At 44.4% G+C, this 48,539-nt stretch carries 47 protein-coding genes; 22 read left to right on the forward strand and 25 right to left on the reverse strand.

Annotation, left to right across the window (positions count from 1 at the left end; genetic code table 11):
* The 7 genes from tnpA to C4S61_RS17455 all read right to left on the reverse strand — a co-directional run.
* The coding region (tnpA, locus tag C4S61_RS17420; RefSeq protein WP_200820614.1) for an IS200/IS605 family transposase at positions 1-241 on the reverse strand (241 nt) is incomplete at its 3' end.
* Between the two features lie 1,134 nt (positions 242-1,375).
* Positions 1,376-1,897: a hypothetical protein gene (locus C4S61_RS17430; protein WP_103926083.1), complete on the reverse strand. Its 522-nt coding sequence runs from the start codon at positions 1,895-1,897 to the stop codon at positions 1,376-1,378.
* A gap of 117 nt (positions 1,898-2,014) precedes the next feature.
* Positions 2,015-2,239 (reverse strand): hypothetical protein, encoded by a 225-nt coding sequence (locus C4S61_RS17435; RefSeq protein WP_146064435.1) that lies wholly within the window; start codon positions 2,237-2,239, stop codon positions 2,015-2,017.
* A gap of 9 nt (positions 2,240-2,248) precedes the next feature.
* Positions 2,249-2,551, reverse strand: coding sequence for a helix-turn-helix domain-containing protein (locus tag C4S61_RS17440; RefSeq protein ID WP_103926085.1), 303 nt, complete (start codon positions 2,549-2,551; stop codon positions 2,249-2,251).
* Positions 2,535-2,879: a type II toxin-antitoxin system RelE/ParE family toxin gene (locus tag C4S61_RS17445; RefSeq protein WP_103926086.1), complete on the reverse strand. Its 345-nt coding sequence runs from the start codon at positions 2,877-2,879 to the stop codon at positions 2,535-2,537. The genes C4S61_RS17440 and C4S61_RS17445 overlap by 17 nt, the downstream gene beginning before the upstream one ends.
* 121 nt (positions 2,880-3,000) lie before the next feature.
* Positions 3,001-6,138 carry a WD40/YVTN/BNR-like repeat-containing protein gene (locus C4S61_RS17450; protein WP_103926087.1) on the reverse strand — a complete coding sequence of 1,046 codons (3,138 nt, stop codon included), beginning with the start codon at positions 6,136-6,138 and terminating at the stop codon, positions 3,001-3,003.
* A gap of 285 nt (positions 6,139-6,423) precedes the next feature.
* Entirely contained in the window at positions 6,424-7,884 is a 1,461-nt protein-coding gene (locus tag C4S61_RS17455; RefSeq protein ID WP_103926088.1) for a DUF6600 domain-containing protein, read from the reverse strand.
* A gap of 456 nt (positions 7,885-8,340) precedes the next feature.
* Here C4S61_RS17455 and C4S61_RS17460 point away from each other — a divergent pair, with 456 nt between their 5' ends.
* Positions 8,341-8,928, forward strand: coding sequence for a hypothetical protein (locus C4S61_RS17460; RefSeq protein WP_103926089.1), 588 nt, complete (start codon positions 8,341-8,343; stop codon positions 8,926-8,928).
* Positions 8,929-8,935: 7 nt separating this feature from the next.
* On the opposite strand, the gene C4S61_RS17465 is transcribed toward C4S61_RS17460, so the two are convergent.
* Positions 8,936-9,505, reverse strand: a complete 570-nt coding sequence (locus C4S61_RS17465) for a hypothetical protein (RefSeq protein WP_103926090.1) — start codon at positions 9,503-9,505, stop codon at positions 8,936-8,938.
* Positions 9,506-9,635: 130 nt separating this feature from the next.
* Here C4S61_RS17465 and C4S61_RS17470 point away from each other — a divergent pair, with 130 nt between their 5' ends.
* From C4S61_RS17470 to C4S61_RS17540, 15 genes are all read left to right on the forward strand, one after another.
* Positions 9,636-11,726, forward strand: coding sequence for a tetratricopeptide repeat-containing sensor histidine kinase (locus tag C4S61_RS17470; protein ID WP_103926091.1), 2,091 nt, complete (start codon positions 9,636-9,638; stop codon positions 11,724-11,726).
* Positions 11,723-12,463 carry a LytR/AlgR family response regulator transcription factor gene (locus C4S61_RS17475; protein ID WP_103926092.1) on the forward strand — a complete coding sequence of 247 codons (741 nt, stop codon included), beginning with the start codon at positions 11,723-11,725 and terminating at the stop codon, positions 12,461-12,463. The genes C4S61_RS17470 and C4S61_RS17475 overlap by 4 nt, the downstream gene beginning before the upstream one ends.
* Before the next feature lie 95 nt (positions 12,464-12,558).
* Positions 12,559-14,937 (forward strand): TonB-dependent receptor, encoded by a 2,379-nt coding sequence (locus C4S61_RS17480; RefSeq protein ID WP_103926093.1) that lies wholly within the window; start codon positions 12,559-12,561, stop codon positions 14,935-14,937.
* A complete protein-coding gene (locus C4S61_RS17485) occupies positions 14,938-16,098 on the forward strand; it encodes a PepSY-associated TM helix domain-containing protein (RefSeq protein WP_103926094.1) in 1,161 nt (386 codons plus the stop codon). It begins immediately after the preceding gene.
* A gap of 965 nt (positions 16,099-17,063) precedes the next feature.
* Entirely contained in the window at positions 17,064-17,657 is a 594-nt protein-coding gene (locus C4S61_RS17490) for a TetR/AcrR family transcriptional regulator (protein ID WP_103926095.1), read from the forward strand.
* A gap of 14 nt (positions 17,658-17,671) precedes the next feature.
* A complete protein-coding gene (locus tag C4S61_RS17495) occupies positions 17,672-19,009 on the forward strand; it encodes a TolC family protein (protein ID WP_103926096.1) in 1,338 nt (445 codons plus the stop codon).
* A gap of 7 nt (positions 19,010-19,016) precedes the next feature.
* Positions 19,017-20,120: an efflux RND transporter periplasmic adaptor subunit gene (locus C4S61_RS17500; protein WP_103926097.1), complete on the forward strand. Its 1,104-nt coding sequence runs from the start codon at positions 19,017-19,019 to the stop codon at positions 20,118-20,120.
* Positions 20,121-20,158: 38 nt separating this feature from the next.
* A complete protein-coding gene (locus C4S61_RS17505; RefSeq protein ID WP_103926098.1) occupies positions 20,159-23,329 on the forward strand; it encodes an efflux RND transporter permease subunit in 3,171 nt (1,056 codons plus the stop codon).
* Between the two features lie 315 nt (positions 23,330-23,644).
* Positions 23,645-24,394 (forward strand): hypothetical protein, encoded by a 750-nt coding sequence (locus C4S61_RS17510; RefSeq protein WP_103926099.1) that lies wholly within the window; start codon positions 23,645-23,647, stop codon positions 24,392-24,394.
* A gap of 1 nt (position 24,395) precedes the next feature.
* Positions 24,396-24,839 carry a hypothetical protein gene (locus C4S61_RS17515; protein WP_103926100.1) on the forward strand — a complete coding sequence of 148 codons (444 nt, stop codon included), beginning with the start codon at positions 24,396-24,398 and terminating at the stop codon, positions 24,837-24,839.
* 13 nt (positions 24,840-24,852) lie between these two features.
* Positions 24,853-25,887, forward strand: coding sequence for a sensor histidine kinase (locus tag C4S61_RS17520; RefSeq protein ID WP_103926101.1), 1,035 nt, complete (start codon positions 24,853-24,855; stop codon positions 25,885-25,887).
* A 3-nt stretch (positions 25,888-25,890) separates the two neighbouring features.
* Complete coding sequence (locus tag C4S61_RS17525) at positions 25,891-26,580, forward strand: LytR/AlgR family response regulator transcription factor (protein ID WP_235010077.1); 690 nt, start codon at positions 25,891-25,893, stop codon at positions 26,578-26,580.
* Positions 26,581-26,944: 364 nt separating this feature from the next.
* Positions 26,945-29,371 (forward strand): TonB-dependent receptor, encoded by a 2,427-nt coding sequence (locus C4S61_RS17530; protein WP_103926102.1) that lies wholly within the window; start codon positions 26,945-26,947, stop codon positions 29,369-29,371.
* Between the two features lie 168 nt (positions 29,372-29,539).
* Entirely contained in the window at positions 29,540-31,177 is a 1,638-nt protein-coding gene (locus C4S61_RS17535; protein ID WP_407640580.1) for a sulfatase family protein, read from the forward strand.
* A 34-nt stretch (positions 31,178-31,211) separates the two neighbouring features.
* A complete protein-coding gene (locus C4S61_RS17540; protein ID WP_103926104.1) occupies positions 31,212-32,903 on the forward strand; it encodes a sulfatase family protein in 1,692 nt (563 codons plus the stop codon).
* Between the two features lie 67 nt (positions 32,904-32,970).
* Here the strand turns inward: C4S61_RS17540 and C4S61_RS17545 are convergent, their stop codons facing one another.
* Positions 32,971-33,423 carry an RrF2 family transcriptional regulator gene (locus tag C4S61_RS17545; RefSeq protein ID WP_103926124.1) on the reverse strand — a complete coding sequence of 151 codons (453 nt, stop codon included), beginning with the start codon at positions 33,421-33,423 and terminating at the stop codon, positions 32,971-32,973.
* Positions 33,424-33,528: 105 nt separating this feature from the next.
* The gene (locus C4S61_RS17550; protein WP_103926105.1) at positions 33,529-34,077 is read right to left on the reverse strand and encodes a fasciclin domain-containing protein; all 549 of its coding nucleotides are present in this window, start codon (positions 34,075-34,077) and stop codon (positions 33,529-33,531) included.
* Positions 34,078-34,449: 372 nt separating this feature from the next.
* On the opposite strand from C4S61_RS17550, the gene moaCB reads away from it, so the two are divergent.
* Positions 34,450-35,361, forward strand: a complete 912-nt coding sequence (gene moaCB, locus C4S61_RS17555; RefSeq protein WP_103926106.1) for a bifunctional molybdenum cofactor biosynthesis protein MoaC/MoaB — start codon at positions 34,450-34,452, stop codon at positions 35,359-35,361.
* A gap of 108 nt (positions 35,362-35,469) precedes the next feature.
* On the opposite strand, the gene C4S61_RS17560 is transcribed toward moaCB, so the two are convergent.
* The 4 genes from C4S61_RS17560 to C4S61_RS17575 form a co-directional block, all read right to left on the reverse strand.
* On the reverse strand, positions 35,470-36,744 hold the full coding sequence (locus tag C4S61_RS17560; RefSeq protein WP_103926107.1) for a TonB-dependent receptor: 1,275 nt from the start codon (positions 36,742-36,744) through the stop codon (positions 35,470-35,472).
* A 45-nt stretch (positions 36,745-36,789) separates the two neighbouring features.
* Positions 36,790-37,734, reverse strand: coding sequence for a TonB-dependent receptor plug domain-containing protein (locus C4S61_RS17565; protein WP_103926108.1), 945 nt, complete (start codon positions 37,732-37,734; stop codon positions 36,790-36,792).
* Positions 37,735-37,799: 65 nt separating this feature from the next.
* Positions 37,800-38,222, reverse strand: a complete 423-nt coding sequence (locus tag C4S61_RS17570) for a hypothetical protein (RefSeq protein WP_103926109.1) — start codon at positions 38,220-38,222, stop codon at positions 37,800-37,802.
* Positions 38,179-39,306, reverse strand: coding sequence for a hypothetical protein (locus tag C4S61_RS17575; protein WP_103926110.1), 1,128 nt, complete (start codon positions 39,304-39,306; stop codon positions 38,179-38,181). Before C4S61_RS17575 ends, C4S61_RS17570 begins: the two co-directional genes overlap by 44 nt.
* A gap of 192 nt (positions 39,307-39,498) precedes the next feature.
* On the opposite strand from C4S61_RS17575, the gene C4S61_RS17580 reads away from it, so the two are divergent.
* Positions 39,499-39,888, forward strand: a complete 390-nt coding sequence (locus tag C4S61_RS17580) for a DUF302 domain-containing protein (protein WP_103926111.1) — start codon at positions 39,499-39,501, stop codon at positions 39,886-39,888.
* A 177-nt stretch (positions 39,889-40,065) separates the two neighbouring features.
* The gene (locus tag C4S61_RS17585; protein WP_235010079.1) at positions 40,066-40,596 is read left to right on the forward strand and encodes an HPP family protein; all 531 of its coding nucleotides are present in this window, start codon (positions 40,066-40,068) and stop codon (positions 40,594-40,596) included.
* Here the strand turns inward: C4S61_RS17585 and C4S61_RS17590 are convergent.
* The 9 genes from C4S61_RS17590 to C4S61_RS17625 form a co-directional block, all read right to left on the reverse strand.
* Positions 40,593-41,066 (reverse strand): hemerythrin domain-containing protein, encoded by a 474-nt coding sequence (locus C4S61_RS17590; protein ID WP_103926112.1) that lies wholly within the window; start codon positions 41,064-41,066, stop codon positions 40,593-40,595. The genes C4S61_RS17585 and C4S61_RS17590 overlap by 4 nt on opposite strands.
* Before the next feature lie 22 nt (positions 41,067-41,088).
* Positions 41,089-41,211 carry a globin family protein gene (locus C4S61_RS22520; RefSeq protein ID WP_262495027.1) on the reverse strand — a complete coding sequence of 41 codons (123 nt, stop codon included), beginning with the start codon at positions 41,209-41,211 and terminating at the stop codon, positions 41,089-41,091.
* Between the two features lie 21 nt (positions 41,212-41,232).
* Positions 41,233-41,481 (reverse strand): group III truncated hemoglobin, encoded by a 249-nt coding sequence (locus C4S61_RS22370; RefSeq protein WP_235010081.1) that lies wholly within the window; start codon positions 41,479-41,481, stop codon positions 41,233-41,235.
* Positions 41,481-41,903 carry a cytochrome C gene (locus tag C4S61_RS17600; RefSeq protein ID WP_103926113.1) on the reverse strand — a complete coding sequence of 141 codons (423 nt, stop codon included), beginning with the start codon at positions 41,901-41,903 and terminating at the stop codon, positions 41,481-41,483. The genes C4S61_RS22370 and C4S61_RS17600 overlap by 1 nt, the downstream gene beginning before the upstream one ends.
* On the reverse strand, positions 41,900-42,172 hold the full coding sequence (locus C4S61_RS17605) for a hypothetical protein (RefSeq protein WP_103926114.1): 273 nt from the start codon (positions 42,170-42,172) through the stop codon (positions 41,900-41,902). Before C4S61_RS17605 ends, C4S61_RS17600 begins: the two co-directional genes overlap by 4 nt.
* Positions 42,169-42,405, reverse strand: a complete 237-nt coding sequence (locus tag C4S61_RS17610) for a hexameric tyrosine-coordinated heme protein (RefSeq protein WP_103926115.1) — start codon at positions 42,403-42,405, stop codon at positions 42,169-42,171. The genes C4S61_RS17605 and C4S61_RS17610 overlap by 4 nt, the downstream gene beginning before the upstream one ends.
* A 10-nt stretch (positions 42,406-42,415) precedes the next feature.
* Positions 42,416-43,414 (reverse strand): cbb3-type cytochrome c oxidase subunit II, encoded by a 999-nt coding sequence (locus tag C4S61_RS17615; protein ID WP_103926116.1) that lies wholly within the window; start codon positions 43,412-43,414, stop codon positions 42,416-42,418.
* Between the two features lie 11 nt (positions 43,415-43,425).
* Positions 43,426-45,231, reverse strand: a complete 1,806-nt coding sequence (locus tag C4S61_RS17620) for a cbb3-type cytochrome c oxidase subunit I (RefSeq protein ID WP_103926117.1) — start codon at positions 45,229-45,231, stop codon at positions 43,426-43,428.
* Between the two features lie 85 nt (positions 45,232-45,316).
* Positions 45,317-45,751, reverse strand: a complete 435-nt coding sequence (locus tag C4S61_RS17625) for an RrF2 family transcriptional regulator (protein ID WP_103926118.1) — start codon at positions 45,749-45,751, stop codon at positions 45,317-45,319.
* A gap of 316 nt (positions 45,752-46,067) precedes the next feature.
* Here C4S61_RS17625 and C4S61_RS17635 point away from each other — a divergent pair, with 316 nt between their 5' ends.
* The 3 genes from C4S61_RS17635 (at position 46,068) to C4S61_RS17645 (ending at position 47,476) form a co-directional block, all read left to right on the forward strand.
* Positions 46,068-46,391: a transposase gene (locus C4S61_RS17635; RefSeq protein WP_262495028.1), complete on the forward strand. Its 324-nt coding sequence runs from the start codon at positions 46,068-46,070 to the stop codon at positions 46,389-46,391.
* Between the two features lie 183 nt (positions 46,392-46,574).
* Positions 46,575-46,793, forward strand: coding sequence for a hypothetical protein (locus tag C4S61_RS17640; protein WP_103926120.1), 219 nt, complete (start codon positions 46,575-46,577; stop codon positions 46,791-46,793).
* A gap of 44 nt (positions 46,794-46,837) precedes the next feature.
* Positions 46,838-47,476 (forward strand): SH3 domain-containing protein, encoded by a 639-nt coding sequence (locus C4S61_RS17645; RefSeq protein ID WP_103926121.1) that lies wholly within the window; start codon positions 46,838-46,840, stop codon positions 47,474-47,476.
* Here the strand turns inward: C4S61_RS17645 and C4S61_RS17650 are convergent.
* Both C4S61_RS17650 and C4S61_RS17655 read right to left on the reverse strand, forming a co-directional pair.
* Positions 47,473-47,733, reverse strand: coding sequence for a hypothetical protein (locus tag C4S61_RS17650; protein WP_103926122.1), 261 nt, complete (start codon positions 47,731-47,733; stop codon positions 47,473-47,475). The two genes, C4S61_RS17645 and C4S61_RS17650, sit on opposite strands and share 4 nt — an antisense overlap.
* Positions 47,734-48,377: 644 nt before the next feature.
* A partial coding sequence (locus C4S61_RS17655) for a transposase (RefSeq protein WP_200820613.1) occupies positions 48,378-48,539 on the reverse strand: 162 nt, incomplete at its 5' end.

Below are 48,539 nucleotides of genomic sequence, written 5' to 3' on the forward strand. Positions count from 1 at the left end.
AACCGCTGGAGTAGGATTTTACATCTCGTACAAAGTCAGAAACAGAGAAAGTAGGGTGAATGTCAACCAGCATGTGAATGTGGTCTTCAATTCCGTTTATTTGAAAAAGTTTTGAATTTTTGTTCTTTACAATTCCCCAGATATAATTGTATACTTCTTTACAATGAAGATCATTAATCGTTTTTTCGGCTCCTTTAGTATGAAAAACGAGATGGTAGAATAACTGCCGGTACGAACTCATGAAAATTGATTCCTTATTGAATTGAATTTACAAAAAGTTGGGAGAGAAAGGAAAAGAATTTCACCCCTACGGGGCTATAGTCCTTTGCTTAGTGCTTTTACTACGGGCTGTACCCGCGGTCATGAATGGTTAGGCTACTTTTGAGCTGAGTCATCAATGCACAAGAGGTTTGATGGTACTTTGACTTTAGAGAAAATCCGAAGGATTATGACTTTTCATGACCTCTGGTGACTAAAAGGAGCCAGAGGTAAAGTTGATAGTAAGTCTTGAGAGCCTCGAAGGGGTGATTCTATGAAAGTAAGTGATAAGTTTCACCCCTACGGGGCTATAGTCCTGTGAATTAATGCTTTTACCACGGGCTGCACCCTCGGTCAAGAATGGTTAGGCTCCTTCGGAGCTAAGTCATCAATGCGCAAGAGGTTTGATGGTACTTTGACTTAGAGAAAATCCGAAGGATTGTGACCTTTCATGACCTCCGGTGACTGAAAGGAGCCGGAGGTAAAGTTGATGGTAAATCTTGAGAGTCCCGAAGGGATGATTCTATGAAAGTAAGTAATAAGTTTCACCCCTACGGGGCTATAGTCCTGTGACTTAATGCTGTTGCCACGGGCTTCACCCGCGGTCAAGAATGGTTAGGCTCCTTCGGAGCTAAGTCATCAATGCGCAAGAGGTTTGATGGTACTTTGACTTTAGAGAAAATCCGAAGGATTGTGACCTTTCATGACCTCCGGTGACTGAAAGGAGCCGGGGGTAAAGTTGATGGTAAATCTTGAGAGTCCCGAAGGGATGATTCTATGAAAGTAAGTAATAAGTTTCACCCCTACGGGGCTATAGTCCTGTGAATTAATGCTTTTACCACGGGCTGCACCCTCGGTCATGAATGGTTAGGCTCCTTCGGAGCTGAATTCCCAATTGGGTTAGTCAACTAGTCATTTGGAATGGTTGTATCGAATTACAGATTCGTTTTGATATAAAGGCAGGATTAAGCGTCAAAAAAGCTTAAGTGAAGCTTTTTAGTGAGAGGCTAGCGTGCAAGGCGGGCAATCTACGCTCAGTCCAGCGCCACACTACACTCAGATGGGAGTGTGACACCAAACGCCTAGACCATCGTTCAAACAGTTAGAAAAAACAGTTCTAATAAATACGATACCACAAACTAAGCCCGGCACTTGGAAAAATTGGAAATACAATTTCATCATTGTATTGTGGATTGGGTCCAATTTCTTTACTTCTACTTCTAATTCTCGTTATTATTCCTGCGTCAAGGCTAATTCCGATTCTTTTCGAAACATTAAAATCTCTACCAATTCTCGAATTAAATAGCCATGTCAAAGTTCTTAAGCTGGATGTTTCGTCCTTGTACAAAACCAAACCATTCCTTAAATACCATGGCTTTCTCGTACTGAGTTCGGCCTTTCCGGCAAAGTGATAAAAAAATTCACCGGTAAAAATCTCAGGCCTATTAGTTCCTCTTCTTTGAGCGAAGACTGTACCGATTCCAATGCCATATTGCATTTGATTTTTTTGAAAACGTAATCCAATATCAGAGGATTCATTAGGCCCAATTCCAATTGAAACATTCAGGCTTTTCCGATCTTGACCTAAACTTAGGTTTGAAAAGGAAATAAAAAGAAAGAGAAAAAGAAGGGGTTTCATAGTTAGGATCTATAATTAGTTTGGTTACTCCGCTTGGCAACGATTCTTCTCTGTATTTTTGAAGTTCAATTCCACCTTTATATCCCTACCTTTTTTATAATTGGTTAAATTATCAAATTACTTCACAAACAACACCCCAATCCCCTTCTCACTTGCCAACTTATTAAATGCCGGAACTGCTGTTTCGATCAGTCTTTTGCCTTCTGTTTCAAGTGGTTTCCATTGTTCCATCAGTTCGGTATAGCGGGCTTTGGTGCCTTCGTTGATCTTGGGAATACTACTTTCCCCATGGTTCATCATAAACATAAAGTTGGCGGTAAATTTGTTTAGGTGTTTTGCCAAAAGCCTTGTTTAAAGTTTGATTGAAAGTTCAAGTTGTCCGCCTAATCCGCGTTCGACAATTTTTTGAAGTGTCGATAGACGGACTTCCTTTAAATTATTTTCTATCCTTGAAATGTAGCCCTTGTTGGTTCCGCATTTTTCTGCGAGTTCTTCTTGAGTCATTCCTTTTTTTATTCGGGCCTGTTGGATTAGAAACCCGATTTTGAAAGCTTCATAACCCTTTTCAAATGCTTGCCGGTCGGGGGTTCCTTCTGGACCAAATTCTTCTTCAATGAATTGATCGAGGGTTTTGAGATTATCTTTCTTGCTCATATTCTTTTTTGATTCGAAGTGCTTTTTCAATTTCAGATTTGGGAGTCTTCTGTGACTTTTTTTGAAACCCATTTGCCAGAACAATTAATCTCCCTTCATCGAAGAAGCTGAAAATTCGAAATATGTCGCTTCCTTGTTGGATTCGGATTTCATAAAGTCCTTCCGTTCCTTCCAAATGTTTGAAGTAATCAGTCGGGATTTGCTTTTGGGTTTCGATAATTCTAAATGTCCAGAGAATCTTTTCTTTAACCTTCAGATTCTGATTTTTATAGAATTCACCGAAATAGTCTTTGTAGAAAGTGATAATCCGGATTTTTATCTCTCTCATACGTTACATAGTTATAAAAAGTTGTCCATTCGGACAACAAGTGATTGCGAATTAAAAATGTTTTGAACTCAAGCTTAAGCTCCAAAACATTAAGCTTGAGTTAATTTCCTGTTTTTTTTACCTATTTCACAAACAACACCCCAACTCCCTTTTCACCTGCCAGCTTATTAAATGCCGGAATGGCTGTTTCGATCAGTCTTTTTCCTTCTGTTTCCAGCGGTTTCCACTGGTCTATCAGCTCAGCATAGCGGGCTTTGGTGCCTTCGTTGATTTTTGGAATGCTGCTTTCGCCATGGTTCATCATAAACATAAAGTTGGCGGTGAACTTGTTGGGGAAGTTTTCCACGTCGTCGTAGGCGGTGGACTTGCGCTGTACCATGTCTTCATCCCAAGCCTTGAGTTCCTTCAGCAGTTTTTCACCTTCTTTTTTCAGGTCGGCATACTCCGCTTTGCCTTCCAGTTTTTTCAGCAGTTCGGCCACTTGATCCTGGTATGCTTTGGCTTTATTGACCGTTTCGTGCATGGTAGTCACTTCGGCTTCCAGCTGACTCATCCATTCGTGGTAGGCTTGATAATCGGCTGGGGTCAGATTGTACCCCGGAATGTCTTTGATCTCTCCTTTGGCTTCAGCTGTAATTCCTCCTCCGCTGAGACGAAGCGTGTAGGTGCCGGGAATGGCTTTGTGGCCCGCATAGTTTGATTCGATGTAGGCGTCCTTCACTCCGGGTACGGTGGGATAGCGCAGGTTCCAGACGAATCGGTTGAGGCCTTTACGGGTGGAAATTGTAGGCTCCGGAGCTGGTCCTCCATCCCAAGGGGTAAAGTCCGTGTCCTTTTTGGAACTGATCATTCGCACAAGATTGCCATTGGAATCCAAGACCTCCAATGTCAGTTCGGTACTATCTGCAAATTTCTCCGGCAAGTGATAGTAGATCACCATGCCATTGGCGGGGTTGTGTCCTTGGAATGGGTGCGTGCCAGTGAATCCATCCAGATTTCCTCCATTCATGCTGGAGTACCAGTTGCCCAAAAGTGCGATTTCCGGAGTGTAGAGCGTGATTTGGTCCACTTTTGGCTGGAGTTCACGGACGGCATTGAGTTCGTCGAGAATCCAATAGGATCGTCCGGCAGTCGCCACGATCAGATCATCATGGGCTATTTTCAGATCGGTAATCGGAGTGAGCGGGAGGTTGAGTTGGAAGGGATTCCAGTTGGCACCGCCGTCTTTGGAGAGGTATATGCCGGTTTCGGTACCGGCGAAAAGTAAGTTTTTAACCTTGGTATCTTCCCGTACCACTCGGGTAAAGGCGCCGTAAGGAATGCCTTTGGAGCTATTGGTCCAGGTCTTTCCGTAGTCGGTGGTCTTGTAGATCCCCGGGGTGTAATCGTTGAATTTGTATCGGGTGGTGGCGATATAGGCCGTGGCTGGATCATGTGGAGATACTTCTATCGCATTGACCAAGCATTCGGCAAGGCCTTTTGGCGTGACATTGGTCCAGGTTTTTCCTCCGTCTCGGGTAAGATGCACAAGTCCGTCATCACTTCCTGTCCAGATTACACCTTTTTCATGAGGGCTTTCCATTACATAGGCAATGGTGCCATAGTTCTCCGCACCTACGGCTTCATTGGTGTAAGGCACGCCGCCTTTTCCCTGCTTTTCCTTTTCATTTCGGGTCAGATCAGGAGAGACCTCCGTCCAGGTTTTGCCCCAATCCTGAGTTTTAAGCAGAACCTGTGCCCCATGGTAATAGGTATTGGGTTCGTACTGTGACCAAATGATGGGTGCGTTCCAGTTGAAGCGGTACTTCATGTCTTTGGCATCCATGCCAAGGTATTGAATAGGGGCGGCCATGATGTTGGTCGAGCCCTGTGTTTCCATATCGAGCACTTCGATCGTGCCCTGATAGCTTCCTCCAAGCACATATCTCGGATCATCCGGATCGAAAGCCAAGAAGGCGCTTTCTCCACCTGCGGAATAATTCCAATGCTCCTGCGTGATGCCTCCGCGACCCAAAGCCATGCTTGATATTACGACAGAAGTATTATCCTGCTGACCGCCGTAGATGCGATAGGGAAATTTATTGTCTGTGTTTATCCGGTACATCTGTGCAGTTGGCATATTGCTTTGAGTAGACCAGGTTTTACCGCCGTTGAAGGAAATAGATCCACCACCGTCATCGGCGAGGATCATATTGTTGGCGTTTTTGGGGTTGATCCAGAGATCGTGATAGTCCCCGTGCGGGCCGTCGATGTCCTCGAAAGTTTTGCCTCCATCAATAGATACTAAGAATGGAGCGCTTTGCACATAGACTTTGTGCTCGTTGATCGGATCGGCAAAAACCTCGATGTAGTACCAAGCCCGCTGGGTAAGCCGATTGCTTTTGTTGATGAGCGTCCAGCTTTCTCCTGCATCAGTGGACACGAATAGTCCACCCAAATCCTTTTCGGTATCACTTTCCACCAGGGCATAGACTTTATTTGAATTGGCTCTGGAGACGGAGATGGCCATTTTTCCTTTTTCCTCGGGCAAGCCTTTGTGGATTTTCTTCCAGGTTTTTCCCGAGTCAATGGACTTGTAGAGTCCGGAGCCCGGACCGCCGGACTTCACCTGCCAGGGGAATCGCTGATGTTCCCACATGGCAGCGTAGAGGATCTCGGGATAGTTCATATCCATGGAAAGTTCCACCGCGCCGGTCATGTTGTCTACAAAGAGGACTTTTTCCCAAGTTGCACCACCATCGATGGATTTGTAAACGCCACGATCCTCATTGGGAGCGTGAAGAGCGCCTTGAGCTGCGACAAAAAGCACATCGGGATTGGTTGGATGAATTTGAATTCGGGAGATATGTTGGGTTTTCTCCAAGCCAAGTTTTTTCCAGGTTTTGCCTGCATCGGTGGATTTGTAGACACCATCTCCATACGAGGTCATGACGCCGCGTGGGGCATGCTCACCCATGCCGACGTAGATAACGTTGGGATTGCTTTCGGCGACTGCGACAGCGCCAACCGAACCTGTGGTGAAAAATCCGTCGGAAATATTTTCCCAATGCTGTCCTGCATCCGAGGTTTTCCAGAGTCCCCCTCCGGTGGTGCCGAAGTAGTAGGTCAGCGGATCATTGACAACCCCGGTGGCTGCTACCGATCGACCGCCGCGAAAAGGGCCGATGTTTCGGTATTTTAATGGAAGAGAAGAATCGAAGGTTTGGGAATAGGAGGTGAGGCTGCTGAGTAGCAGCAAAAAGGAAAATATCTTTTTCATTGTAAAGCGGTGGTTTTGGATTCATAAGATATAGAAAAGACGAAAGAATTCAGAAGAAAATTTGTCCGATGTCGGATGACCGATGTCCGGTGATTTTCCGAGTCCTAATTATTTTGCCATTGGGGCATTTAGGGCATTAAGGATTGCCAGTTTCGCCGCGTAAAGATGGATGGCTCTTAATGCTCTAAATTTTCTTAAAGTTTTAAAAAATCAGAAAAGAAAGTATAAAAAAGGCATGAATCCTTTCGAATCCATGCCTTGGTAATAATTGGTTTAGTTTAATCTTTAATTTCCTCTGCCGCCACTTCTGATCGGTGTGCTGTTACTTCTACTTTGCGGGGCAGGCGCAGATTGCCTGGCCGGTGCAGAGGATTTTATCTGAGGAGATGAGGAGCGGCTTTGCTGCAATCTTGTCGGCTGAGAAACTTGGCTTCGAGATGGCTGGCTACTTCTCATCTGTGGAGCCTGAGATTTGGGAGCCTGCATTCTGGCAGGAGCTTGGACCCTCGCCGGAGCCTGTGCAGGTCTGGACTGCTGCACAGTACCACGGTTTGGCGCAGGCTGTTGTCTTCTCGATTCCACCCAATTCCTTTCATTCCCTGAGCGACTTGCCGGAGCAGTGGTTCGCTGATTCATAGTTGGAGTGATTCTCCTATCAGAAGATCTTGGCGGTACGGTCTGACGAGTCTCTGTCCTTTGAATCTGAGCAGGAGCGGTGCTTCTGATTCTCGAGTCATTGGGCATGGGTGTCACTTTTGGTCTATCTGATCCCTCATTTGCCGACGGCCTGGCAGATTTGCTTGGGGAAGTTCTTCCAGTCGTGAGATCTGAGTTTTGCGCAGCTCTTCTTGGGGATTCCAGTGTTCTTCCCGTCGAACCAGATCCAACAGATGAGTTTCGAGACGGAGCAATAGCGTTCAATTCTCTACTGCTTCTGGCGCTTTTTGCCTGCTCAGCTTCCAATACTCTGGAAGGTCTTGAACCAACACTTGTTCCTCTGGAATTCTGAATTTCAGGTCTGTACAAGTTCAGCGAGTTTTGGGAAACCGAAGCTCTGCCTGGGGCATCTGTATTTCTGACTTGATACACCGGTACATTACTTCGTGTGACTTGCTGTAATTCTCTTCGCGAAGGTCCGGTCACATAAGTCTGATTATTGTAGACGTAGGTATTGTTGATGACCGTGGTATTATTATAGATTTTCACACGGGTGCGGTAAGGTGCATAATATTGATAGGCATAGCGATGATAGATTCGGTGTCTTGGGAGAAATACCCAGTGGAAGACAGGGATATTTATTCTGACATTGATAAATGCACCCGGACCCAAAGGCGCCCAGCCATAGTAGCCACCGCCTGTTCTCCAATTCACCCAAGCCGGTCCCCATTCGTAACCGGGAATCCAAGCCCAGCTTTGGAAGTAGTCGTCAAAGTACCAACGTCCGTAGTGGAATGGTGCCCAGCCCCAATCGTAATAGGAAACCCAAGTGTTGCCGAACTCGGTCATTACCCAGTGACCTTGGGTGCCGTAGGGATGAAATCCATGCTCTACTGCCGGCAACCAAATGTAGCCGTATCGGGCATCTCTGACCCAGTCCCCATAGGGGGCAAGTTCATCGTAGAATATCTGAAAGCTTACACCTCGGTTGATAGTTGCTTCAGCTTTCTGAGGGGAAATCATGCTTGAAAGCATGACAATTCCCAGGGTGAAGAAGCCTAACCAGCGGGTACCAAAGTTCGTTTTCATAGTTTTGTGGTTTAGTAGTGGATTGGTAGAAGGGGATGGGTTGGGGCACTCAGTTTTTTTCAGTTTGAGATAGTTTATATTCGTTAATTAGGTAGATGCAAGTTTGGTCAAGAGGGTTGCATGGGTTTAGCAGCTAATTCAATAAGTTTTAGAAATTTATTCGAAAAACCCCTGAATAAAGTTTTGTAAATTTTTAAAATACCCTAATATAATTTCAACTTATTAAAATATTTTATAAAAGGTGACTAGAGAATAATGAAATTTAAACAAACACTATTTTTATTATTCGAAATAAAGTCCTTGGGGATGGTGGTCTTGATGCTATTTTTTAAAAAGTTGGCTTTAGAAGTATTTCAAATAAATCAAGATTTGATTCAAAAAATAGGTTTTTCAAGTCGCTGAATAAGTCGGTGATTCATTTTATCCGGTCTCTTTTTAGCTTTTCCGGAAAAAACGATGAGCAGGTTTTTCAAATTTTCCGCCCTTTGGTTATTGTCATTGTTCGTGTTTTCCTGTGGCAATTCAACAGAAGATCAACAGCCACAGACCGAAGGCTTTATCCGATTCAAAGTGGATGGAGTTCAAAAGGAATTCAAAGCCAACCCAATGACACCGATGTCCTTCAGCTTTGATTCCAATGGTCCGGCGTACAATGCCATTCTTCAGGTCTTAGGACCCGGAAGTACCGGCACAAGTAATTTTGTACAGTTTAATGTCTGGAATGAAAAAATCTTCGAAACAAATGTGGATTATCAGATGCAACAGTCCGTTTCCTATCGGGGAGCAGCAATAGCCCGGATCAATTTTACTTATTCAGATGAACAGGGACAATTGTATAATGCTGTTTTGTTAAAGCAAAATCTCCCGAATATTGAGGTCAAAAATGATGCGACCGTTCGGTTTACCAAAATCACCAACGATTGGGCAGAGGGGACTTTTACAGCGATTTTGATCGGTCCGGTCACTACCTCTGGTATTGGTAATCAGGAGCGGAGTATCTCAGAGGGTCAGTTCAGCATCAAACTGGTAAACCTGACCCCCTGAACTCGTTTCAGAATTTCAAAGAAATCCCCAGGTTGAGATAGGCCACGCCGTAACCCAATTCAGCAAAAGCGGCCAAATTGTCACTGAAATAATACCTGGCTCCTGCAAAAAGGGTCAAACCTGCTGCATTTCCAAAGTTTCCTGTGTTGCCGCTATTAAAGCCTGAATTATCCTCGTAGCTGTAGTTAAGTAAGTTGTAGCTTGCCATCAATCCGGCATAGAGGTCTAGATTTTCTTTATCGATCCCCGTAAAATGCATGATCCCTCTGACCCCAATGATGGTATAATTCCACTTGGATTTGGATTCGAGGGTTCCTGAATTGGTCTCCAAGCTGAAACTTTTGTAGCCTACATAGCCACCTAGACCTATTATTCCGACATTTCCGGCCTCTGCAATTCCCTGTTCATACATCAGGCTTATCCCCGGTATTTGGGTGCTGTAGTCAAAACTACCCAATGAGCTGCCGATGCCGATTCCCAAAGAGGCAACTTTGGTGCCTTTTTCAAAAGATTGTGACCATGCAGAGCCCGTGCTCAATAGGATCAGTACAATGAATAAATAGTTGAAATTTTTCATAGGAATAAGATTTTTCAAGGGAAGTTATTTTTTGTCCTATGATTTTGCTTTCCTGATTTATTTACCGTGGTATTTCCCTTATTTCCTGTTGTTTATTGGTCATTTTCTGTAAAATTTCCCTAAATTTTTGATGTCTATTTTCCTGCCGATGAAGTCATTGCCTTTTTTTATCCTTCTGATACTTTTTGTTTCTCCTGCTTGGAGTCAAAAGCAAATTGACTCACTCCAAATTGAACTGAGAAAATCCGGCCTGCCTGATAGTTCCCGGGTGGATATTTTTAATGATCTCTCATTTTACTACGCTGGGATTGATCCAAAAATTGGTCTTAGCTACTCAGATTCGGCTTTTTCTCTAGCAAAGGGTCTGGGATGGGAAGCCCGGGCCACTACAGCAGTAAATAATAAGGGGGTAAACTATTGGTATCAGGGAGAGGACTCCCTGGCGCTTCAGGCTTATCAGACAGTACTTGCAGCTCATCAAAAAACCGGTAACCGTAAGGGTCAGGCCAGCGCCACCAATAATATCGCTTTGATCAGATACAATCAGGGAGATTACCGGGGTGCACTCGAAAATCACGAAAATGCAACGGTTATTTTTCAGGAATTGGGCTTGAGAAAGAATATCCTGAATAGTCAAATGAATACCGGTGTCGTGTTTCTGGCTTTGGCGGACTATCCCAAGGCTTTGGAGTATTTCCTGAAGGCACTCAGCCAAACCGAAGAATCTGATACTTGGGAAAGGGGAAATCTCTTCACCAATCTCGGCCTGGTTTACAAGAATCTGAATGAACTTGAGGATTCTGAAGCTTATCACCGTAAAGCAATCGAACACTATCGAAAAGAAGGATACAAGCAGATGGAAGCCAGTTCTATGGGGAATCTGGGTGCGATCCTTCAAATTCAGGGTAAAAATGAAGAAGCGGAGAATTTGTTTTTTGATGCACTGAAGCTGAACAAAGAAATCGGCAACAAGCGAAGGATTGCCTCGGACTTTACAGCTTTGGGGAGTCTTTTTGCGGAGATTAAGGATTTTGTTAAAGCTAAAAGCTACTTGGATAGCGCTGCCAACTTCTATTCAGGAATTGGTGAAAAATTGGCTTTGTCCACTGTACTGCTCCAGTTGGCCAGTCTTGAAAAAGGAGGATTTTCCTTAGAAAATCTGTCAAAAGCACTTGAATTGGAGCAAAAAGCACTTACTCTGGCACAGGAAACGGAGTCTTTGGAGGCACAGCGTTCTGCTTGGAAGGCTCTGGCCGAAACTCAAAAGGCACGAGGAGCGTACAGGGCTTCTCTGGAGGCATACCAGAATTTCCAGGCTTTTCAGGACAGTATTTTCAATAATGAAAATGAGAAAAAGCTGCTCAGTTTACGGATCGGCTATGAATTTGAAACGCGAGAAAAGAAATTGACCGCCGAGTTTGAGTCAGAAAAACAGTTGCTTCAATTAGAGAAGGAAAGTGAACGGCTGAGAGCTAGCCTTTATCTGATTGGCATCGGAGTAGTCTTGCTGATTGGTGGTGGGGTGTTTTGGGGCTTCCGATATCAGGCGAAGAATAAGCGACTGAAGCTGGAATCTGAATTTAGGGCACAGATGGCTGAGCTCGAACTGAAAGCGCTCAAAGCGCAAATGAATCCGCATTTTATCTTTAATGCACTGAGTTCGATCAGTAACTTTTTACTCAAAAATCAAGCTGAAGAAGCCGACCGATATCTTACGCGATTTTCCCGTTTGATTCGGAGAATTCTGGAATATTCGGAAGTCAAGGAGATTTCGCTGAGTGAAGAAATAAGCCTGCTTCAGGATTACATATCCATCGAAGCAATGCGCTTGGGAAAGGAAGTGGATTTTGAAATTCAAATTGGCGAAGGTGTGGACCAAACACGTTTGATGATTCCTCCTTTGTTATTGCAGCCTTTGGTCGAAAATAGCATCTGGCATGGAATCGCCCATATTCAAGAATCCGGCTTGATTACGCTCAAAGTCCATCAGCAGGAAAACTCCTGTCTTTTGGTGTTGCGGGATAACGGTTCGGGAATGAAGGAGTTTGTCGAAATTCCTGAAAAGCACCAATCCATGGGAATGAACCTGGTGAAAAATCGCCTGGAAACCTTAAACTTGGGCAGTAAAAATTCGCCATGGAGTATTTTTTGGGAGAACCTTTCTCCCGGATTTGAAGTCCGACTGACACTTTCTCAACCTAATTCTGTCCCAACCCTATGATGCATTGTGTTATCGTCGAAGATGAGCCTCATAGTGCTGAGCGACTTCTGATTTTATTGGGAAAGAATCACTCCCGGCAGATTACCGTTGATAAATGGCTGAAAACTCCGGATGAAGTTCTTGAGTATTTGGGCAAAAACACGCCTGATCTGGTGTTTTTTGATGTGGAAATCAAAGACCAGACGGCATTTGAGTTGATGAGCCAACTCCCGAAAATTGACTTCAAGGTGATTTTTACCACCGCTCATCAGGAATATGCACTGAAGGCGATCAAAGTGTCGGCTTTGGATTACCTGCTTAAACCCATCGATCAAACAGAGCTGGCTGAAGCCATTCAAAAAGTGGAAAAAAGCCTTTCGGGTTCAGATTCAATCAGACAGATGATGGATTTGATTTTGGACTTAAAAAAGGATAAAGTGCCACCAAAAATCGGACTTCCGACACTTTTTGGACAGGAATATGTGACTCCTGAGGAGATTATCCGCTGTCAGGCCGATGTGAATTATACGCATATTTTCCTCAAGGACGGAAGAAAGCTCACCGTGGCTAAGACGCTCAAGGAATATGAGTCAATTCTGGCAGTTCATGGTTTTTTTCGAGTCCATAATTCCCACCTGGTCAACCTTCGGGAGGTCAAGTTTTACAATAAGGGTAAGGGCGGTTTTTTGATCCTCAAAGATGGGGCTGAGGTGGAAGTAGCCTCCAGACGAAAGGAAGCCTTGCTTCGGGTTTTATAAAAAAATATCAACTTATTATTCAGATCAATTCTAAATAATTTGTTTAGAATTGATCTAATTAATAGGTTTGCGTCATCAAAGGAATTTTCAATCAAATGAACCGCAAACCTATACTGCTTACACTCGCTTTTGCTCTGATTACGATCTTGAGCCATGCACAAAACGCCATCCTCAAAGGCCAAGTGACCACAGCTGACAATCAACCCCTGGAGTTTGTCAATGTCGGAATCAAAGGCCAATCTAAAGGTGCTACTACAGACCGATATGGTCGGTATGAAATCAAAAATGTAGAAGCTGGCACTTATACCGTTTTCGCCTCTTTTGTAGGGCTCGAAAAGCAGGAAGCCAGCATCACGATCAGTGCTGGGGAAACTGCTACACTCAATTTCTCGGTAAAGGAAAGTTCCACTGACCTTTCGGAAGTCGTCGTTACTGATTTTTCTTCCAATCGATTTTATTCTGACTCCAGCTTTACGGTAGGAAAACTGCCCCTTCGGGATCTGGAAAACCCTCAGGTATATCATTCAATCTCCGGTAGACTACTACGCGAGCAAGTGGCTACCAGCATGAATGATGCTATGAAAAATGCCACAGGAGTTACCCGACTTTGGGAATCTACCGGACGCGGAGGGGATGGTGCCGAATATTATTCCATGCGGGGTTTTTCGATACAGCCTACCTTGGTCAACGGTATGCCAAATGTCAATAACAGCGCACTTGATCCGGCCAATATCGAAACCATTGACGTGGTGAAGGGACCATCCGGGACACTTTTCGGTAGTGCGGTCATTTCTTATGGAGGATTGATCAACATCACCACCAAAAAACCATTTGACTTATTCAAAGGCGAGGTGGGATTCATTACGGGAAGTTTTGGGATGAACCGCCTTACTGCCGATGTCAATGTGCCATTGAGTGAAGCGACTGCCATTCGGGTCAATACTGCCTATCAGTCCCAAAATACTTTTCAGGATGCGGGAAACAGAAGCTCTTTCTTCATTGCACCCTCATTCAAGTTTCAGGCTTCCGAGCGACTTACTTTTTTGATCAATACGGAGTTTTTGGAAGCGCAGTCCGTCAATGCACCGATGATCTTCCTGAATCGAAATGCCACCCTGAAATTTGACAACATTGCGCCCTTTCGGGCAAATTATGAACGGTCCTTCACCGGAAATGACCTGAGTATCCGCAATCCCAGCTATGGCATCCAGGCACAGGCTTTTTACAAGCTTAATCCCAATTGGACCTCACAGACGGTGATTTCCAGAAGTTCCACCAAAACTTCTGGGTACTACCACTACCTTTTTGATGCCGGAGATGGGGATTCTTTCACCCGTTTTATCTCCGACCGAAATGGACAGACCCACACTACAGACATTCAGCAGAATTTCATCGGAGATTTCACCATCGGGCAATTCAGAAACCGGATGATCGTGGGCTTGGATTATTATGACCAAAGCATTTTCAACGGAAGCACCGGTTGGGTAGCCAACGGTTCTGTTAAACTTTCCGACGGAAGTGACTCGGGGGTTTTGACTCGCGCCGGGGTGGATGATTTGCTCCGCAATTCTTTCGAAGGAAATTCCACCGGAAAGAGCACCGTAATCAGTGCATACATCTCCGATGTGATCAACCTACGTTCAAACCTTTCCGTGTTGGCCAGCCTGAGAGCGGACCGATTTGAAGGGAAAACCGATTATTGGATTGAAGAAGAGGTGCAAAGTCAGACGGCCTTGTCTCCTAAGCTTGGGGTAGTGTACCAGCCGATAGAGGACAAAGTTTCAGTCTTTGCAAACTACATGAATGGATTCGTAAATGTCGCTCCGCGCACGGTGGCTAATGTCGACGGATCAAACCCACGGCTTCAGGCTTTTGATCCTGAGCAGGCAAATCAGTTTGAATTTGGTGTGAAAGCCAACTTGTTGGATGATCGCCTCGCCGCCACTGCCAGCTACTATGATATTCGGGTCAAAAACCGCCTGATCAATGATCCGGACAACATCAACAATACCCTCCAGGCCGGTGAGGTAGAAAGTAAGGGCTTTGAATTTTCGCTGATCGCATCTCCTGCCGAAGGATTGAGTGTGATTGCAGGTTATTCAAATAATTCCGCGAAAGTCACCAAAGACAATCCTGTCAACGGATACTTGGGTTTGAGACCGGAGGAAGCCGGCCCAGAGGAATTGATCAATTTCTGGACGAGTTACTCTATCCCTACAGGAAGTCTGAAAGGGTTTGGGATTGGCTTCGGTGGAAATGCAGCCTCCGAGCACCTGACCTTAAACCGGTCAAATGGTACCTTTACCATTCCGGCATATCAAGTTTTCAACGCGGCGATCTCTTACACCAGCAGCCAGTATTTACTTGCATTTAAGGTCAATAACCTGAGCAACGAATACTATTTCTCCGGCTGGTCTACCGTGACTTCGCAGAATTTAAGAAATGTGGCACTCAGCTTTAACTACCGATTCTAAATGAACCTCAAGCGTTGGATAGGAAAAATTCACCTCTGGCTCGGACTTTCGTCCGGGCTTGTGGTGTTTATTGTGGCTATTACCGGCTGTATTTATGCGTTTCAATCGGAGATTCAGGACCTAATTCAGCCTTACCGATTTGTGGAAAAAACCGGAGAAACCATCCTACCTCCTTCGGAAATCTGGAAAAGGGCCGATGTAGCACTTCCGGGCAAGCAGCTGCATGGAATCCTTTACCCTCAGGTTGAAAATCGTGCAGCTCAGGCTATTTACTACAGCTTTGAGGATCATTACTATTATTTTGTTTATGTCAATCAGTTTACCGGAGAGGTTCAGAAAGTAAAAGATGAGTTTGCTGATTTCTTTCGTTTGGTGCTTGACGGGCATTTTTACCTTTGGCTCCCTGCGGAAATCGGACAGCCGGTGGTAGCCTCATTTACGCTGATCTTTTTGTTGATGGTGATTTCGGGTTTGATTCTGTGGTGGCCCAAAAAGAAAAAAGGAGCTGAGAAAAGCTTTAAAATCCGCTGGGATGCCCGCTGGAGAAGGAAGAACTATGACTTGCACCAAGTGTTGGGATTTTATGTGATGATTTTTGCCCTGGTTTTTGCTTTGACAGGCTTGGTGTGGGGCTTCACCTGGTTTCGAGACGGGTATTACGCAGCGACTACAGGAGGGGATAAGTTTGTGGAATATTACGCGCCACTTTCTGATTCCACCCAACAGTATTCCGGCGAAATGCCAGGGATCGATCAGGTTTGGCTAAAAATGCGATCGGAATATCCCGATGCCGAATGGATCGAAGTTCACCCGCCGGACTATGAGCATGGATCCTACGCAGCCAATTCCAATCCTGATGCTTCGACCTTATGGAAAATGGACTATCGCTATTTTGATCAATATACCTTGGAGGAATTGCCGGTGGATCATGTTTGGAATAGATTCCATGAAGCCAGTTTTGGCGACAAGTTGCAAAGGATGAATTACGATATTCATGTGGGAGCGATCGGTGGACTGGCGGGTAAAACCCTGGCTTTTTTTCTCAGTGCGATCATAGCTTCGCTGCCTGTTACCGGATTTTTGATTTGGTGGGGGAGAAGGAAAAAGTCCAAGAAAAAACAGGTTGTTTTTAGCGAAGAAAAGATACTTGAGCGGGTTTGAAGTGGGTTTTTAGAATGCTGCAGATTCACAGATTTTATTCATCTCATCTGCGCATCTGTCTGCCTCAAGCAGGTCTGGGTCAAATCATTTTAAATTTTCCAATTTGAAATGGTTCATATCCAAAGTCTTGAACCGAGTGTTACAAAAGCTTTAGCTTTTCTCTGTGCCTTCAAAAAGCATTGAAATGAAGGAAGGGATTGAAGAGATGTTCAATCTTAATCCCTGAACTGGTTACTTTCTTTTTCTTTGCGGTAAAAAAAAGTGACATCTAATTCCACGGCAGTCTGAAGACTGCATCATGGAGGGTTTGTGTCTTCAATGACTGGAATCTTTTGAACCATTAAGGGACTGAAGAAAATTAAGAAGTGCAGGTCAAAGGCTTAGTTTTACTTTTCAGGCTATACAATTTCAAAATCTTAATACCCTTAATTTCTTAATGTTAAAAAAATAAACAGTTCAGTTAGTGTGAGTTTTAAGACCGAAATTCTATTTAAAAGCTTTGGCTTTTCTCTGTGCCTTCAAAAAGGATTGAAATGAAGGAAGGGATTGAAGAGCTGTTCAATCTCAATCCCTGAACTAGTTACTTTCTATTTCTTTGCGGTAAAAAAAAAGTGACATCTAATTCCACGGCAGTCCGAAGACTGCGTCATGGAGGGTTTGTGTTTTCAATGACTGGAATCTCTTGAACCATTAAGGGACTGAAGAAAATTAAGAAGTGCAGGTCAAAGGCTTAGTTTCACTTTTCAGGCTATACAATTTCAAAATCTTAATTCCCTTAATTTCTTAATGTTAAAAAATAAACGGTCCAAGCTTGCCTGCATCGGGGCAGGACTGAAGTCTAGTACCATTCTGTCCTTTTTGCTTCAACCCAGAATCTGAATCCCATCAAATTTTCTCAAATAATCCCACAGTCAGGAACTTTATCCAGAAACTATTGATTGAACGTTCATTCAGTCAAGAATAGGATGGATCAAACCCAAGACAAGCGGATTTTAATTTTAGAAAGTGCTTTGGAGCTTATCCGTGAAAATGGCTTTCACGGCACGCCAGTGAGTATTGTGGCCAAGCACGCCGGGGTAGCAGCGGGTACAGTTTATACTTATTTCAAAAGTAAAGATGAATTGATCGTCGCGCTTTATCACTACGTGAAAGCGGGCCTGTTAAGTGAAATTTCTGCTAAAGACCATGCTTCTGATCCATTCCAAAAGCGGTTTTTTGCACTTTGGAATAATCTGATCCAGGTTTACTTGAACAAGCCAGCATTCCAAAAATTCCTGGAGCAATTTATTTCCAGTCCCTACAATTCTCCCGAAGTCCAATCAGGACCGGATCCTTGGGGGGACTGGCTGTTTCAGTTTTTCAAAGATGGCGTGGACTCCCAAACACTAAAACCACTGAGTCCAAATATCCTTGCGGTAATGGTTATGGGGAGTGTGATTTCTCTGGTTCGCTATCGGGTCTATTTCAAATTAAAGAAATCTTTTGCCGAACAAGAACTCCAACTCATCCCTCAGATGGTCTGGGATGGCATCAAAAATCCTCAAGAAACAAACCTCTAAACCAAACTTTTCCAATGAAAAATGCAGTAGTCCTTTTTCTTATCCTTCTTTTTCGGCTCAGTCCGGAAGTGATGGCTCAGGACTCCAAAGGACAAAATTCAGCTATGAATCTTACAGATGTACTGGATTATGCCTTGAAAAACAGTCCAATGATCCAGCAATCCGGTATCGATCAGCAGATCGGAGAGCGACAGATCAAATCCAGCCTTTCGGGTTGGCTTCCGCAGATCTCTACCAACTATCAGGTGTCAAATAACCTCAAGCTCCAAACTCAGCCTATTGGAGATCAGTTGATAACCTTTGGGCAGCCTTTTGCCAGTAATTTGATCTTTGAGGTCAATCAGACCCTGTTTAATCGGGATCAGTTTTTTGCTTCCAAAGCAGCTGGACTCGTACGAAGCGAACTCAGCCAATCGCTGGAAACCACCAAGATCAACACGGTCGTAGCAGTGGCCAAAGCGTTTTACGATATCCTGCTCACAGAGGAACAAATTCGGATTTTGGATGAAAATCTTCACCGCCAGGAAAAACAATTCAAAGATGCTAAAAGCAGATTTGATGTAGGCTTGGTAGACAAAACTGATTACCAACGGGCCAGCATCACCTTGGCCAATCTCAAAAGCGATAAAAACCGGGTGCAGACTTCGCTCAAAGCCAAGCATGCCTACCTCAAGGAAGTCATCGGCTTTCCTGTAGATCAAGACTTGAAGGTAGCTTATGATTACGAAACCATGCAAGAAATGGCCAGCATGGACGAAGGCACCGCTTTTGAACTTGAAAATCGGATAGAATACTTGCTTGCCAAAACTCAGGTAGCCACCACGGAATTGAACACCAAATATGCCCAGTGGGCTTACATCCCGCAGTTGAGTGGATTTTACAGTTACAATTACCTGTTTTTTGCGCCTGAGTTTGCGGACTTGTACTCTCGCTCATTTCCGACTTCAGCAGTTGGGCTACGCGTAGCGATTCCGCTTTTTCAAGGGGGAAAAAGAATCCAAGAGGTTAAGCTGGCCCAACTCCAAGAGGATCGGGCAGAAGTGGGCTTGCGGAATTTTGAAAAGCAACTCAATACCGAATACGAAACCGCCCTTGCTAACTACGAAGCCAGCTACTTTGACTGGCAGACACTCCAGTCCAATCAGCAACTCGCTGAGGAAGTCTACAATACGATCAAGATGCAATATGACGAAGGTGTAAAAGCTTATGTTGACTTGATTGTCGCAGAGACCGAACTGCGAACCGCACAACTCAATAATTACAACGCACTCTTTAACGTGCTCTCCAGCAAACTCGACCTGATGCGTGCCTTGGGTCAAATTCAACCCTCTACCATCGATTCTTCACTTTGATTTTGATATGACAAAGCATTTTCTCTCCCATATTATTCGATTTTCAGCTTTAGGAGCAGCTTTTTTTGCCTGCTCCGGTTCCAATCAGACGCCTCCGCCTCCACCTCCTGTTGCGGTAACGGTTTATTCGGTTGCTGCAAAACCGGTTATTGCCATCGACACGTATCCTGCGACGGTCGTTGCATTGAATGAAGTGGAAATTCGGCCTCAGGTGAGCGGCTACATCACCAATATCTTTGTCAAAGACGGTCAGGAAGTGACCAAAGGACAGCGACTCTACGAAATAGACCGCAGCAAATACCAAGCTGCGAAAAATCAGGCTTCAGCCGCTTTGGCTTCTGCCACTGCCAACCTAGCACGGGTAAAGAAGGATGTGGATCGCTACGAACGTCTTGATCAAAATGAAGCGATTGCAAAGCAGGTCTTGGACAATGCCAAAGCCGAGCTTCTTGTTGCTGAAGCGCAAGTTCAGGCAGCCGAGGCACAGATTGCCGCTGCAAACACAGATTTGAGTTATTCCTTGATCACGGCTCCATTTTCCGGGAAAATAGGCATTTCACAGGTTCGGGTTGGTGCACAGGTATCACCGGGTCAGCCACTGCTCAATACACTTTCTTCCGGAGGTCCGGTGCAGGTGGATTTTGTGATCCCTGAGCGGGAAATCCCGCGTTTTACCCGATTGATGAATGCGACAGAAACTCCTGATTCCTTGTTTACGCTTCAGTTGGGCGATGGAAGTAAGTATCCGACTCCAGGTAAGTTGGTTTCAATGGATCGCGCAGTAGGTCGACAGTCGGGTACACTGAATATGCGGGTGGAGTTTCCGAATACTGAAGGAATGTTGGTGCCTGGCATGACGGTGAATCTCCAGGTGATGAATCAGGATTTTGGGAATCAGTTGGTCATTCCTTACAAGGCCGTCACCGAGCAGATGGGCGAATATTATGTCTATGTGGTCGCGGCTGATAGTACGGTCACGCAGCAGGTTCTACAACTTGGAACTGTACTAGGTGCTGAGGTAGTCGTCAGAAGTGGAATTGAGGCGGGCCAAAAGATCGTGGTGGAAGGCATTCAGAAACTCCGTCAGGGCGCCAAAGTCCAGATCCAATAATTGCGGATCGGTTTTTTCAATCTTAAAGTCTTGATCTAATGATATCAGAAGTTTTTATAAAAAGGCCCGTCACGGCCATGGTCATATCCATAATAATCGTAATAGTGGGAGCGCTTGCCGCTTTTAACCTACCGATCACACAGTATCCGGATATCACACCTCCTGTAGTCTCTGTGTCCGCCAACTATGTGGGTTCGGATGCGCAGACCGTAGAGCAAACGGTGGCTACGCCCATAGAAACGCAAGTTAACGGAACGCCGGGAATGGCCTACATCAGTTCAAATAATACGAGTACTGGTCAGATGCAGATGAACGTCACCTTTGATGTGGGGACGGACATTGACATTGCAACCTTGGACGTGCAAAACCGGGTCAGCATCGCCGAACCGACACTTCCTGAGCAAGTGCGAAGACTAGGAGTGGTAGTGCGGAAGCGAAATCCCAGCATCATGATGGTGATCAGCATGTATTCACCGAATGGAACACACGATGCGAAGTTTCTTTCCAACTACACCAATATTTTTATCAAGGATGCCCTTCTCCGGGTGAAAGGCGTGGGTGATATCAATGCCATTGGGCAGGATTTCTCGATGCGCGTTTGGTTGAGACCGGATAAAATGGCACAGTATGGTATTTCAGCTTCTCAGGTTTCTGCTGCAATTCAAGAACAAAATCTTCAAGTCGCTGCAGGTACCGTGGGTGGAATGCCGCAATTGAACACCCAGGCTTTTGAGTATCCGATCACTGTAAATGGAAGATTGGGTGAGGCGGAGGAATTTGAAAATATCATCGTCCGCACCAATCCGGCAGATGGATCCTTGGTATTTCTCAAAGACATCGCAAGAGTAGAATTAGGTCAGTTTGACTACGGGAGGTATTCCACTGTGAACGGACAAGAAGCAGCGATTCTCTTGGTTTACCAGGCTCCCGGAAGTAACGCGGTGGAGACGGCAGAGGGCATCTATGCGGCTTTGGATGAATTGAAAAAGACCTTTCCAGCAGATATGGATTATGTAGTTCCTTTTGAGTCTGTGTCTGTGGTGGAGGTTTCAATCAATGAGGTACTCAAGACTTTTGGAGAAGCTTTGCTCCTGGTTATTATCGTGGTGTTTCTATTTCTTCAAAGTTGGAGAGCTACTTTGGTCCCGATTTTGGCGATTCCGGTGTCGATTATCGGGACATTTATTTTCTTCATTCCGCTCGGTTTTACCATTAATACACTGACCATGTTTGGGTTTGTGTTGGCGATCGGGATCGTGGTGGATGATGCCATCGTGGTAGTCGAGGCCGCACAGCATTACATCGATCGGTTCAAACTTTCCGCACAGGAAGCGACGAGAAGGGCGATGAAAGATATCACCGCTCCGGTCATTGCGATTGCTTTGATTTTGGCAGCGGTATTTATTCCGGTAGGTTTTATTCCCGGAATCGTGGGAAGAATGTACCAGCAGTTTGCGATTACAATTGCAATATCCGTGTTAATTTCTGCTTTTGTGGCTTTGACCTTGACTCCGGCATTGTGTAGCATTTTGCTTCGGCCTTCCGAGGTGACCAAGGACGGCAAAGGACTGAACAAATTCTTTTTCAAGTTCAACAACTGGTTTGAGCGAGTGACCCACAGCTATACCGGTGGCGTGAATACCTGGATCAAACGAGCACCCCTTGCAATCATTCTTCTGATCTGTATTTTCGCAGGGACCTTTGGCTTGTTCCAAGCGAAGCCAACGGGCTTTTTGCCGACGGAAGATGAAGGACGTCTTTTCGTTTCCGTTGAGCTTCCTGAGGGAGCTTCCTCCAGCCGAACCCGTGCGGTAATGGCCGAAATGGTGGACCTGATCCGGAGCACCGAAGGAATCAACAACGTCACTGGTATCGGGGGCTTAAACGCAATCAACTTTTCCTTTAAGCCGAATTCTGCCACATTCTTTGTGCAGATGAAACCATGGGATCAGCGAAAAGATCCTTCGCTTCAGCTGTTTGGGATCATTGGGACACTAAATCAGAAATTCCGAACTGTCGAAGAAGCAAGCGTGGTAGTTGTGCCTCCTCCTGCAATTCCGGGATTGGGTCAGACAGGCGGATTCAGCTTTATGCTGGAGCAGCGTGCGGGAGGAGATGTGAAAGAATTGGAACAAGTCTTGGGTCAATTTCTTCAAGCCGTCAACGAACGACCGGAGATCGATCGGGCATTTAGTTTCTTTACAGCCAAAACTCCCGGGTATCATATCCGTGTGGATCGTGAGAAAGTGAAAAAGTTGGGGGTATCACTGACGGATGTGTTTAGCACCATGTCCGGGCTGATGGGTTCGAGCTACATCAATGACTTCACCAAATACGGCCGAAATTTCCGTGTGGTGACCCAAGCGGATACGACTTTCCGAACCGGAATTGAAGACTTGCAAAAATACTACGTGCTCAATCGGGAAGGTGCTTCTGTCCCGCTGAGTGCCTTGATTGACTATAAAGTGGTGGAAAGTGCGCCCGTCATCTCACACTACAATCTGTTCCGATCCGCCGAAGTCAATGGAAATGCGGCGCCGGGCTACAGTTCCGGTCAGGCTATTCAGGCCTTGGAGGAGGTGGCTGCGGAGGTTTTGCCGGATGGCTACAGTTATGATTTCTCAGGGCTTAGCCGGGAGGAAATGGCAGCCGGAAATAGCACCATTTTGATTTTTTCCTTGGCGATCATCTTGGTTTCCCTGCTTTTGGCAGCGCTATATGAGAGTTGGTCGGTGCCGTTCTCAGTCTTGCTGGCGCTTCCTTTGGGCGCATTTGGGGCGATCTTGGCCTTGACTTTCTTGCCCAAACTGGACAACAACGTCTATGCGCAGATCGGTCTGATCACCCTGATCGGTTTGGCGGCCAAAAACGCCATCTTGATCGTAGAATTCGCCAAAGAGCGGGTGGATAAGGGGATGCCACTGATTCAGGCGACACTCGACGCGGTGAAGCTGCGACTAAGGCCGATTATTATGACTTCCTTGGCATTTATACTTGGGGTAGTGCCACTGGCACTGTCCAATGGGGCAGGTGCAGTGGCTCGACAGACCATTGGCTGGACGGTGATTGGTGGGATGCTGGCAGCGACGTTCTTGGCGATTTTCTTTGTGCCAGTGCTTTATGTGGTGATTACCAAGATCGCCTATGGTAAAAAAGAATTGCAGCGATTGGAAGATAATGCGGATCTAAGTGGATTTGAGGAGCATTGAGTTGTATTGAAAAATGAAGAAAAAAAGCTATCCTGGATGACGGGGTAGCTTTTTTTGTGAAAAACTATTTTCCAGAGAGTACACAGAGATTTTGGAGAAATCACGTTGTCCTGCTTCTCCAGAAGCTGGACTAAGGTGTTTCGAACGTTGAAACAGAAAATTCGCTGATCAGCACAGATTTCTAGGATGTCTCCCGATCCTAGAAATCAAACTTTCCTTGTTACATCACAAGTTTTCTCCAAGATATCACATATCATAGTTTGACTAATTTATTTTTCTGTGATTTGAATCAACGGAATTCTAAAAATCAGGAGAATGAAAAAATATCTTTACGTGCTTTGCGCAATTTACATCCTTGTTAAGGGGGAGGTTTTTTCCCAAGTAACCAACTTGGATGAGGAACCCAACGATGTTGTGCTCAATACTTTTGACCAAAGCACGATGTATTATTTATCTCCTGTTTCTTCTTTCGGAATCAGTTTGGGGTATAATGCCATGCGGGACAAAATGGATACTGAACTGGGTCTGAGCCAAAAGCGCCTTGTTGAATTTATAGGGATGGGGATGGGATGGCGGAATAGGCGCATGTTTTATGGCCTTCATTTGGGGACTTCAGCGCTTTCTGGACTTTCAAAAAGTGTTGTGGGCAATCTCACGAACAAAAGCCAAACAAGCGATACATTTTTTGATCTTTCTGTTGGTCGGGCTTTGGTATCGACTCCTCAATTTTACCTAATACTTCGGGCTGAAGGAGGTCTCCACGTTAGGTCACTTCAAATCACTCAGATTGATCAGGGAGCGTTTGATTTGAATGATTTTGGGAATGCTCCCGGAATAGCTTGGCCGGAAATGGAGCATATCTCCGGAACCCTTGGGGTAGCTGTAGAATATATGCCAAAGGCTTTTCGACCGATTTCAGTACTAGAGAGTATTCAGTTTGGATACAAAACGGGGATTGGAGCACCTGACTGGAGGTCTCCTGATTTGACCTTGGCTAATTCTTTTTCAGACCGGATGTCCATGCTTTTTCTTAAAGTGATGGTTGTCATATCCAGAGAAAAATAGCATGAAAGAATTGGTCTATTTGGGTTGGTTTCTGATTTTGCTTTGCATTCCACGGGGGAGTTTAGCGCAAGAGACTTCGAGTGATTCATCGGAGGCAATACTAGTCATCTACCGAAAGCCACACCTGAATTTTACAGCATTTCGGATTTATGGGGATGAGACGATCCTGATTCCTGATGTAAAAGCCAATTCCTATTATCTGATTAAAAGAAAGCCGGGAAGGATCTTTTTAAAAACGGAAGGAAGTGTTTTGAGGAATCTTGCAGAGAAAAGGGAATACAGTCTGACCTTAGAGGCAGGCAAAACTTATTATCTTGAGGCAATCCTAGAATATCAGTTTTTGCTGACCTCCTTACATTTAGTCAAAAGGTCGGAAGTGGACGGTGCTGAAGCTATTCGAAAAATGAAGGGAATTATGATCGATGTGAAGCAACCGATGCCTTAACCAGTTTAGATGAATGAAATCAAAAGCTAAATTTCAAATCATTTCCTGGATTATTTTATTTGCTGTTTTGGGCTATTGGCTGCTGGTTGCGAAGGATCTAATCAAACTTGAACTCGAAAATGACTTCGAAAATCACCTCGGTAGTATTTCCCTCTATCTATTAAGTTGGTCGACCGTATTCGGTGCCGCTACGATTGTAGCCTGGCTGAATTTCAGGTTTATTTTTTTACCATGGAGGACAGCTCGATTGTCCAATCCCTTGTTTGTCGGACTTGAATTAGGGGTGTTGATTGTGGTATTTGAGTTTTTGCAATGGACGATTCAGAACGAGCCATCATTGATCGAAGACAATCTTACCGTCACGTTGTTTATTGGGCTGTACTTTTTATGTTTTGCTTGGCTTGCAGACCTGAGCCATGCCAAAAAAAGGCAGCGGCAACTTACCCAAGAAAAGGATCGTGCAGAACTCAAACTTTTGCAATCGCAGCTTAACCCGCATTTTCTGTTTAATGCGCTTAATACCACTTACAGCACGGCTATATCCGAGGAAAGCACCAAAACCGCAGCTCAAATCCTGCAGCTTGCGGATATGATGCGATTTGCAATCGAGAAGTCCAAATTGGACTTTATTTCAGTTGAAGAGGAAATCAGTTTTTTGGAAAAATACATTCAGCTACAGTTGGATAGGTTTGCTGGTTCCGACCAAAAGTGGGTGAGGTCTTCGTTAAATTGGGATGGAGTCGATGTCCAAATCAGCCCGATGTTGATTCAGCCATTTTTGGAAAACGCATTTAAGTTTACCCAATTTGGAAGCGATTCGGCAGAACCACGATTGGAGATTGATTTGAAAGTAGCCGAGGGCGTGATGAACTTTCTTGTGAAAAATTCTTTCTCGGCAGAGCAAGTGGCAGCTAACCAGGGGACAGGCAGTGGAATTGAACTCGTGCGGCAACGGCTGGAAAGTATTTATCCAAACAGGCATCTGCTGAAAATTGAAACAAGCAAGAATTTGTGCTGTGTTTTGCTCATGATAAATCTGAACAATTGAGTTATGATAATTAAAGCGATTGCAATTGATGATGAATCACCTGCTTTGGAACTGCTGAGGAAGTTTGTGGAAAATGTGCCTTTCGTTCACTTGGAAAAGACTTTTACCGACCCCAAAGAAGGGTTGAAGTACGTTTTTGATCATCAGCCGGACCTTATTTTTTTGGACATCAACATGCCGGCTTTGTCAGGTCTTGAGGTGGCAAAAATCATCCAGCCACTGGGAAAGTCCTTTATTTTCACCACGGCTCATTCGGATTTTGCGATCCAAAGCTATGAGTTGCAGGCATTGGATTATCTGCTCAAGCCGTTTTCCTTTGAGCGATTTCTGACGGCGTTGAACAGGGCTTTTCAGGAGATCGTCCGAAAAAAAGGAGAGGAGACCAGTGTTTTTATAAAAGATAGCTACGATTGGGTGCGAGTCAATTTGAATGAAATTAATTTCATCAAGTCCGACGGAAATTTGCTCTTCATTCATACCAAAACCAAAACCTTGAGCACTAGAATGACCATCCCGGAGATCCTCGCAATCTTGCCTAAAGAAAGTATGATGCGGATTCATAAATCGTATGTGATTAATCTTCGGGAAGTGGAAAAGCTTGAAAAACATCAGGTGACGATTGACCACCAAACTATTCCTGTGGCAAATTCCCATCGGGAATCGCTTGAAAATCGATTACTTAAGAAAAGTTGATAAGTTTTTTTGTAAGTGGCTGGACAAAATAATTTCCCGCAGATCAGCACTGGAAAAACTGTAGAATAAACCGGGTTTTACTATAGTTTCCCTCAACTTTTTCTCTCAATCTTCCACATTCACTGGTTTCACATATTTGTTGAAAACGAACTTTTGTGGAAGCTATGCCGGGACACAAAAAATGAATATTCAAGGTACAAAATCAGTTTTTTTGAGCGAAAATAATTTTTAAAATGTCAATGAACTGTGATTTATTAAGATCTTGTTTTTCCTTATTTAGATTTATTAAAAATAATTTGCTTGAGTCAATTGTGTGTATTTATATTTGTGCGCTAATTATAATTAATCTAGATAAGCGTAAGAGATGAAACACTTTTCCCTGTTGATGATGTTCGCGTTGTTGGCCAGCGGTGCAATGGCGCAGAAGAATTTGCTTAAAGGCAAAATCACAGATAAAAATCAAAATCCATTGGCTTTTGCCACAGTTATTCTTGAAGGTACTGTCCGTGGTGTTCAGAGTGATGTGAATGGAAATTACGAGCTCAAAGACTTTCCTAAAGGGGATTATCAGCTCAAAATCTCCCTCCTCGGCTATGAAGATTCAGTTTTGCCATTTTCCATCACAGAAGCAGAGACCAAGATTCTTAATATTGTGATGACCGAGGAGCCGCTTTGGTTGGATTCTTTTGAATTGCTTTCCAGTAGGGGGATTTTGGGACAGGAAAAACTAGCCGAAGTGGAGGATTTCCGGATCAATGCCGGAAAGAAAAACGAGGTCATACGAATTAGAGATATAGATGCTAATTTGGCGATGAACAATAGCCGCCAGATTTTTGGACGTACGCCGGGGATTTCGATTTGGGAAAATGACGGTTCCGGAATCCAACTGGGCGTGGCATCCAGGGGTTTGAGTCCCAATCGTTCTTGGGAATTCAATGTCAGAATGAACGGCTATGATATCACCCCTGATCCGATGGGCTATCCTGAGGCTTACTTCACACCTCCAATGGAAGTGGTAGAAAAGATCGAAATCATCCGAGGTGCATCTTCTTTGCAATTCGGACCTCAATTCGGTGGCTTGATGAACTTTGTTTTGAGAAAGCCGGATCAATCTACTCGATTCACAGTGGAGACCATTAATACCCTTGGAAATAATGGCCTTTTTAGCACATTCAATTACATCGGTGGTACAGAGGGCAAATTCAGTTATACTGCTTATTATCAAAAAAGAGTGGGAAATGGCTGGAGAGAAAATGGCTATTTTAACACAGATCATGCGCACATCGAAGTTGGGTACGCTGCAAGCAATAGGCTAAAACTAGGACTCGAAGCTACTTATATGACTACGGAGAGTCAGCAGCCAGGAGGACTAACTGACCAGCAGTTTGCAGAAGATTCCAGACAGAGTACCCGTGAGCGCAATTGGTTCAGCACCCCTTGGTTTGTTCCTTCTTTATCCGCAGAATACCTTGTGAGTCCTAAAACTCGCTTGAGCTGGAAGGTTTTCGGTACGATTGCCGAGCGAAACAGTGTGGGTTTCGTGCGTCAGATAAATGAAGAAGATGACTTAGGTAACCGTCAAGTAGACCGAGATTACTATACCACTTACGGTTCAGAATTGCGCCTGAGTACAGATTTCAAGTTCTTGGGGCTTGATAATTCACTTGCCTCTGGGATCCGCTATTTCAATGGACACATTGACAGAAAACAAAATGGTGTAGGAAGCAATGGTTCTGAGATGGACTTTGAACTCACCTCAGGGTCTGAATACCCAAGAAATTTGGATTTCAGAAATGTGAACTATGCAGCATTTGCAGAAAACGTATTTCGATTCTCAGATAAATTCTTGTTGACAGCAGGTCTCCGATTGGAGCAGATCGAATCCAGCAACAGTGGACAGTTTAACGTAGTCAATGGACAGCCTCAGATTTTAGATCCGATCACACGTACCAGAAGTTTCCTTTTGGCAGGTCTTGGATCGGAATTCCATGTGACACCGACTACGGAATTATACTCCAACTGGTCACAAGCCTATCGACCTGTTTTGATTTCTGATTTGACTCCGCCAGCTACTACAGATGTGATTGATCAGAATCTGAAGGACTCAAGAGGATTCAATTTTGACTTTGGCTATAGAGGAAATATTGGTACCTATTTGAACTTTGATGTCAGCTATTTCTACCTAAACTATGCTGATCGAATTGGAACCTTGACTCAACTTAATTCTGATGGAAGCAGCTTCCAGTTCCGTACCAACTTAGGCGGTTCGATCAGTCAGGGTTTTGAAGGATATATGGAGGTGGATCCAATTTCAGCAATTTTCGACAAGTCTAGATTTGGTTACCTCAACATATTTGCATCGATTGCTTTTGTAGATGCGAGGTATGGAGATTTTGCGACCACAAGATTGGTCAATGGTTTCTTGCAAGAGAGTAATCTGAAAGGAAACCGCGTGGAAAATGCCCCCAGAAAGATTAACCGCTACGGAGCAACTTACCGCTACCGATCTTTCTCTATGACTTGGCAATTGAGTGATATTGGAGAGGCTTTTGCCGATGCATCCAATACCCTTGAACCCAATGCTGCCGCTACGACCGGACTGATCCCAGCCTATGTAGTCCAAGACCTTTCGGCAAGTTTTACATTCATGAAAAAATATTCCTTAAAAGCTGGGGTAAACAATTTGACCGACGAGCGGTATTTTACCCGAAGAGCCGGTGGCTATCCAGGTCCTGGAATCATGCCAGCCGATGGAAGAACATTCTACACGACTTTGGGCCTGAAATTCTAAGTGAATTTTATCTAGTGGAAAGCCATCTCTTGAGTTAGGAGATGGTTTTTTTTTTTTGATCAATTCTTTAAATTGGTTCTATTCTGAGAATAAGTTTTATACTTTCAAAAGAAACCTCCGTCGATTATGAAGACTTCTTTTTTTTATTCCATTGCCTTAATTCTGATTATGGTTCTATTCGGCTGTAATCAGGAAGAAAAAAAGCAAAGCCCACCCAACATCATCTTTATCATGTCCGATGATCACGCGTATCAGGCGATTTCGGCTTACAGCAATCACCTGATTGAGACGCCAAATATCGACCGGATCGCCAAGATGGGTATGCTTTTTACCAATGCCACTGTGACAAACTCCATCTGTGCGCCAAGTCGGGCGACAATTTTGACAGGCAAGCATTCGCATATCAACGGCAAAATCGACAACGATTTCCCCTTTGATACGACCAATGCCACTTTTCCTCAGTTATTCCAGGAAGCCGGCTATCAGACAGCCATGTTTGGCAAACTTCACTTTGGGAACAGCCCCAAAGGCTTTGACCAATTCAAGATTCTTCCTGGACAAGGAGCTTACTATAATCCCGACTTCATCACCAAAAACGAAGGTACTATAAAGGTTCAGGGCTATGTTACTGACATCATCACCGACATGACATTGGACTGGCTGCAAAAAGAGCGAAAACCTGATCAACCCTTTATGTTGATGTATTTGCATAAAGCTCCGCATCGGGAATGGCTCCCTGCAGAACGGCACTTGGCGGAGTTTACTCAGCGAACTTTCCCTGAGCCAGCTACGCTTTTTGATGATTACTCCGGAAGAGGAAGAGCGGCAAAAGAGGCCGAAATGAACCTCCTGAAGCACATGAATTGGGCGGGCGACTCCAAGGTATATCCCGAAGTCATGGACGAGTTGGGCATTCCGGATGCCTCAGGTTGGGATAAGGGAGCTTTCCAGCGGGAAGTAGGTCGATTGGATTCTGCACAGCGTGCGACTTGGGATCAATATTACATGCCAGTCAACGAAGCGTTTAAAAAGGCCTTTCCAACTATGACCGAAAAGGAAAAGATGCAATGGCGCTATCAACGCTACATGCAGGATTACTTGGGAACCATTGCCTCCGTCGATGAAAATGTCGGGCGTGTATTGGACTATCTTGAGGAAAATGGGCTGATGGAAAACACGATCATTGTTTACACCTCTGATCAGGGATTTTATCTCGGTGAGCATGGCTGGTTTGATAAGCGCTTCGTCTATGATGAAAGCTTCAAGACACCGCTTTTGGTTTCCTGGCCGGGAAAAGTAAAAGCAGGAAGCAAAACGGATGAAATGGTGCAGAATCTGGATTTTGCCCAGACTTTTTTGGATGCCGCGGGAATTCCCGCTCCATCTGACATGCAAGGAGAAAGTCTGATTCCACTTTTGACCGGAAACACGGAAAAGTGGACTCGAGATGCGGTCTATTATCACTATTACGAGTATCCGTCAGTTCACATGGTCAAGCGCCATTATGCCATTGTGACCAAGGAATATAAGCTAACGCATTATTACTTCGATACAGACGAGTGGGAGTTGATTGATCGGATCAATGATCGGCAGGAGCTCAAAAATGTCTATGATGATCCTGCCTATGCTGAAATCAAAACAGAATTGCATCAAAAATTGGAAGGCCTGCGGGAGAAATATGGGGATAGCAAAGAAATCTCCCAGAGCTATCTCGATCGTTATTTGGATCAATTGGAGCAAACCCAACAGTTTGGTAATGCCAATAAAGAAGTGACGAGGAAGATTCTGGAGGAAAGGAAAAAGTAAGCTTAAGTTCCAAACGTATCACAGCCCCAATCCTATGAAGCCAATCAAAACAGCATTTCTTACGTTACTCGGAGCTTGGATTTTATTTTCCTGTAATCAGAAAGTAAAATCTACTCCAGAAAGGCCCAACATCATCTTCATCATGTCCGATGATCATGCTTATCAGGCGATTTCGGCTTATGACAATACCTTGATCGAGACTCCGAATATCGATCGAATTGCTAAAATGGGGATGCTGTTTACCCAAGCCTCTGTCACCAATTCGATCTGTGCACCCAGTCGGGCGACGATTTTGACAGGAAAACATTCACACCTAAATGGTAAAATCGATAACCATTTCCCCTTTGATACGACCAATGTGACCTTTCCGCAACTCTTACAGCAGGCGGGATATCAGACGGCAATGTTTGGCAAACTCCATTTTGGCAACAATCCCAAAGGGTTTGACCAGTTCAAGATCTTGCCGGGGCAGGGTTCTTACTACAATCCGGAATTTATCACCAAAAATGAGGGGGAAATTAAAGTGGAGGGGTACGTGACGGATATCATTACGGATATGACTTTGGATTGGCTGGAAAAGGAACGCAAATCAGACCAACCGTTTATGCTGATGTATTTGCATAAAGCACCACACCGTCTCTGGCAAATGGCTGAGCGTCACATGTCAGAATTTACGCAACGGAATTTCCCGGAACCCGCTACCTTATTTGATGATTACTCCGGCAGAACTCCAGCAGCTGGTGAAGCCGAAATGAATATTTTGACCCACATGGGTTGGTCGGGAGACAATAAACTGAACCCGAAAGTGCTCAAGCAGCTCGGAATAGCAGATGTGGGCGGATATGACACGATTCGGTTTATCAATGAATTCAAGCGATTTACTCCTGCACAGGCAGAAAATTTCAAAAAACACTACGATCCCATCAGTGAGGAATTTGTCAAGGCTTATCCTACCATGTCCAAGGAAGACCAGATGCGCTGGAAATATCAGCGCTACATGCAGGATTACCTGGGTACCATCAAGGCGGTGGATGAAAATGTGGGACGTCTCTTGGATTATTTGGAAGCCAATGACCTGATGAAAAATACGATCATCGTCTATACCTCGGATCAGGGTTTTTATCTCGGTGAGCACGGCTGGTATGACAAGCGATTTGTCTATGATGAGTCATTTAAAACTCCTCTGATGGTTTCCTGGCCGGAAAAAATCAAAGCTGGAACCCGATCCGATGCTTTGGTTCAAAATCTGGATTTTGCGCAAACTTTCCTCGAAGCAGCCGGAGTTCCTGCTCCTGCCGATATGCAGGGCGAAAGCTTAATTCCATTACTCACAGGAAATACCGAAAAGTGGACACGTGATGCGGTCTATTACCGTTATTATGAATATCCTGCCGAGCACATGGTGAATCGCCACTATGCGATTGTGACTAAAGAATACAAGCTGATCCATTACTATTTTGTGGAGGATCAGTGGGAATTGATCGATCGGGTGAAAGACCCACAGGAACTGAAAAATGTGTACGATGATCCTGCCTATGCAGAGATTCGAGCTGATTTGCATCAGCGCCTCGATGAGCTTCGAATCAAATACAAGGATAGTTCGGAATTGAGTCAAGTATATATCGATCGGCTTTTGGAGGATGCGGTAGAAGGAAAAGTTTGGGGTATGGACGAGAAGCGGGTGGAGGAAATCCAAGCCAGACGCCAAAAAATAACAGCCAATTGATACAAACAATCAAGCCCAGCTTTTCGAAGTTGGGATTGATTGCTTCCTGAATGAAATGGGCAGAAACTTAGGATTCAACTGAACCTGTCAGGTCGGTAAGTTGCGTTTCACCTTTTATCACTTCCACCGCAAGAAGCCTGATACTTTTGGTAGTCAGCATTGAGTCAATTCCTTTGCGGACTTTAACAATTTCGAAGTGAAGTGGGCAGGGATTTTTTTCGGAGCATTTTGGAAGGCCAAGGCCACATCCTGAGAATAGATGATCCCCATCTATGGCTCTTACGACATCTTTCAGTGTGATTTTAGAATGGGATTCGTCCGCATAAAAACCCCCATTGGGGCCTTTTTGCGATCCGATTATTTTAGCTCTTACCAATTGCTGCAGAATCTTTGCAGTGAAGGCTTCAGGTGCTTCGATTTCTGCGCCTATTTCTTTTGCGCCTACTTTTCGGTCTTCCAGACTTTTGGTCCAGACATAGATGACTGATTTGATGGCGTACTTGGAGGCTTGAGAAAACATAAAGGATGATTTTATCCGAGAAATTCGGGTCACCTCATTTAACAGAAAAGCCGGATCAAAGTTCAATCCGGCTTTTTCTTTTTTTTAAGAAAACCAATTCACCTATTACTTTGGTAGCAAAACCTGATCAACCACGTGGATAATGCCATTGGAAGCTGGTACTGTTGCGATGATTTTTGCACCATTGATGCGGACACTTCTATCCTCTGCCACTACCACTGTCACAGATCTGCCATCAGCCGTGCCGAGATTCCTTCTATTTACAAAGCTATCAGACTTGTAGACGCCCAGGAGGACATGATATTCCAGGATGTCACGGAGTTTTCGCTGGTTTTCGGGTTTGACCAGCTCCTCCAAGGTACCGGCAGGAAGCGCATCAAAAGCTGCATTGGTAGGGGCAAATACAGTAAACGGCCCGACGTTGGTGAGGGCATCCACATAGTCCGCTGCTTGAAGTGCGGCTACCAGGGTACTGTGATCGGCAGACCCTACAGCTACCTGTACGATGTTTGGGTTTGAGGCATCGTCAACCACGGCGGATTGACCTGGTCCTGGTGCAGCGTCAGCAGTATTCGAACGCTCTGGAGCTTGACCACCGCATGAGCAGACAGCCAAGGTCAAGAGCAAAACCGGGAGATAAAGCAATGTTTTCATAATTCTGAGTTTGGAAAGGTTAAATGGGATAAGACTGCCTGGAATTTAAAGTAATGGGTCTCGTTAATAGCTGATTTTTAATATCCAAATCTACTTCTCAAATTAATAAAAGATAAAAAAATCCTTTATTAATTTTTATGATTTTAAGCATAAAAAATCCATTCGAATCAGGATAACTGGACTACAATATAGGCGCTGGAGGTAGTTGGAATGTTTGAGATTTTGCCTAGAAAAGAAGGAATTTTGTTGTGCCTATTGTCCAAATTGTATGGTTTCTGTGAGTCCCTTGGAATCATGGCTCATCAGGAAGTCATTTATTGCAGGGATTTTATTCAAGAATTGATATCTTCCAAAAGTCTAAATCTTCATTAAATGGTCAATATCACACCAAAAAGTAATACACTTCGCAAATCCATCGCCCAAGCCATCGTCAAAGTCAGCCTGCCTGAAACGATCCATGCCATCCATAACAGAACAGTTCCAAAAGGTGATGTACTCGAATGTGCCCGGGTAGCAGGACTTTTTGCCGCTAAGCGAACTGCCGATATGATCCCTGACTGCCATCCCTTGCCGGTGGAATTCACAGCGGTGAGCTATGAAGTTGGGGAAATGGCAGTGACCATCTTCGTGGAAATCCATACGATCTACAAAACCGGAGTGGAAGTCGAAGCGATGCATGCCGCCTCGGTTGTGGCGCTAACTATGTACGACATGCTCAAACCAATAGACAAAGGAGTGACCATCGAGCAGATCAAACTGGTCGAGAAAAAAGGCGGTAAAACCGACCGGAAAAAGGATCAGGACCAATCTCTAAGTGCTGCTGTTATCGTGTGTTCGGATTCCATTTCGGCCGGTAAAAAGGAAGACCGTGCTGGTCTTGTAATCAAAGAGAAGTTGGAAAAATTGGGGGTGGAGGTGCCTGTTTACCAAATTATTCCGGATGAGAAAGACAGAATTCAGGAGATCTGTAGTCTACAGGTTACAGGAAAAATGGATATGGTCATTTTCACAGGAGGTACGGGTCTTTCGCCGAGGGATGTTACTCCTGAGGCTTTGGAGGAAATTCTGGAACGAAGGATCCCGGGGATCGAAGAAGCCATCCGCAGCTATGGACAGCAGCGAACACCTTATGCCATGCTATCCCGCTCTGTAGCAGGACTGATCGGAGATACCTTGGTTATGGGACTTCCCGGTTCGACCAATGGCGCTTCGGAATCCATGGATGCGGTATTTCCTGCCATTCTTCACATTTTCAAGGTGATGGAAGGAGCCAGGCATGATTGAGAGCTAAGTTTGAAACATAAAAAACGGCTTGGTATTTTTCCAAACCGTTTTTTATGTGTTTAGGGAAAAGACCTGCCAAGTTTTCAAAAGCTGTCAGGGCCTGGGTTATCAAGGAAATTTGAAGCTCACCATCAAAAAGTAATTTCTTCCCGGTGCATACATCAGGGTTTTGTTGGTGCCGATGGGACGGGTCAGGTGCTCATAATAGGTTTCGCTTAAGATATTTTGAACACCCCCTTTGATCAGGAGCATTTTACCGATCGGAAAGCTGGCATCCAAATCAAGAAGCGTGAAACCCGGAGTTTTTCCTTCTCCGAAAGCCTCAGAAATCCGCTCCTGTGTCAGTACATGTCTTAGGTTGATACCGGATTGAAGCTTTCCTTGGAAGAATTGACCTCTTACACCATAGCGAAGATCCAAGGGAGCAATCTCAGGAAGGGGTGCATCCAGGATTAGATCTTTGCCATAGGTATATGCCACGCCAAGTGTTTGGCTGAGTTGGGTGCTGAGTTGTTGTTTAAAATTGAGTTCAAAGCCGGTTTTCATGGCTTCATCCACATTCAAGTACTGCCGGACTCCAGGGCTAGAAGCCAATCGTGGCTTGAGTTCAGTTTTGACCGAAGTGATGTAATCGGTCATGTAGGAACCGAAAAGGGTGAGTTCGAGGGAGATTTTCTCTCGGCTGTATCCAAGCACCAAATCCAACTCATTATTGGTTTCAGGTTTGATCTGAGGATCTCCCACCAATTCCCAAGGATCAACACCCACGGCGAGGTAATTGATATACCGCTCCAAAAGGCTTCCACTTCTGCGGACACTCGCTGCCCATAGTCCTAGGCTGAAAGCCCTTCCCAAATCCCGCTGCGCACCAATACTGATTCCCGGGTTGAGTTGTGTACTCTTTGCCTCGCTGTGCAATTGGGCAAATTCTTCTGCTGGGTTGTTTGATACAGCCTGATTTACCTCCAATCGACCGGATGCGCTGATGACTGTGCCTCCCACAGGGATCAGATAGTTGGCAAAAAGTCCCGTTTTCCGAATTTGTGAGTCTTGCCACAGATTGTCCTGAAATACCTTTCCAGCCATCGGGCCGGCTGTAATGGTGCGGGTACGGATACCATCGGCTGATTCTTCCTTGAAATCCACCCCGGCAAAGAGTTTTCCCTGAGCAAATTTCCATTCTCCTTCACTTCTGAATCCCCAGTTTTGTGTGATGACTGGAGTAGCAGCATCCATCATGCGGGGTTCGCGGAGCAGGTTGTCCATCAAGTGATCCACCCGAGTGAAGTAGATGGAATTAGTCCACTGAGTCAGTGGCTTTCCTGTGAAAGTCCGGGAATGCTTCAGGCTTCCCATCCAAGTGTCATCGGTACGAAGATCCATCCCAAGAGAAGGAAAATCTACATCGCGGGCAAAGTTGCGGTTAACTTAAAACTGAACCAAGTCCTTTTGAGTGGCCAGAAAATCAGCGTAAAGCCCTATCGTCCCTCGTTTGAAGTTTGCGGGAATAGGATTGCCATCTCCATCGAGATAGTCATTTCCAGCCGAGTAGCTTCCCAGTATTCCTATATCGTACTTGGATCCTTGGAATCCTACGCGGGCATCATTTCTCCATACATCTCCATTGGTCTCAAACATGGAAGAAATCCGTCCATAGATTCCTGGAAAGGAAGTGAAATTTGGAGCTTCCTGGATGTAGTTGATCGTGCCGCCGAGACCGATTCCGTAGCGAAGTGCATGTGGACCTTTGAGAATCTCCACTTCACGGATTCGATTGAGTGCGACTTGTGAAGTAGGCGGATCCATACGATTTGGGCAGGCAGCATTGGCAGATTGGAGGCCATTGACCACGATATTGAGTTGGTCGTACTTGAATCCACGCATCACCGGATCAAAACCAAAACTGCTGCTTTTGCGGATACCAGAGACGACCGGATCCAGTCCAAGTATTGCGCCAGCATCATGGTGAAGGCGCTCCTGATCAGAGATGAGTATTTTTTTGTCTTTTTCCTCAGACATTTTCAGAGAAATGACTGAGACAGGCTGTAGCCCGTGGAGCTGCTCCCGACGGAAGATCACGCTGGTATTCGCAGCTTCGGCCAATTCATTTGGATCAAGTGTCCAGCTACTGTAGCTGAGGTGACTGAGGTAAAGCCATGTTTCTCCATCAATCAGAAGAGATATTTGACCATTTTCGTCAGAGACTCCCTTTTGAAACCCATATCGATAGGTGACACCCGGAATTCCTTCCTGAGATTCGGAGTCTTTGATTTGTAGATTTTTTGCTTGCTGCGCAACCGCAGTGGAAAGGGTATAGAGTATCAGGGCAAGGGCAAAAGTCAGCCCAGCTCCCAGTGAAGTTAACTTTTTCATGAGTTTGGATTTTAGTAATCATTTGGGACAAAAAGTCCTAAACCGACTTTTAGTCGGTCTTTTTCTCAGGAAAAAACGAGTTGTGGGGGGTGGAAAAAATCCATTTCGGAACCTGTTGTCAGATTCTTTTTATAGAAGGAATTGGGATGAAGTTCCAAATAGTCTTTCAACTTGAGTACTATAGGGTTGAGCGTGATTTGTTCAGGGAAAACCAGTCTGAGCTCTTCCAAGGTGATTTCAGTTTGACCTTCTGTCTGGTTTTTAGCTTCTGAGAGACGTTTTCCAAGCTCACATTTTCCGTCGCATTGGAGTTCGGGCTTGTCCTTATTGACACAATACAGCGCAGTAATTTGTTTTCGATCCAAGTAAAAATTTACTTGAATAAACGTATAGCCCATTCCGTTGAGTAGGATCAAAAAGATCAGGACACTATGAAGCCAAGTTCTAAGCACGGGAATCCAAAGTTGGGTTAGGTTTTTCGGTTTCATTGTGATTTAAATTACTTGGGCATTCCCTTTGTCGGATTTTCCAGAGAATTACACCCGCCATCAGTCCAAACTGAATTAGGATCAAGTACCCATTGGCTACGCCGAATATTTTGCGAAGCTCATGCATTTCAAGCAAGCTGAAAATAATTCTTCCCAATAAACTGACTTGAAAAAGCGTCCAAGTCATCCAAAGAATGGGATGGTAGGGTGTCTCCCGAATGCCAAAGATGATGGGGAAAATAATCGGTGCATGCGCCCATATCATGGAAAAGGTGAAGCCCAGAAAAAAGGTATGGAGCAAAAGATCATAGAAAAGCGAATGACTCTCCAATCCCAAAAGGATCAGCCCGTGAATTCCCAGCCAGATATAGCCCACTCGGAGCCCAATCCCGATGTATCGGAATTGGGCTGGTTTTCTGGAGGCGACTTTTGCCATATCAAAAACTAACAGCCAGATCGCGATCAGGAAAGTAGCTGAGCCCATGAGTTCATTTCCCCAAGAGTGAAAAGGGATAATTAAGCCGATGGTGAAAAATAGCAATAGAACCTTCAAAGCTAATTTGGACCAAGCCGGAACTGGCAAGAACTGACTGAGTTCAAGTCGCTCTCCGACAATGGTAAATAAAAGGAATCCGATCCACCAAATGCTGCCTGCTGCAATTAGGCCAGTTTGAAAAGCCAAAAGATTTCCGATAAACCAGGAAGCCGCTCCAGCATAAAGCAGCACTGAGTGAAATTCGGGATGCTTCAGGGTCTGTATGTGCATTATTATGCCAAGACCCAGAGAACCCGCCATCAGTAAAATCAGACCCAAGTCAGTGAATCCAAGCAGAAAAGGTAATATGGAAGCGCAGGTAAGAAGAGGTATAAAAAGCCAGGTTCTCTTTTTCATCACCATAGCCCGTTCGATAGAGATCAGCGTACCCAAAAAACTTCCAACCATCAAGAGGCCATGATTCATTCCTGCCGAAGCTATTGGGATCATCAAACATCCCAATCGAATCCAACCACCTGCTATTCCTCCCATCAGTCCGGTTAGAACAAAAGGAATAAGGTAATAGGGTTGTAATAACCTAGTTTTCATTGATATGGATATTTTTTTGAGAAAGAATTGAGGATTTTGCTTTCACAAAATTACATTAATTTTATATAAAGGATAAAAAAGTCCTTTAATAAATTTTTACTTAATTTTTAGATCCGATTTCTGGTCTCTGTGTGACTTAGGTTACGGTAAATAGGTCATTTTCTATTCAACTTAATACTACTTAATCTGAACATGGAAGCAACGCTGGAAAATCATTGGGAAACCGTCTATCAGACCAAAGACACCACCAAAGTCGAAGCAGGGTTAAAAGAAGAGGGTTTCGGTATTCTAACCGAAATCGACATTCAGGCCACCATGAAAAAAAAGCTGGACAAAGACTATCCGCCCTTTCTGATATTGGGTGCCTGCAATCCGGTTTTTGCGGACAAAGTGCTGATTGAAGAACCTCACGTAAGCACACTTTTGCCCTGCAATGTGACCATCCGAAGTCTCGGAGGAGAAGACTACGAAGTAGCGATCATGGATCCGGCTGCCGCAATGTCGGTGGTGCAAAATCCAGCCATCGAGTCACTAGCCGGAGAAGTACGGGGCAAGCTGATGAGTATGCTGGAGGGGCTTTGATTTCTAAAAGTCTTGGAAGATAGAAGGTATTAGGAGGTGGGACTTTTGGCTAGACTTATCTCTTGTTATTTTTGGGACTTGTTCCTAACCTATGCCAACTCAAAAAATAAAAAGGGGACTAAGAAAAGCCCGCCTGATTGCCTATCGTGAAACTTCGCACGATCCAATTGATAACCTATGGGCTTTCGTGGGTTCTTTTTTAGGATTGAGTACCATTGGATTGATGCAGAATGTCTTTATGCAATTGAAAATCTTGATGCTCTTTTTCTGATTGGAGCCTTTGGGGCAAGTGCGGTTTTACTGTTTGGCATGACCAATAGTCCTACTTCACAACCAAGTAAGTTAATTTTTGGAAGTCTAATTTCTGCATTTATTGGTGTATCGGCTTACAAACAATTTTCCAGTACAGAATACATCTGGATTTCTCCAGCTTTGGCAGTTTCCTTGTCCATTTTGGCAATGCAATACACCAAAACTCTCCAACCTCTGGGCGGGGCCATTGCCTTGATCGCCAATATTGGCTCGGAAGAAGTGAGGCAAATGGATTATTTCTATGTGATCAACCCGGTGTTGACGGGTATTCTGACTCTTTTTCTTGCTTCGGTTTTGATCAACAACCTCTCAAAAAATCGCCTCTATCCCTACTGGGATGTTAATATCCGGGAGTTGAGCTATTGGGATAAAATTCAGTTTTGGAAGCGGCGTTAAGTGCCTTTTATCCAAAACTGATCATTCAAATTCTCCACAAATTTTTCCCGCTCCGCATGTGCTGCTATACCCTCTAATTGTTTTGATCCGGCTTTTTCCTGAATGACAGGAAAAAGAACCCGCTCCTCAAACCGGATGTGTTTTTCAAGTTCTTCTTCGATGAGGCCCAGCGTTTTTTCGGGATTTTCCCAAGATGAAAAGAGCTTTCTTAGACGCTTATGCTCACTTAAGGCCTGCTTGATCATTGGATCTTCCTCTGGCAGGATGAGAAAGATGAGTTTTTCTTCCTCATCGAAGTGGGTCTGTAGATGATTTCCCCAAAACCATTCGCAGTAGTCTTTTATCCGTTCGGGGCCAACACCAAACTTAAATCCCTGTCGGATTTTCCAACAGAGCAAAAGCCCGTGGTGATGATCGTGGCTGAGGTGATGGAGGGCTGGGTGGCGCTTGAGGGGAGCTTTCTTTTCCATGGTCGTGTAGGGTTGAATTTGATTACAAAATGGGATCTACGGTGGAAGTTCGGTAATAATTGATTTTGAGATGAAACATTCCAGCCATTCGTTCCCCTTGCCATTTGGCACGCTCGGCCTTTTCTCCTGAGAAATTTTCATCCACAGTTTTGAAGAAAAGCCGAACCTAGCGTTTGAAATGAGCTTTTTCCACCGGTAAATGGGCATGAGGGACAAATGGGCTTCCCTGATAGGTGTGTTGGTCGAGAAGGACCGTTTGCCAAAATCGGTACATTTTCTCCAAGTGCTCCGGCCATCGTTCTTGAATGACATCTTCGAAGATGTCTTTCAAAAGAGCGTCCTTTCGGACTTTTCCATAAAATGTATCCCCTAAAACCCGGATATCGCTCAGGTCGAGTATGTCTGATTTGTTCATTAGAAAAAGGATTGGTAATGGTCTGGTTTCCAGTACATGATAAAGTAAAAGAGCGCAAATCCCACAAAGGAGATCAAGGTAGCCCATACCCAGGCAGGGATTCCTTTAGGAGTCTCCGAACCTCGAATGAGGAAGAAGTCATTGCGTTCACTCCCGTAGGAATTGATAGTTACCGGAACTTGGTCGGTTACTACCTCCCCATCCTGAAGTCCTACTACGGCGATCGAGGGGCCGTTTCTGACTTCAAAGGAAACGGTTTTAAGACCTTCTTTGCCTGAAGTAGATTGGGCAACAATCCGTAATTGATGCTTGCCGTCGGGAATCTTGGTGCTATCGAGGACAAACTTGACCGGAGGATTGAATTCTGCAAAGGGTACCGGATCCTCATCGAGAAATACCCTGATTTTTCGATTGTCGTTCATAGTTCTGGACTGGATTTGAGAATCATGTTTTTGATATGTTCGGGGCTTCTTTCTCCGGGTTTCATGAGGAATTTGACACTATAAATGAGGGTCAAAAGCACCACGAGTACGGCGCCTCCTATAATATAATATTCGGAATCAGCCTGCGGTCCAGTACCATGATTGATGTCCTGGAGCAATTCGGGCTGATTTCTTTTGCAAACATCACACGGGAATGCCTGAATGACAGATGCGAAGAAGACCAAAAGCAATAGACGCCACTTTTTCATGATTTCCAGTAATTGTTTGCCATGGCAATTGTTTGGAATTCGATGGCGATAACCTGTGCCGAGGCGATCAGTTGCGCGGTGTCTTGGGCGTAGTCGACGCGGAGCTTTTTGCGGATTTCGGGGTCGGTCTGGATGGCGACGATGGATTTTCGGGCAAGTTTGATGGCCAGATTTCGTCCTTCCTGTGGAGTCGCAATGATAAGGGATTCGAGGTAGATTTCGGAAGATTGCATGGAATATCGATTATTGGTTAAGGATAAATTTTCGGATTTCGGCGACTTGCCTAGGAGTGACGTCAGGAGCCTGATTACCCCAACTTTGGCGTTCATGAGTAGCAATAGCGGAGATTTCTTCATCGGTGAGGAGATCGGCAAATCCCGGCATGACACCAAACTCCGGGCGAGCATCGTAACCGGACAAGATGATCTGAACCAGGATATTGGGATCGGGATCATTGACGATTTTGCTGCCTACCAGTGGAGGAAATGCCCCTGCAATTCCCTCACCGTTTGGCTGATGACAGGCAGAACAGGTTTCGGTGTAGAGCTGAAGCCCATCCAGTCCCAAATTAGTGTTTCCGATTGGGTATTCTGATTTCCTTCTGGTCGAAGGAATGAAATCAGGACTCAAGTCCTCTCCCAAATTTGTTTGGACGAGTGACTGGAGGTAAGCCACCAGTTCTAAAGCTTCTTTTTTAGCTACCAACTTGTGATCGGGTTTTTTCAAAAGCTCCCCGGGAACAGGTACGATAACGTCTTTTTGGGTGACCATGGCAGGTGACTTTTCTTCAAAAAGCCAAGGATAGCTTGGCATTACAGACTCTTTGACTACAATTCGTGGATTGAATAGGTGAAGAAGATGCCATTCTTTTCCGGGTTGTCTTTTTCCTACTTCGGTCAGGTCTGGGCCTGTTCTTTCACTGCCGAGCAGGGATGGAGACTGCCGCCAAAGGTCCTGTCGCTGCTTACTGTAATAATAATCTGATGCCAAGGAAGGCCGCTGACCCCACACGTGATCCATTTCGATATTTCTCACTTGTTGGGTATGACAGGCCATGCAATTTTCAGAGACATAGACTTGTAGACCTTTGAGTTCCTCCGAGCTCATTTCCTTCATTCCCGGCAGAGGTTGGACCTTCTGAAGTTGGAGTGCAGGAAATACCGCAATGACCGTACTTAGTATTGCAAATCCCAAAAATGAAGTGATGACGAGGAGTTTATGATTTTTATGAAAGTCAAACATGATTTGCAGAGTTAAGCGTGAACAGAAGAAATTGCTGGAGAGGTGTGCGATTTGGTAATTTTTTCACATCGGTTCATTTGGAGGAAGTTGTAACCAAATACCAAATGCGAGACAAACATCAGCGATCCACCTATCGCTCTCCATACCCAATAAGGCTGCATCAAAATGACTGAATTGATAAAGGATTCTCCCTCAATCCAGCTTAATCCTCGGAAGGTTCCTCCGGCCATCAGGGAAATCATATAGGCAAAAAGTCCCACAAATGCCAGCCAAAAGTGAATTCCTACGCCTAGGCCGGATGGTTCTTTACCGGTGACTTTTGGCATGATGGCGTAAATACAAGCCCAAAGAATAAAAGTGATGATGCCATACATGGTCATGTGGGAGTGGGCCACATTGAAATCCGTGAAATGCCAAATGAAGTTGGTCAACCGGAAAGCCTGCAGACTACCTTGAGTGGATCCGACAAAATAGAATACTATCCCAACCAAAAAGAAGGGAAGCACATAACTTTTGGAAATTGCACTCCAACTCCCCTTCATGGTCATTAAGAAATTGGTGGTCCCTGAAAGAACGGGGATAAACATCCCTGCGCTAAATACAATGGCTACCGTCTGAAGCCACCAAGGTAGTGGACTGAAAACAAAGTGATGCGTACCGATCAGCGTATAGAAAAGCATTTGAGTCCAGAAAGCCAGGACCCCTAGAGAATAAGAATAGATCGGCTTATTAAGAGAGGTGGGCAGATAGTAATAAATCAATCCCAGAGTGAAGGTCATAAACCACATCCCTACTCCCTGATGCATGTAGTAGCCTTGAATAACCGTTTCCCCAAGCCCGTCTTGAAAGGTGGGGATATAACCTAACACCACGAGTGTGATCGTCCAGATCAATCCTCCCAGCAAGTACCAGTTCGAAATATAGATTTCGGAGATTTTGCGATTGGCGACTGTTTTATAAAAGTTGTAAAAGGTCAGGATTAAGCCTGCTGCGAACAATAAAGCAACAGGCCAAATATATTCCCGGTATTCGCCTCCGCCGTTATTCACTCCGTTCATTAGAAGTAGATTACCCAGAACTACTGTCAGGTTCATTAAGTACCAAGCTGTCTTTGCAAGGGAATAAGAATAAATCCGGGTATTGGAAGTGCGGGACATAACAAAGTAACCCAGTCCCACCATAGCCATAGAAGCCCAGCCCCAAAATACCGTATTAGTGTGAACAGGCCGAAGTCGTCCAAAGGAAAGCCAGGAACTTTGATCCATTTCCGGCCAGATGAATTTCATACCCACGTACTGCCCGACCAAAGTGCCAAAGACCAGCCAGAACACAGCAGCTCCGAGGTACCACACCATCAGATTTCTCAAGGGCTCGGGAGTTTCCAGTCGCAGTGTTTCCTGCTTTTTTTCATCCACTAGTGGGTTTTCGGGATCCTGAGTGACTTTGGCAATCAATCCCCGCTGATCTCCCGAAATTTCCCTTCCTGAAAGTTCAGTTCCTGTAAGCCTATATTTTTTTGCGGCTTTTCGTTTTTCCAAGACCCAATCCAAATCCTCTTCTTCCCAATTGACCAGTTGGGATTTGAGTTCCTCTTTTTCACGCTTTTCAGAATGGTTTTGTAATCCTTGAATAAAAGCCGAAAGCCGGGATCCGATAATCAAGATGGCGACAAATGAGACGACGGCGATTAACAATGCAGTGCCGATGATACCGGGACTCGACCACCATTGATTGATCTCGGGGTTGGGTACTGTCTGGGCAAATGTCTCTCGGAATGGAAAGAATAAAACCAAGGTAGAAAGGATAGTGCGCTTCATAATAGAGGGTACTTGTAATTAATTCTTCATTGTTAGAGAACTTATTTGCGATAAAATTATCGGAAATAGGCTCAAAAAAAGGGAACTAACGGATCAGAATAGTTTTTCCTGTTTTGATTCCATTGGCGAGTTCCAAAAGACTAGTCGTTTCCAAGGCTTTTTTCAATTCTGAGCGGATTTTCACAAACTTTGAGTGCATAGGGCAGGGCTCCAGTGCATTACATTCGGCCAATCCCAATCCACATCCACGAAAGATGGAGTCACCGTCTATGACCGAAACAATTTGAATAACTTTGATTGATTCCATTTTTGCAGGCTGGATAGCGAAGCCCCCATAGGGACCTTTCAGGGATTCGATCAGGCCATTTTTAACCAAGTCGCTGAGGATTTTTGCGGTAAAGGCCTCCGGCGAACCAACCTTTTCCACGATATCACCGATTTTCACCCGGTCACCTTTCAGCGACTGCGTAGCTACATAGATCATGGCTTTGATACCGTACTCGCAAGCTTTTGAAAACATAAAAGGAAATGATGATGGACAAAAATATAATAAAAATTATTTCAGACAAATTTATCGGAAATAAAAAGTAGAATTATACCGCAATCAGTTTCAATATTTATTGATCTCAAATTACCGTCGTCCGGGAAGATAATTTCACCAAACAATTCAATCTTCGAATAGTACCAAAATGAAAGATGGGAAGCTTTTTGGAGCTGTCCCTTCTTTTTTCTATTGTTGTTTAGACTAAGAAATAACAAAATAAAGCAAAGCAAGCATATTTTTTTGTCTTGGAATCCGATTATTGCCCAGCTTTTAAGACTGATCCACAATAGTCCTGCTATATAAAAACAGATGGGTCATTGAAGTGCTTTTCAAGCAAATCAAGCAGAATTTTGAGTTGAAATACTTTTTGTCAGACAGTGAAAACGGAATCAAAGTCCAGCTATGGGTGGCCCTGATCCTAAATCTGCTGTTCACGGTGCTTCATAAACGGGTTAAGGAAGCCGAGGACTTTTCCACCATGGTGATGGTGGCGGCGAAAAATCTATGCTCTTATGTCAGCCTTGAAAAGTTTCTGCTTCACACAGAGGCCTATTTTAAAAGTATATTTCAAAAGGATCTTAAAAATGTACAAACAGAATTGTTCTTCTCTGGATAGGGGGTGCTTTTTGAAAAGAATAAAAAAAGCCATCCAAAATTAATCTGAAGCACTTTTTCTGTACTTTGTGGAATTAGTCGGACGACAGTAAATAAAATTGATTAAAAAAAGGAATCGGATCAGGGCCGTTTTTCTTGTTTTGGCAAAAATTGAATAAGTTACGGTATCAACTACTTTTCAATTATGCCACGTCCTGCCAATCCCAATAGCAAGTATTCCCAGCGTAAAGCTCGGAGAGAATTCCAGGAGCGCTATGCCAATATGACTCCTGAAGAAAAAGCCAAGATTGATAATCCTACGACCTTGATCATGGTTGGGATTTTAGTGGCTGTATTCTTCTTTGCCTTTCTTTTTGGAGGAGAAAACGGATTGTCCTGCGCCGCTAAGTGGGCTACTAGATAAGTCTCACGGGTTTTTTATAATCAATTTTAAAATTATCTTCTCTGATGAAACACTTGATTTTTACACTACTGGTCTTTTCTGCTTTGCAGCTTCAGGCACAGGAAATTTCAAAGGAAAACCTTCCTGATTCAGTCACAATCAACTTTAATGATGCCCCGATAAGGTCTACTCCAGATAATTTAAGTGGCGCTATTTTTAGAGTAAAGTACGGTACCAAAGCCCCTTTATTGGATATCGTGAATGACCATCTAAAGGTTAGAATCAATAACCAGATAGGATATGTGAGCCAAGCATTTGTCGATAAAACTCCTCCTTTGAAGGAATATTTTGATCAATACAAAGCCTACAAAAGCGAACAGCAAAGGCTATCAAGAGTTCGTGAAGAGGAAATTCGCGATTCTACCTATCAAGAAAACCTGAAACTTCAGGATGCCAAGTTAAAAGCTACACGAGAGGCCCGAAAAAGTGAAATGATCAAAAAATATGGTCCCACAAATGGTGACAAAATTCTAAGAGGTGTAATTTGGATTGGAATGACTGAAGCGATGCTGCTGGACAGCTGGGGAAGCCCAGATGAAATAAACCGAACTGTCACGGCAAATCTGGTTTCCAAACAATACGTATACCCAAATTACCAATATGTATATGTTGAAAACGGCAAAGTCACAGCCTTCCAAGACTAATTTTTCAGCTTAATAACAGCATTCGGTAGTTCCCGGACACAAAGTCCAAGATCGACCATCCGACCTTCATCCAGAAACCTTATCGCTAGCAAAACCAGTTCTTTTAATCTTCTACCCTTGGCTAGTCTATCATACGGTAGCTTCTGATTCGTCCAGGTGATCTTTAGGATCTTAGCCCTGATCCGCGCCTCCAGCACCACCAGCTCCGCCCTTAGCGCGGCTCTTTCTTCATTTGTTAAATTTATTGGCAAATTCATGTCTATATTTTAGACACCATGAATTGAATTGCAATAAATATTTTCAGAAAAAAAATGTAATTGTTCCACGTTTTGAATTCAAAATGATCTATTTTTATATAGTCGTTTTAGGAGTAATCCAAAGCGACAGACATATTTGACCCCAAAGGGCCATGTTTCCGATCAAAGGAGGCGTGGCCCTTTTTGCGTTTGTGCCAATTTGAAAACTTACCAACTATAAACCAGCATGGATCCAATAACCCTAACTTCAGTCATTCTTAATTCGTTAAGAATCTTTCAAATTTTCTTCCTAAGCAAAAGAGAAAAAGTAGTTCCTACGTCACAGACAATTACAATACATAAAATTGAAATTATTATTCATACAAATAAATGATGGATGAGGTTCTCGGTTTTTCCCGTTGTTCAGAATTCTCAATCCGACAACTGCTTAATATCCATGAAAAAAAGGCTGTCTCAAAATTTCATTTTAAAATTTGAATAGCCGAATTTACGCAATGGAGGTCGATTTTCAGTTTTTGGTCTCCATTTTTTTTGACTTTCAGTCAGCGTAAAGTTTAGTGATTTTTCGGCTGATTTTTAGCGAATTGGGATTATTGGGGGGAGAAAAATGTCCGCTAAGGCTGAAAAAGTAGAGCGAGGAGGTTTTACCCGGCCTTTTTGGCCAGGTTGTGAGCGATGGCTAACAGGCCTGTTTCTATTTCGACCTTTTCTTTGCCTCTGAGCAGGAACCTGCCCATTCTTTTGTTGTATTTGAGATGGCCGAAGACGGGCTCTACGTCGGTAGCCCGCTGTTTTCTTTTTAGTAT

The sequence above is a fragment of the Algoriphagus boritolerans DSM 17298 = JCM 18970 genome, from assembly GCF_900108085.1.
Lineage (GTDB): Bacteria > Bacteroidota > Bacteroidia > Cytophagales > Cyclobacteriaceae > Algoriphagus > Algoriphagus boritolerans.

Excerpts from the sequence above, each read along its gene's own strand:
- C4S61_RS17450 (WP_103926087.1), bottom strand. The coding sequence starts at position 6,138 with ATGAAAAAGATATTTTCCTTTTTGCTGCTACTCAGCAGCCTCACCTCC.
- C4S61_RS17440 (WP_103926085.1), bottom strand. The coding sequence starts at position 2,551 with ATGAGCAAGAAAGATAATCTCAAAACCCTCGATCAATTCATTGAAGAA.
- C4S61_RS17645 (WP_103926121.1), top strand. The coding sequence starts at position 46,838 with ATGAAACACTTGATTTTTACACTACTGGTCTTTTCTGCTTTGCAGCTT.
- C4S61_RS17625 (WP_103926118.1), bottom strand. The coding sequence starts at position 45,751 with ATGTTTTCAAAAGCTTGCGAGTACGGTATCAAAGCCATGATCTATGTA.
- C4S61_RS17460 (WP_103926089.1), top strand. The coding sequence starts at position 8,341 with ATGAGCAGGTTTTTCAAATTTTCCGCCCTTTGGTTATTGTCATTGTTC.
- C4S61_RS17610 (WP_103926115.1), bottom strand. The coding sequence starts at position 42,405 with ATGCAATCTTCCGAAATCTACCTCGAATCCCTTATCATTGCGACTCCA.
- C4S61_RS17445 (WP_103926086.1), bottom strand. The coding sequence starts at position 2,879 with ATGAGAGAGATAAAAATCCGGATTATCACTTTCTACAAAGACTATTTC.
- C4S61_RS17480 (WP_103926093.1), top strand. The coding sequence starts at position 12,559 with ATGAACCGCAAACCTATACTGCTTACACTCGCTTTTGCTCTGATTACG.
- C4S61_RS17580 (WP_103926111.1), top strand. The coding sequence starts at position 39,499 with ATGGAAGCAACGCTGGAAAATCATTGGGAAACCGTCTATCAGACCAAA.
- C4S61_RS17465 (WP_103926090.1), bottom strand. The coding sequence starts at position 9,505 with ATGAAAAATTTCAACTATTTATTCATTGTACTGATCCTATTGAGCACG.
- C4S61_RS17550 (WP_103926105.1), bottom strand. The coding sequence starts at position 34,077 with ATGAAAACATTGCTTTATCTCCCGGTTTTGCTCTTGACCTTGGCTGTC.
- C4S61_RS17430 (WP_103926083.1), bottom strand. The coding sequence starts at position 1,897 with ATGAAACCCCTTCTTTTTCTCTTTCTTTTTATTTCCTTTTCAAACCTA.
- C4S61_RS17500 (WP_103926097.1), top strand. The coding sequence starts at position 19,017 with ATGACAAAGCATTTTCTCTCCCATATTATTCGATTTTCAGCTTTAGGA.
- C4S61_RS17650 (WP_103926122.1), bottom strand. The coding sequence starts at position 47,733 with ATGAATTTGCCAATAAATTTAACAAATGAAGAAAGAGCCGCGCTAAGG.
- C4S61_RS17545 (WP_103926124.1), bottom strand. The coding sequence starts at position 33,423 with ATGTTTTCTCAAGCCTCCAAGTACGCCATCAAATCAGTCATCTATGTC.
- C4S61_RS17520 (WP_103926101.1), top strand. The coding sequence starts at position 24,853 with ATGAAATCAAAAGCTAAATTTCAAATCATTTCCTGGATTATTTTATTT.
- C4S61_RS17600 (WP_103926113.1), bottom strand. The coding sequence starts at position 41,903 with ATGAACGACAATCGAAAAATCAGGGTATTTCTCGATGAGGATCCGGTA.
- C4S61_RS17510 (WP_103926099.1), top strand. The coding sequence starts at position 23,645 with ATGAAAAAATATCTTTACGTGCTTTGCGCAATTTACATCCTTGTTAAG.
- C4S61_RS17490 (WP_103926095.1), top strand. The coding sequence starts at position 17,064 with ATGGATCAAACCCAAGACAAGCGGATTTTAATTTTAGAAAGTGCTTTG.
- C4S61_RS17575 (WP_103926110.1), bottom strand. The coding sequence starts at position 39,306 with ATGAAAACTAGGTTATTACAACCCTATTACCTTATTCCTTTTGTTCTA.
- C4S61_RS17515 (WP_103926100.1), top strand. The coding sequence starts at position 24,396 with ATGAAAGAATTGGTCTATTTGGGTTGGTTTCTGATTTTGCTTTGCATT.
- C4S61_RS17475 (WP_103926092.1), top strand. The coding sequence starts at position 11,723 with ATGATGCATTGTGTTATCGTCGAAGATGAGCCTCATAGTGCTGAGCGA.
- C4S61_RS17470 (WP_103926091.1), top strand. The coding sequence starts at position 9,636 with ATGTCTATTTTCCTGCCGATGAAGTCATTGCCTTTTTTTATCCTTCTG.
- C4S61_RS17570 (WP_103926109.1), bottom strand. The coding sequence starts at position 38,222 with ATGAAACCGAAAAACCTAACCCAACTTTGGATTCCCGTGCTTAGAACT.
- C4S61_RS17605 (WP_103926114.1), bottom strand. The coding sequence starts at position 42,172 with ATGAAAAAGTGGCGTCTATTGCTTTTGGTCTTCTTCGCATCTGTCATT.
- C4S61_RS22370 (WP_235010081.1), bottom strand. The coding sequence starts at position 41,481 with ATGAACAAATCAGACATACTCGACCTGAGCGATATCCGGGTTTTAGGG.
- moaCB (WP_103926106.1), top strand. The coding sequence starts at position 34,450 with ATGGTCAATATCACACCAAAAAGTAATACACTTCGCAAATCCATCGCC.
- C4S61_RS17615 (WP_103926116.1), bottom strand. The coding sequence starts at position 43,414 with ATGTTTGACTTTCATAAAAATCATAAACTCCTCGTCATCACTTCATTT.
- C4S61_RS17530 (WP_103926102.1), top strand. The coding sequence starts at position 26,945 with ATGAAACACTTTTCCCTGTTGATGATGTTCGCGTTGTTGGCCAGCGGT.
- C4S61_RS17590 (WP_103926112.1), bottom strand. The coding sequence starts at position 41,066 with ATGGAAAAGAAAGCTCCCCTCAAGCGCCACCCAGCCCTCCATCACCTC.
- C4S61_RS17640 (WP_103926120.1), top strand. The coding sequence starts at position 46,575 with ATGCCACGTCCTGCCAATCCCAATAGCAAGTATTCCCAGCGTAAAGCT.
- C4S61_RS17535 (WP_407640580.1), top strand. The coding sequence starts at position 29,540 with ATGGTTCTATTCGGCTGTAATCAGGAAGAAAAAAAGCAAAGCCCACCC.
- C4S61_RS17495 (WP_103926096.1), top strand. The coding sequence starts at position 17,672 with ATGAAAAATGCAGTAGTCCTTTTTCTTATCCTTCTTTTTCGGCTCAGT.
- C4S61_RS17565 (WP_103926108.1), bottom strand. The coding sequence starts at position 37,734 with ATGAAAAAGTTAACTTCACTGGGAGCTGGGCTGACTTTTGCCCTTGCC.
- C4S61_RS17560 (WP_103926107.1), bottom strand. The coding sequence starts at position 36,744 with ATGGATCTTCGTACCGATGACACTTGGATGGGAAGCCTGAAGCATTCC.
- C4S61_RS17585 (WP_235010079.1), top strand. The coding sequence starts at position 40,066 with ATGGGCTTTCGTGGGTTCTTTTTTAGGATTGAGTACCATTGGATTGAT.
- C4S61_RS17620 (WP_103926117.1), bottom strand. The coding sequence starts at position 45,231 with ATGAAGCGCACTATCCTTTCTACCTTGGTTTTATTCTTTCCATTCCGA.
- C4S61_RS17540 (WP_103926104.1), top strand. The coding sequence starts at position 31,212 with ATGAAGCCAATCAAAACAGCATTTCTTACGTTACTCGGAGCTTGGATT.
- C4S61_RS17485 (WP_103926094.1), top strand. The coding sequence starts at position 14,938 with ATGAACCTCAAGCGTTGGATAGGAAAAATTCACCTCTGGCTCGGACTT.
- C4S61_RS17455 (WP_103926088.1), bottom strand. The coding sequence starts at position 7,884 with ATGAAAACGAACTTTGGTACCCGCTGGTTAGGCTTCTTCACCCTGGGA.
- C4S61_RS17525 (WP_235010077.1), top strand. The coding sequence starts at position 25,891 with ATGATAATTAAAGCGATTGCAATTGATGATGAATCACCTGCTTTGGAA.
- C4S61_RS17505 (WP_103926098.1), top strand. The coding sequence starts at position 20,159 with ATGATATCAGAAGTTTTTATAAAAAGGCCCGTCACGGCCATGGTCATA.